This is a genomic window from Wolbachia endosymbiont (group A) of Udea olivalis (assembly GCF_964028365.1).
In the GTDB taxonomy this organism is placed as follows: domain Bacteria; phylum Pseudomonadota; class Alphaproteobacteria; order Rickettsiales; family Anaplasmataceae; genus Wolbachia; species Wolbachia pipientis.
In genome coordinates this window covers 634,385-692,055 of sequence record NZ_OZ034773.1, presented here as the reverse complement: position 1 = coordinate 692,055, position 57,671 = coordinate 634,385, and the positions used below count along the sequence as shown (strand labels likewise).

Genomic DNA, 57,671 nt, shown 5'->3' with positions numbered 1-57,671 from the left:
ATCAGGAACCATAGTAAATACTGACATCCTACCTAAAACTTTGCCTGCAGCAGATAACCCTCTTAAAATCTTAGTAGTAGCACTTACACTTTTTATTGTAAAACTAACTCCTGCACTTATAGGCCTTATACTCATGCTTGCTAGTTTTATACCACTACTAGCTGTCCAATAATAATTTAGTGGATGATGATTACCTTGAGCTATTTCGTTTATACTATATCCAAATTGATAAGCAATAGTTGCAAATGTAATACTTTGAACTATAGGATTACTGATAATCTTAACAAACGTTTGACGTACAGGCTGTGGTACCTTACTAATCAATTTTCCCACTTTACTATTAGGAGAAATACTTACGCTTGTCCTAACATCATCCATAGCATCTAGTATACCATTGATACCAAATACTTGCTTTAAAGCATTATTATCATGTCGTCCAAGTGTTGCTGTATCACTTATACTATCAAGCAAGTCATATATAGCCATCATGGAAAAAAACTTTCCACCTTTTGCTCCTTTTATTTTCGCTGAATCAAATTTATCACGATCAAATGCAATTCCTTTTTCTTGAAGGCTGCTTTCTACATTACTAATATAATCTGCAAAAACTTTTTCACCAAGATCATCAAAATGATTTTTAAACGTATCAAAAGTATCTTCCCTAACACCTTTTGCTAGCAAGTTCTGTTTAATTTCCTCTACAATATTAGAGTAATCTTGATTAGTTTGAACATCACCTATATCTTCAATGTATTTTTTATTCTCTAACAACTGCTTATCATTTGATAGTTGATGTAATTTATTATGAATTTTCTCTCTTTCTGCATCTGTAGTAAAATTTTTAATTATATCATCGAATTTTACTTCATAGCCATCGATGCTTAAATAATACTCAATATTTTGTCCTTTTATTTTTTCTTTTATAACGCGATCCTTATCTCTGCCTACTTTTACTAAGATCTCAATACCATCACTATAATCATCTACAAAATATCTTTCTGCATTCTTCATTTCTATAATATCACCTATTATCAATTTTTTATCATTACCATTGTTATCTTTTACTTTTACATATACATCAGTCCTATCAGCATTGCCTATCATATCAAACACTTGCTCACGACCTATATCTACAATTTCATTAGTTAAATCCTTAGCATTATCAATATCAAATAGCTCTTTAACACGTTGCTTTTTTTCTTCCTTTGTAATCTTTTCTTCATCAAACGAATCTATGCAGGCCATACTTACACTTCTTTCTCTTCTTGGCTTTTTACTTGGTGGATACTCCGGCGATGAAGATTTTCTTTTAGAACACTGCCCTACAGTAGGCAACATATGATGTGAACTATGAACTACTCCAACAGGAATAAATCCTTCCTCGGTTGTCCTACTTGTTAAAATAAGTTTATTCGGATTATTAGATCCTTTATCGAAAACAACACCGATAAATTTTACCTCATCACCATCTGTAAGTGTTTTATAGGTAACACCTTCTTTGTACTCTTCATTTATTTGATCATTTGCTTCCCTCAATAAAGCTTGAGCCCCTTTACCCTGCCTTGATGCCTTAAGTTCTAACCCTATTGGAGTGTACTCCTCAGCATTTCCACCTTGAGCCACAAACTTAATACCATGAACTAGCATGTCAATACGTTCCCCTCTACCAGTTTGAAACTCAGTTAAAACTAATGCTCTAGTTTCTGGTGATTCCTGTAATTTTAAGTCACTATAATAACTAAACACTCCATTCAATATTCCCTGGAAATGAGCTTCTTTATTAACGAGACTCTTAAAAGGAAAGATTCCTTCTCCAATTTTTTCTAATAATCTACTATATCCTCTTATTGATAAGGATTGGATATCTAGTGCTTTATCAAATGTTTCTTTTAACTCATTAGGATAAGTAACTTTTTTGAAAGTACCTTGAAATCTCTCAGCTCCATTGTTGTATTCTTGTAAAGAATTATATTTTTCAGTCCAAACAGTAAGATATCTTTTAAAATCTGACTTGTATCTAGTATCAAAATTAAGATTTAATTCGACTATTTCTCTATTTCCTATTTCTCTGTTTAACCTCTCAAGAGGGAGCACTTCATTTAGCATGTTCAGAACATCTTTTCTATTAGCTTCAATAATATTTATCACATAAACCAACTTCTCTATATTTTCTGGAATGAGCACCATCGTTACAACTGCATGGCTTGCATCAAGATTAGCTGACAATCTTTCTCTGGCTCTTTCAGCTGCTGGACGTCTAAGCCTACGAAGATTAGGATGCACTTCAGTAGGTATATTGTCTCCATAGATAAAAATGTATTTTTTAAAACCAGTTTTTAAATCTTCAACTCTATTTAACAATAGTGATTGCCCTAGTAAAAACCTACTAAAATAATGATTATCTCCCTTCTCAGGTGTACCAGGAAACGTATGATAAATACGTTCTAGATTATCTTTCACCTGTCCCTTTAATTCTATTGTTCCAATCCTTTGCGTATCCCAGTCATCAGCAGATTTTAGCATATCTTGAAAAAGAGGAATTATTTCTTCTCCACGATTTGATACTTTAATATCAGAGATAGGAGATGGATTATCAAGATTGACACCAACACATAAAATGTCATCTGCAGTGGTTAGAACTCGCTGAACATTTGGTTGAAAGCCTTGTGCATACTTTTCTGCTTGCTGCAAAGCCTTATCTGGAGTAGCATTAGAACCTGCTCCCGCTTTTAATTCAATAATAATGGGAATAGAATCCAATGCACGATCAGGACCACGAGCCAGCAAGATAATATCTGCATAACCCCTTCCTGCAAATTGCTCTGGGTAAACTCTAAGATTATACCTATAGTGGAAATTCATGAAAACGCCTACCATAAATCCATGATGTGCTGCTTCACGTGCTCTGCTAGCATAGATTAGTGAGTCTGCATATTCGGAGTGAATTGTGTAAATCTTATCAAGAATTCTCCTTAAAGATGCTTTAACTGTTCGCTGATTGGAAATAGCTAGCTTCGCTATATCGACTTCGGGATCCCTCCATAACCCTTTTCTCACTTTTTTAAATTGAACTTCAGAATTATGTTCTATGTCTACTCCTTTATCTTTCACATCAACAACTATTTCTCCCTGATGACCGGCATCTTTAATGATTTTTATTGATTTAACTTTAATTTTATCTAGGTTATTTTCAATAAGAGAGTAAAGCTTGCCTAATACCTCCTTCAATTCACCTTGATCAAACTCTTGAGTGTAAGAATGAGAACCACTTTCTGATATAACAAATAATTTTACTTTATCGATCACATCTTTTTGACTCTTCATTTCACCATTTTTTATAATAGCTACCTTCAAAGTCTTTGCACCGTCAAAGCTAAAATAAATCTCCTTGATGTCTAGCTTTTTTGCCATCTCTGTATCCAACAAAGTAGAAAAACTACCTAGGAAGAAGTGTGTAAAAAACCCTGCTTTTTCTACAGAGTGTAAATAAGATGGAATCTGATCCACAAATGACTGAAATCTCGGTTCAAAAGATTTAAAATCCTCATCTTGCCGGCTTATACCAACTTCTTTATCTGCTTCCTCTATCAATAACTGTATTAACTCAAAGTCTTGTGGTCTTACTTTACCCATGACTCTTTTTAAGCCTTTTGCAAGCTCTTTATCATTATCAATAATATTCCTTTCAAGACCAAAATTATAATGGTTTCGTTTACCTGGTGCACCAACATGAAATAATTGTATTTGAATATCCCCATTACCATATTGAGTCTCAACTTCACCAGAAACACTAATCGTTGCGCTAAGCATTCCACTCATTGCTCTTATTTCAGGTTCACCTCCCCAAGTATCAGGGTTCCTCATGTTTTCCAAGTAACGCTCAAAATCACCTTCAACAAAATCTCTGAACTCATTTCTATAAGAACTTATGTGATCAACTACTCGATTACGAAATAAGTTTCTTACTAAATTTGCAAATGTATCATCATAATTCGCAGCACCTAAATTCCGAACCAAACCTCTAATATGATCTAAATTTTGGGTTACAGTTCCATCATTTCCAAATAGTACTTCATACCTTTGTCGAAATAAAGCATCGTCGTTTCTGACGGGTATTAAGTAAGCCATAGTAACAGACCAAAACAAGCAACTACCGTCTCCTGGAACATCGATTCTCTTAATCTGACTTCCACTTTCGGAATCAACATCAGATCTCCGATAACGCTTAAGTTGAGAAAATTCTCTAGCTTGCTCTATATATTGCACTTCATCCGATAATTCAGTAATCTTTGAATTAACATCTTCTTTTTTTAGATGATCTGTTGGATATTGTATCTTGAACATAAACCCCCTTCATTATATTATACTAAACCCACTATACCAAGCTTATTGTATAACCATCAGAGATATCAATAATAAAAGCTATTTTTGCCTACATGCTGACTTGTGTATATAACATTTGTATTACAATGCAACATCTTTTTGACAGAAGCTAAAGTAGTAACAAGAAACCACCACCTACTTTATAGAATTGCCTTATAATACCTTAATTGCTTAACCCTAATTGCTCACATGCTTTGCTTAATTCAACTTCAGTTAAGCTAGTGAACTCTTCATCTGTAGACTTTCTATATGCTAGAAACTTATTCAATGAATCAGCATCTCTTTTTTCCAATATAGATCGTATGTAGCCTGCCTGTTTAGAACACATAAACTCTTTAACCTGATCAGAATTAGCTTTATTTAATAACGCCCATACTGGTTCCATACAGCCCTTTTCTACTAAAGGTGTTAATAAAACTGTACAGAAAAGAGGTGATTTATCCTCTAGTTCCTCTCTTATCACTAAAGCACGATGGCTATCAAATCCTTCCTTCATCCACATATGCATAAAAAGCTTTACACTTTCACTTACATAAGGCTCTGAATGTTTTTTGATTTCCATGTCTAACCAGATATTATAATCATCTTCTGGAACATCATTTGGCTTTAAACAATCAAATAATTCCTGAAATTGATCAAAGCGAAGTGCACCCTGTAGCGTGTTTAGACTACCATAATAACCATTTTCAGCTAAGTCTCTTTTTAGAAGTTCTGGATATTTATCAGGACTTATTTGACTAAAACAAAACTCGAATATTTCAGGATAACTATTACAACGGTTCCCTGCTACATATACTGCTGTCTTCATCAAGATTTCATCCTTTTTCTGTTCGCTCATCTCACTTTCAGGTAATGATTTTATTTTATTCCAGAAGAATTCCACTGCCTGCTCTTGCTTAAGACTCACAGCACATTTAAGCCCGTACTCATATGGATGACAGCCATCTAAATTTAGTTTAGAGATGTAACCACTAACAAAATGTGACCAAAACTGCGCTAAAAGACCAGATCCGCAACACCTAACTAAGTGCTCATACTCCAATAGACTACTCTTACCTTGAGCTGATAATTCCTCTTTTCTTTCCTCAAACAAAGCAATAATATCTTCTTCTAGACAGCAACGACAGGCAATGGCATACTTATCAAAGAGATTACCTGAATCTGGCGCAATTAACTTTTTGCCTACGACTTGCCTATCAAGCTTAACTCCATGTAAATTGTCTACTTTTTTCCAACAATCCTCACTAGACAATACCTGTGCAAGAAAATTACGTCCTTTTTTGCCACTTTTTTGGTGCAGATGCCAATTTGCATAGCACCAGCGTTCAATTTGAAAAAGCTTAGATGCTCTATAAGGATCATCCTCTTTAATAGACGAAAATAAAACTTTTGGAATATCTGAACGTAGCATGATCACCTCTTTATGAATGGAAAAAAATGGAAACTGTTACGTCTAACATACACTATAGTAACTTGATGCCATTTCAAGCAAGATATCACGTTTTTAGGTTTTGTCAATCCTCAATTTGAAAATTTTTTTTAGACTTGAATAACTCTCAACAAAAGCCTCTTAATATGAGAGATACATGACGTTTTGTTTATTTTAAATTCTGTTTTTTATAAGTTTATCTTAATACTTATTGTCAAATGAATTACTATTAATTTAATATTATATATTGCTAATGAATTAAATAATATAACCATTTCTACCACTCAAAACCAAGGGCGGTGAGAAGTGTTTTTCTTGGGATGGCATGGTCTACCAAATGATCTGTGCGAACTTTTTTATATTATAATTTTATTATATGCCAAAACCAGCTACATTGGCTCACTTTCGCTAAATCCACATACGAACTAATTTCCCTGACTTTGTTGCAAAGATTGCAAGTTCCTATTTTCATAACCCTACTTTTACGTAGCTTGTTCTCACAAAGATACGATCTTTTTGGGATCTTTGAAGAAGTAAATAATTGAAATCTTTGTAATACTTGGTTGCAATGTTTTTTAGAGACAAAAGGTATTTTCCTATATCTGAATACAATAAATTTGTAATTCTGAAAAAATATAAAACTATTGCTAATTATAATAATTGTGTAATAATTAAAACATAAGTTTTTAAGTTAAGGTAGTGTTATGGGTAATCAATTGGAAGAAGTATCTAATCCAATAAATATTCAAGCAGATTTAGAAGAGAACAGTATGGTTGATGGAATAGAAAAGCGGTCAAAAGAACAAGGTTTTTATGCAACACAGACAATACCAATTTATCAAGTTAATCAAAATATTACGTATTCATATTTAGCTACGCTCGATAGTCACTTAAAAACAGATGAGCATTGTGTACACGAAAGTAATATACATACTGACTTACTTAATTTTGCTTTTCATGGTTCCTTAGAGAAAGTTCAAGATCTATTAAACAAAGGAGCTAGCGTTGAGACAGAAGACAACGATGGTAACACGCCTTTGCATTTTGCTGCTAGCAAGGGCCACTTCGTAATCGTTGAAGCCCTGTTAGAAAAAGGGGCTACTGTTGAGGTAAAAAACAATGAAGGCGCTACTACGCTGCATATTGCTGCTCAGATGGGTCACTTAAACGTAGTTCAATTTCTGCTAGATAATGGTACTGATGTTGATGCGCAAAAATATAATGGTGACACTGCCTTACATATTGCTGCTGAAGCAGGCAAATTAGAAGTAGTTCAATTTCTGTTAAAAAGAGGTGCTAGTTTTAAGGTAATAGACGATGAAGGCGCTACTGCGCTGCATGTCGCTGCTCAGATGGGTCACTTAAACGTAGTTCAATTTCTGCTAGATAATGGTACTGATGTTGATGCGCAAAAATATAATGGTGACACTGCCTTACATATTGCTGCTGAAGCAGGCAAATTAGAAGTAGTTCAATTTCTGTTAAAAAGAGGTGCTAGTTTTGAGATACGAGGTTATCAAGACTGCACTGCTTTGCATTGTGCTGCTATAGGGGGAAACTTGAAAATAGTTCAGTTTTTATTGGGCAAAATGAATAATGCTGACATACGAAAGAATAGTTTCAAATGTGTCTTGCATATTGCTGCTCGAAAGGGTTACTTAGAAATCGTTAAAGCTCTATTAGACAAAGGTACTGATATTAATGCAACAAACTATGACGGCGATACTGCTTTAAATGAAGCTGCTGGATGTGGTCGTTTGAAAGTAGTTCAATTTTTGTTAGACAAAGGAGCTAGTTTTGAAGCACGAAACGAAGAAGGATGCACTGCTTTGCATATTGCTTGTGAGGTGGGCTATTTAGGCATAGTTAAAGCTCTGTTAGAAAAGGGATCTGATGTTAATGTAGTAAGCAAAAAAAATGGCGATACTCCATTACATGAAGCTGCTAGAATGAATCGCTACGATATAGTTGAATATCTTGTAGAGGAAGAAAAGGCTACTATTGATGTAAAAAACTTTAGATGTGAGACTCCTTCCGATTTGGCGGATTCCAATGGTTACAAAGATATAGTTAAGTATCTTAGTCTTCGAGTAAGGGAGTGTCCCAAAACCTCGGGAAGTCTGGCTGACAATAAAAATGTGATACAGTATCAAAAAGTGACAGAAAATAAACACCTAACTATAACTAATAGAGCAATAAAGACCAGTTTCTGTGTAGGCATAATGACCATGTTGACAAGTGTAGCTATTGGATGTATTGCTATTCATCTTAGTTTATCAATATCAGCTACTGCTGCATTGATTGTTGGGGCCATTGCTGGTGGCATTACATATGCAGTATTAAAGCCTAGTAGTAGGCTAAATGAATGTGAAGTGAATAGGCAAAGCTTACCTCAAATGCCTAAGGACGAATGTTGCATGTCATATTAGTTCTTGCATTTTATGTCATGCGTGTAAAAATGGTGCGTAGTATTTTTAACCGAGGTGGAGTTATGGAATTGAATAAATTGCAGGAAGTATTAAGTACTGCTAACGCTGATGTTGGTTTAAGTAAGAGTAATGTAGTTAGTAAAATAGAAGAGAGATTAAAACAAGTAGATCCAGGTACATTGTGCCAATTAAGTTTTGCTGTTTTAAAAAACAACAAACAAATGGTAGAAACCCTTATAAAAGGAGGAGCTGATGTTAACACAATTGATGCGTACAATCGTGATCCATTATATTATGCTATCTCACAAGGGAACACAAGAATGGTAGAGATCCTAATAAAAAATGGAGCAAGTGTTAATAAGAAGTATAATGACGGAAGCACTCCTCTACATCATGCTGTCTTGAGCCAAAAAATAAAAATAGTAGAGTATCTTATAAACAATGGGGCTGATGTTAATGCGTTAGATGAAAAACGGCGCACTCCATTATACTTAGCTGGACGAAGTACACAAATGGTCTCGATTCTCATGAAGAAGGGAGCATTCCCTTTACTGGAAAACAGAGATATTGAATTTTTAAAGGATCTAGCTAAACGCATTAAAGATGATGATACAGAGTATTTAAAGGAGGTAAAGGTAGAACAGAAGGAGGGGCGGGTAGATGATAAGTATGAGTCAATTAAATACTCGTTGCTGCTTAGTGATAACAGCTCTTTGACCTCTATTATTAAAAGGGAAAAATTCAAAAATTTAATATCTGATTGGTCTTTCAACGTACCTGATTTAAAAGATAACCAAAAAAATTTGAATAAGGCACTGTTAAATCTTCTTACAGACTTTCCATTTTGTGACATTACAAGGTTTGAGGACTTTTTACACGATAACAAAGGTGATGATCTAAAAGCTGTTCTCAATCTTTAAAGGGGAGAATCCAAATTGACAATACTACATGTAATACAAGGTATGGAGTATTTAGCAGTGGAAAAAGACATAGGTTGTGCAGTTAGTGCATTTATGACTTTACTTTTAAAATCTGGTGCTGATCCTAACATAGTTAACAGTGAAGGGCAAACACCTTTGCACTATGCTGCTTATTATAATACTTTAAATATACCTTTGCTTCTGAAAAAAGGAGCACGTAGTCAACCTGACAGACAAGGAAAAACTCCTCTAGACATTGTAATTATTAACAAAAAACCTTTTGAAGTGAATCTTTTAGAACAGATCTTTTTAACTCAGGAGCAATTGGAAGCAAAAAATGATTTAGAAGGTGTTTGCGGTCATAGCTTTAACACTAATCGACTAAGAAAGTTTTTCAATCAGCACAAAGGAAATGAAGGTCTTAAAGAGATTCTCAATCTCCGTGATTGCGAAGGAAAGTCTCGAGTTTTTCAAAAGATTAGGGAGGCTTGTTATGGTAATGAAACTCATTTCAAAGAAGCAAAAAAGTTGCTGCTAGAAGCAGGAGCGATTGATTACGAAGAGTGGAAGGACAAAAAACGTTTGCCTAAGCTTAGAACTCTATGGGATGATTTAATATTAGATCAGTCGGAAAAGTTGAAAATATTTTTGGGTAGGGTAAATAAATCCAAAGATATAGATGAGTTAAAACGCGTTGTAAACGAAGCTATAGAACTTGGGGTAAGGCTGAACTTTCCTAACCAGGGTAGTATATACGGAAAGGTATATGAAAAGGAATATAGTTTTACAGATTTTGTGATAAGAAAGATTAGTGAATTAAGAAAGAGTTCCGAAGGTTCAAGGAATATAGAGGTTGCTAGTGGTATAGTATGTCAATTGATATCAAAAGGGGCAATTTTGTACAACATAAGCAGTATATATGTAATTGACGAACTGGAAGAGTTTGAAAGCCACAAAGCTAATATGAAAAACGCTTATGCAGATTATGAGAATCGTGCTTTAGATTTCATAACAATCGTTCAAAGCGCAACAAGTGGTAAGGTAAGAGACGTAAAAATCGACAACTCTACTCTCTGTCTTGAATATTCACAGGATAGTAAAGTAGATGTTGCAAAGATTACAAATGGAGCAAGGGGTTTAGGTATCACTCAGGAAGGTGTACAATACGGAAGAAATATAATAAAGATAGGTAAGAGTGAGGTAGAAATTATAACGGAAAACGCTATAAGGAATTATGTAGGCCTAGCAGATGGTAGTAATATAGTATTGACTTTCGATACTGGCTTGGGAGAGTTGGAAGTGAGATTATACCCTGATAAGCAAAATCTAATAAAGGTAGAAGTAGAAGATCAAGAAAAGTGGAAAAAATTACAGAATTGTGAGGAACGAATAGGGGAAAAATGTTTGCTTGGTGGGTGTTCAGTACGTGATGCTATTGAACGAGGTTTTTTTACTAGATCTGGAGAGTTGATTCGTTCTGAAACAATTAGTCAATCTGATGCAACAAAAGTGGGCCCTTGGGCAAAGCGCGAAAAAATGAGAAAAGCTTCAAGTCTTGAAGAAACAGTAGGCCGTTCTCTATAATGAAGTGATGGTGATGTTAAGTTAACATTTTAAAAGATTTTTTGAGAAATTTGTCTTATTTGTATCTGTTCAGCCTGTAAAAGACAAGATTTGATCTGACAGACAAGAATTAACTGACAGAAGAATTGAGGTAGTCAAAACTAATATCAGGCTCTTGTGTAATGCTACTAATATTTTTCTGAAAAGCAATATATTTGCTATCAAGAAAAGTTTGCATAGGCGTTTTGCCATAGCAATATTTACCCGAGTGAGGTCTTGTCTCATTATAAGAACGCAACCAATGATCAACATCAATCTGTAGATCTTCCAAAGAACTGTAGATTTTCTTTCTAAAGATGATATTGTAACACTCATCTTGCATGGTTCTATGAAACCTTTTACATATGCCATTAGTCTGTGGAGAGTTGGCTTTAGTTCTAGAATGATCGATGTTTTCTATGCCCAAATAAAGCTGATAAGCGTGATTTTCGGGCTTGCCACAGTACTCCGTACCCCTATCAGTTAAAATGCGTAATAATGGAATTTTCTGCTCATCAAAAAATGGAATAACTCTATCGTTGAGAAGATCTGCAGCTGTAATAGCTGTTCTGTCCGTGTAAAGTTTAACCATTGCAACTCTGGAATAAGTATCAACAAAAGTTTGCTGATAAATGCGCCCTATACCTTTGATATTGCCCACATAATAGGTATCTTGAGAACCCAAATAACCTGGATGTTGCGTCTCAATTTCACCATGAGCTTCCCTTTGTTCTTTCACTTTTTCTAAAGCTGCAAGTTGTTCTTCAGTTAAAATGATTCCGTCTTGAGCTACTTTTGTCTCTAGTGCTTTAAGTCTCTTTTTGAGAGTTTCAAGGTCATTTCTTAGCCATACAGACCTTACTCCTCCCTGAGAAATTATTATACCTCTTTTTCTCAGTTCATTTGCAGCTCTTTCTTGCCCATATGCTGGAAATTCTGTTGCTATACCAATCACTGCTCTTTCTATATCGTCGGAAACTCTGTTTGCTAATAGCGGTTTTTTCTTACTTATTTCATGTAATGCTTCCTCTCCTCCATTTTCATATAACTCCTTAAAGCGATAAAATGTATCTCTTGAGTATCCCATCACTTTGCATGCTTGAGACACATTTCCTAGTTGTTTTGCTAGTTCTAATAATCCTAGCTTTGGTTTTAATATTTTTGTCTGTATTGTACTCATATCTAACACTCCTTTATTTTTATTATTTTTAACTTACTTTTTTAAAGTGTCAGGTCAAGTCTTATTTAATACACTTTTCTTGATAGCAAATATATTGCTTTTCAGAAAAATATTAGTAGCATTACACAAGAGCCTGATATTAGTTTTGACTACCTCAATTCTTCTGTCAATTAATTCTTCTCTGTCAGATCAAATCTTGTCTTTTACACCTTCCACTAGCTTTACTACGCTCGTCACCTTACGCAGCATAATGGTTCGTTCCAGGTTGCTGGCTAGGCTTTGCCTGGGTTGGATTTTCACCAACTGAACTTTACGCACTTCTTGGCGCACTCATGATGTTTTTCCCCCTATTAAGATTTATTGATTTAGTTGTAGTAGTTGAAATAGCAAACCGGTTAAGTTGCCTAGTTTGGTTCTTTTTTTCAATCAAAGGTATTCTACTGTTTTAAATTCCCTGTAAAGATTTAGCTTATCTTTTACATCTAAACAGCATTAACACGATTTGGCTTTTTGTAGATGAGTAATTCTCTAGGGATTATCCTATTGAATTCTATGATATTATTTTTTGTAACATTATTATACACGTCATGGCATTAAGGGTATTTATGACTCAAAACTTGTTTTTGACCTGCAGGCTCAATGACAAAATTCAGTAAAAAACTCAGGGTATCTTTTGGCGGATTACATAACATTATAGCGGCTGCATGTCTTTTAAAATTTTTCTACATTCAGCCAAATCGCGCTTAAACTAAGCGTCAGCACATTATTATAGCGCCAATTTAAAGTATTAGAGAGTCAAAACTCGCACTACGGGGTTTCTTTTGCCTTTTTTTTCATTTGGTAAATTTCTTAAATATTTATAGTTAAACGACAATCGTCATACCGCTACGTGTTAGCGGCTAAGAGATACCGCGGCGGTATGACGGTTAAGTATCCCGCTACTTGTTAGCAGGATCTATGCTAAGAGATACCGTGACGGTATGACGTAGAAGCTATACTTTTATAAATTTGTTAAGTGGAATTTTTATATTGAGTAATTGTATTTATAATACATTATTTTGTATAATTGATTTTTTAAATTATTATATTAACTCTAATATTTTTGATTTAATGAAAGATGATATTATTTATCACTCTCACTTAGGCGTATACGGTTTAATTTTAAAACCTAAAAGTATAGTTTTGGTGAAAAAAAGTCGAGGTCCTTATAAAGGGTTGTTTGATTTACCAGGTAGAAATTGCTGAAACGCTTGAAGAGGCACTTGTAAGAGAAATTAGAGAAGAAACAGGTTGTTTAGTGAAACAATACGACCAAATCCAAACAGTTACTAGCCTATATCATTATAATGAAGACAATGTAAATAAATGTCTAAAACATATAGCAGTTTTATACAAAATTGAAATCATAGGAGAAATAAAGCGAGAATCTGATGGAAAAGATTCTGATGGTTGTATATGGCAAAGTATAGATACTATAAACTATAAAAAAATTTCTCCGATAGTTCATATAGCAAGTAAATTCATAAAATGAAGACTATTATTTTTATTACAGGTGTATCTACGGTTGGAAAATCAAGTTTGGCTCATATATTAGGTTCAAAGCTTTTTATGCCTAGAAACTTTGCAATTCCACTAACTATAGCTAACCCAAGAAAGGTTTCCCTACGTCATACCGCCGCGGTATCTCAGCATAGATTCCGCTAACGAGTAGCGGAATGACGAATTTGTTGTTTTTCAAATTGTAGGTAAACCTAAGCCACTTTAGCTATACTTGTAGAGAAAAAAGAATAGATGATGATCCTAAATATTTAATAAATTTGACTACCGAGGAATTTCAAAAATCTCAATTTTTTATTAATTGTGAGATGTGGTACATTCTATCTTCATACAGCTTCCTCTTCATACCTCAACTAATGAAATTAGAAGCATCAACTCCCTTCTGCAAGCAAGCAGCAATAACAGTGTTCATCATTAGAAATGCAATGGTCATTGGGCCAACGCCCCCGGGTACTGGGGTAATAGCTTTGACTTTTTCTTTTATTCCCCCGAAGTCAACATCACCTACGAGCTTACTTTGTTCTCCTACGTTAACGCTATTTATGCCAACATCGATCACTATTGCACCTTTCTTTATCCAGTCTGCTTGAACAAAATTTGGCTTTCCGACTGCTGCAACTACTATATCCGCTTTAGAGCAATATTCAGCTAAATCTTTGCTTTGTGAATGCAAGATGGTGACAGTGCAGTTTTCTTGCAATAGCAGGTAAAACATTGGCTTGCCCACGATATTTGACCTACCAATTACCACTGCGTTTTTACCGGAAAGGTTCTCTTCAATTGACTTAATTAAATGCAAAGAACCTTTAGGAGTGCAAGGTATAAGGCAGTTTTTTTCACCTTTAACTAATTTGCCAACGTTTTCATCATGAAAGCCATCTACATCTTTTTCAACACTTACTGTGTTAATTACTCTGCTTGCACTAATATGATTTGGTAAAGGCAATTGCACTAAAATGCCATGCACAGATGGATCTTCATTTAATTCATTGATTTTTTCAATTAATTCATCTTCTGAAATATTATCAGGCAAAACAATGGTCTCAGAACTTATGCCTATTGATTCTGCTTTTTTCTGTTTGTTGCGAACATAAACCTGACTTGCTGGATTGCTGCCCACGAGAATTACTTTCAGGCAAGGAAAAATGTTATACTCTCTCTTTAAAATATCAATTTTTTGTGATAGCCTCTCACATAGGTCGTTTGCTATTTTTTTACCATCAATAATAATTGTCACTTCCTTGCCACTCCTTAAAGTCGGGTAATTTGATATCAAATAAATCCAATACTTTGCCAACAGAATGATTAATAATATCATCCAACGATTTTGGTTTAATATAAAAAGCTGGTACTGGTGGAGCAATAATTGCTCCCATCTCCGTTAATTTTAACATATTTTGTAAATGCCCAAGATGCAGTGGTGACTCTCGCACCATAAGAACTAACTTTCTTCTTTCTTTTAGCGTTACATCTGCAGCCCTTGTCAATAGATTGGAAGTAACACCTGATGCGATTTCAGACATTGTCTTCATAGAGCATGGTGCTACAATCATCCCTGAGGTTTTAAATGAGCCGCTTGCTATTTTTTCTCCAATCTTTTCTTCAGAATAGTAAAAATCTGCAAGTGATGTAATATCTTCAAGTTTTTCTTTAATCTCGTGAGCTAAAGTTATTTTCCCAGCACGACTTATCACTAAATGAGTTTCATAATCGACGTCTTTCAACGCTTCTAAAATACGCACACCGTAAATAGAACCAGATGCTCCACTTATTCCAATTACAATTCTGCTATTCACTTAACTCTTCTTCGTAGCTCATTCCCAATGCACGTTTATAGGTATCAAGCAATATTTCTTGTTCCTCTCTGTCATCATCATCCATCTTCCTCAGCCTAATAATTTGTTTCATCACTTTTATATCCCAACCTTCATCTGCGGCTTTTGCATATACATCACGAATGTGATCTTGCACATCCCTCTTTTCTTGTTCAAGTTTTTCGATTCTCTCTATGTAACCCTTCAACTCTTCAGCCGTTATTTTTACTGTATCTTCCATGAAACTCCACTAATTAATTGCTGCCACTAATATTACCAGTTTTTACTTGCACTTCAACAACAGTAATAATATTTTTATCTTTTTTTAAAATCTTAAAGCGAAAACCATACATGGAAAACTCCTCGCCTTCGTCAGGAATGCGCTCTATTTCATTCACAATCATACCTGCTAGAGTTGTAGCTTCTTCATCAGGGAGATTCCAGTATAACTGCCTGTTAATGTCCCTAATAGTAGATTTTCCTTCTATGTGATACATATTATCAGATATTTTCTTTATAAAATTCTCCGTAATCAAATCATGTTCATCCGAAATTTCTCCAACTATTTCTTCCAGTATATCCTCAAGAGTTACAATTCCCTGCAGTGCTCCATACTCATCAATAACAAATGCAAGGTGTTTCCTGTTCTTACGGAAGTTGTGAAGTTGCACGCTGAGCGGTGTACTTTCTGGTATGAACCAAGGCCTTGACATAACTTGGGTAATGTCAACTCCTTCCGCTTTATTATTCTTTTCACGCAAAGCATTTATTAGAGCTTTCACGTGAATTACACCTACAATGTTATCTGGTTCCTTCTGCCATAAAGGTACTCTACTGTGACTGCTGGTTAAAATCTCTCTTATTAACTCTTCTTTATTCCGATCTATATCAAGAGAAAATAGGTTTCTTCTATGGGTCATAATTTGTGATATCTCTGTCTCAGCCAAATCAAGTATGCTGCTTAGCATATCTAAATCCTGTTGCAACATAGTTCCTTCACTGCGGTGAAGAGTAATCATATTACGCATTGCATCCGCTGCAGATATCACTTCCTTATCTTTATGCAGCCCACATAATTTTAGGATGAGGTTAACAATAAATTGAATACCTAGTGTCAATGGAGAAAAAATCTTTACAAAAAACAATACAAAATAAGCAGAAAATGATGCAAATTTTTCAGGATTTTGAATAGCATAAGTTTTTGGTAGAACTTCGCAGAACAATAAAATACAAAATGTCATTATAATTGTTGATAGGAGAATGCCCTCATTTCCAAAAAGATTGATAAATATTGCTGTAAATAAAGCAGAGCAAGTAATATTAATAATTGTATTGCCGAGCAATACCGTTCCTATTGTCAATTCTTTCCTATTTAATAAGCGATCTATTACCCTGGCTTTTTTGTTACCGTCTAGCTTTAGCTTATTAACTCGAGAACGGCTAATTGAGGTTAAGCCTATTTCTGCTCCTGAGAACAAAAACGATAAAACTAACAAAACAAAAATTGCTGATGATACTAAGACCAATAACCAATCCATTAAAGTACGATGTTATTGTGATAAAAAATAAAATTAATTTTACATGTTATGAGAGGCATTTGCAAGCCTGAATTTATATTGCCGAATTTTATATACCTTTAATCTTAAAAAACAAATCATAAAGCATATTACACGCTGCGTTCACATGCTCATCCTCAATGATAAGTGGTGGGGTTACCCTTACTACTTTGTTGTTTAAAACCCTAGTTATTATTAAACCTTTATCAAGAGATCGACTAATAATTTTATCAGCTACAAGAGTTGCTAGTTCTATTCCCATTAGTAACCCTTCTCCACGAACTTCTAAAATCATCTCAGGAAATTCTTTAGCTAAAAGCAACAGCTTTTCTTTTAAATATTTACTAATTCTTTTAACATGATCAAAAAAGCCTTCTTTTAGCATTATATCGAGCACTGCATTACCAACAGTCATGGCAAGTGGATTGCCACCATAGGTTGATCCATGAGTTCCTGGAGTAATTGCTTCTGCTATATAATCTTTCACTAAACATGCAGCTACAGGAAAACCGTTACCCATAGCCTTCGCACAGGTTAGCATATCAGGTTCAATGCCGACATTTTGATAATGAAATAAAGAACCGATGCGTCCATATCCGCACTGCACTTCATCAAAGCACAAAATTATTCCTTGAGCTTTTGTTATTTCCCTTACTTTTTGAAGATATTCTACGTCTAGTGGATATACTCCACCTTCACTTTGTATGGGCTCTAAAAACACAGCAGCTGTCTCATCGCTGATTTTTTTCTCCAAAGCTTTAATGTCATTTCTTGGCACTTTATCAAAACCAGAAAGAAGCGGAGCAAAACCTTCGCGTGATTTTTCACTGCCTCCAGCAGAAATTGCAGCAATACTGCGGCCATGAAACCCTCCTTCAATTGTAATAATACGATTACGTTTTGCTTGCCCTTTCAAGTAAAAATAACGACGAATAAACTTAATTGCAGCTTCTGTTGCTTCAAGCCCACTTGAGCAGAAAAAAACTTTATCTGCAAAAGTAAGAGTTGTTAAACGCTCGGCAAGCCTTTCTTGCTCGGGAATAGTAAAAATGTTAGAGCAGTGCCATAGTGAGCTCAATTGCTCTTTCAGCTTATCTGTAATGTATGGATGACAATGCCCTAAAGAAGTTGTAGAAATACCTGCAGCAAAATCTAAATATTTTTTACCACCTCTATCAAAAAGATATACCCCTTCTCCCCTAACTATAGGAGTGTCAAGTCTATTATACGCATTAACAACATGATCCATTTTATAAGTATTGTGGTGTTATCTATACTATACCTGAAATGAATCCATTAACACAAAGCTTTTCCTTTAACCTCTTATGCTACTTCAACTAAAAATTTGGCTAATGCAAACCTTTTTTGTCATTCTATAGCTAAAGTGACTTGGTTTTACCAACACTTATTAGCCATTGTAAAAGTTTTTGTTTCTATTGAATGATAGTTGTAGCCTATGCAAGAAGTTTATTGACTTTGAGCGCACTTTAGCCTATACAATTTTAATATCTTAAACTACTGGACATGCCCGATCTAAAGACAATGATGTTAAATTTTGGACCTCAGCACCCAGCTGCACATGGAGTGTTGCGTCTTGTTTTAGAGATGGATGGTGAAGTGATCGAGAGGGCAGATCCCCATATTGGGCTTCTGCACCGCGGTACTGAAAAATTAATAGAACATAAAACGTATCTTCAAGCTTTGCCTTATTTTGATCGCCTTGATTACGTATCACCAATGTCACAAGAGCATGCATATTCACTTTGTGTGGAGAAATTGTTGCAATGTGAAGTGCCAATTAGGGCAAAGTATTTACGTGTCTTGTTTTGTGAACTGACGAGAATACTAAATCATTTACTGAACGTTTCTTCTCAAGCACTTGATGTTGGAGCAATGACCCCTCTTTTATGGCTCTTTGAAGAAAGAGAAAAAATACTGGAATTTTACGAAAGAGCTTCAGGTGCAAGGTTTCACGCAGCTTACATCAGGCCAGGTGGAATTGCAGCAGATGTTCCAGAAGATTTGATTGAGGATATTGCAAAGTTTATAGAGCAATTTCCAAAATATATAGACGATGTTGATGAACTTTTAACAGAAAATAGGATATGGAAGCAACGCACTGTAGGAATTAGTGAAATATCAATTAAACAGGCACTTGATTGGGGCTTTAGTGGCCCAATGTTGCGCGCTGCTGGGCTTGCTTGGGATTTGCGAAAAAGCCAGCCATATGAGATATATGATCAACTAGATTTTGATATACCGATCGGCCAAAATGGCGACTGTTATGACCGTTATCTAGTTAGAATGGCAGAGATTAGGCAATCTATCAGTTTGGTGAAGCAGTGCATAGAGAAAATGCCTGAAGGGCAAATAAAAACTGAAGATAGAAAAATTTCTCCACCGTCAAGAGCAGAGATGAAAAAATCTATGGAAGCTCTGATTCACCATTTTAAGCTCTATTCAGAAGGATATCACGTACCAGAAGGTGAGGCTTACGCAGTTGTTGAGGCACCAAAAGGTGAGTTTGGAGTGTATATAGTTTCAGATGGTACCAATAGACCTTATAGGTGCCGAATAAGAGCACCTGGCTTTGCGCATTTACAAGCCTTAGACTTTATGGCAAAAGGACACATGCTTGCTGACGTTGCAGCAATTATTGGCTCACTCGATATAGTTTTTGGTGAGATTGATAGGTAATCATTGGTACCCGTTCAGGCAATGGCGTCATGCAAGTAGCTGACACATAACTGTACGAACATTTGTTTGCAAAGGCAGTATGTTAAGTGTTATAGCCGATTTTGCCTCAAACACAAAGGCAGTGCCTTGACTACTTGGATCCAGAAAAATTGATTGTGTACTATACAACATTTTCGATTAAAAGCGTAACCGTTCACTGTTAGACTGCATTCTGTGATTTTTAGCAAAACATGATCTTTCATTTGAGCTTCCTTCAATTTAAAATAAATACAGAAAATTGCTGCCTATAGCTAAACTGACCTTACCCAGAAAAAGTGGAGAGAAAGAAAGGAGTTTTTTCGGGTAAAATAAAATTTTGGAGGATTAGAAATGGCAAGAGAATATACGGCAGAATTCAAATTGGAAGCTGTTAAGCTGGCAAATGAACAAAGAAAGGTAAGTCAACCAGTTGCAAAAGTAGCAAGAGATCTAGGAATAAGGGATAGTGTATTAGGAAAATGGATGAAGAAATATAACGAAAAAAAGTCAGCGGCAAATGCATTTCCAGATGTAGCACCTTATGACAAAGAGAGATTTGATTTACAAAGCAAGAGTAACAAGGGAAAGAGACATTAAAAAAAAAGCCCTGGCCAGTCAAAAAGAGTAAAATATTTTTTTATATAGTAACTGCTATAAAGTACAGGAATTATGTAGGATTTTCTGCTAGTGGCTACTATAAGTGGACCACAAGAAAAATAAGCAGTAGAGAATCAGCAAATAAAGAGTTATTAGCAGATATTCAAAAAATATATCAAGCTTCTAAATGTAGATATGGAGCTCCTAAAATTCATGCTGAATTAAAGGCTTTGGGTAAAAGTTGCAACTTAAAAACAGTGCAAAGTATTATGCAGAAAAATGGTATTCAGGCTATATTGAGAAGAAAATTTAAAATTAAGAAACAACAAACGGACAGTAGCTCCCAATATATTAGACCAAAACTTTATTGTCGATCAACCAAATAAAGTATGGGATTACTTATATAAAAACCAAAGAAGGATGGCTATATTTGGCAACAATAATCGATCTATATTCACGCATGGTAGTTAATGAGCAGTTCAATAAATAAACAATTGGTTATGGACTCTTTATTAATGGACGTTAACAAGCGTAAACCTGCCAAAAATCTACTATTACATAGTGATCAAGGTTCACAATATACTTTGCAAGGTTATCAATATCTCTTATCCATAAAAAACATAGATGAGTCATAAAGGTTGTTGTTACGACAATTCTGTTGTGGAAAGCTTCTTCAGTTCTCTAAAAAGGGAGTTACCAATAGACACCTCTCGGCACTCTAAACAGCATATCAAAACTGCTATATTTGAATATATAGAAATTTTTTATAACAAACAACGTCACTATTAACTATTGCATTCCAGAACAATTTGATGCATCATTCTTTTTGTAAAAAACATTCCAAACTTTCTCTCCACTTTTTCTGGGTAAGGTCAATAAACTATAACATTTTTACTTAATTTTGTCAACTTCTCTATTCGTTGAAAAAACAATCTTGCATAAAAAAATCAACTCATCTCTTCCAAAGGCTCTATATTGAAGATAGAAAGTCCAGAAGCGATGACGTGCGCTAAGGCTTGCACGAGAAACATTCTTGCAGCGGTGAGGTTTAAGTTGTCTTCCAGTATGAAACGCATGTTTAAATCACTCTTGCCATACCCCCATAAAACGTGAAACGCTTCTGCAACTTCAAGTAAGTAGAAAGTAATTCTGTGTGGCTCACAAAGCCTTGCTGCAATTTCTACCACATCTGGCCACTTTGCTAAGGTTTTTATGAGGAAGAGCTCTCCACCTGTCCTTAAAAGTGAAGGATCTGCTGTTGGGAGCTCTTTTGGAGCATTACGCATTAACGAATGAGCACGAGCATGCGCATATTGCACGTAAAAAATAGGGTTGTCTTTTGACTGTTCTTTAACTTTAGCAAAATCAAAGTCCAAGACCATATCATTCTTGCGTGTTAGCATTATAAAACGAGTTATGTCCCTGCCAACTTCTTCCACTACATCCCTTGCTGTGAGGAAATTTCCTGATCTTTTGGACATCTTAACAGGTTTGCCGTTCTCGAAAAAATTCACAATATTATGCAGTTTTACCTCTATTTTTGCTTGATCATCACTGAGCGCAGAGACAACTGCTTTGAGTCTTTTGACATAACCGCCGTGGTCACTACCAAGCTCTACGATCATATTGTTAAAACCACGCGATATCTTATCAAAATGGTAAGCGATATCCGAGGCAAAATAAGTCCAACTGCCGTCCTCTTTCTTCAATGCACGGTCAACGTCATCACCAAATTTTGTAGAGCGAAATAGCATCTCTTTTCTGGAAGTCCAATTTTCGCTTTCTTTGCCTTTTGGTTTCTCCAGGTACCCTTCATACACTAGACCCTTGTCAGACAATATCTTTATACTCTCTTCAATTTTGCCACTTTTTTGTAGCTCATACTCTGAAGTAAAAACATCATGATTTACTCCAAGTAAGTTCATGTCTTCCTTTATAATTTCTAAGATAGAACTTAAAGTATAGTCTCTAATCACTTGATTATCTTGCTTTTCTAGAAGCTCTGCGCCATATTTTTTGGCCAGCCCCTCCCCTATCGGTTTTAAATATTCACCTGGGTATAAACCTTTTTCAACACTAATTTTTTCTCCCAGAGCTTCTTTATATCGCAAATACACTGACCGAATTAGCGTATCTATCTGTGCTCCAGCATCATTAATATAGTATTCCTTAGTAACTTTATAACCAACTTTTTTCAATAAATTTGCCAGAACGTCACCAAATACTGCCCCTCTTGCATGACCAATATGCAGTGGACCAGTTGGATTTGCAGATACAAATTCAACATTGATGGCCTGATTGTTCCCTATATCTAGGGTGCCAAACTCTGTTTTTAGCTCATTTATTTGTTTTAAAATTCCATGCCACACTTCTATTTTTAAGTGCATGTTGATGAAACCAGAGCCTGCTATTTCCACTTTTGCAACTTCATCAAAAAGTTCAAATTCTTTGGCTAAAACCTCTGCAATTTCAATGGGATTCTTCTTTTCATGCTTTGCAAGCACCATAGCAACATTTGTGTAAATGTCTCCATGGACTCTATTGCTTGGAGGCTCTATGATAAAGTTTGCTGCACTTGTGCTTATAACACCCCTTTGTTTCAACTCATTCAATTTACTAAATATTAGAGAGGAAATCTGCTTAAAAATGTTCATTCACTATATTGCTATAAAATCTATAGCAGTATAGTGAATAAGTGGGACTAGTTGAAGGTTTATCTTAACTATTTTATCTTCCTGGATCAGAGTTTATATTAAGTCGTTGCCGTAACCATGGTAAGAGAAAGCCATACCTTTGCTGTAACCATCATTACCAGCATCAGGCTCTTCAACATCATCAGGTTCTTTAACATCATCAGGTTCTTTAACATCATCAGGTTCTTTAACACCATCAGGTTCTTTAACATCATCAGGCTCTTTCTCTTTCTTTAGTTCATTCTTAATATTTTCTTTCAGTTCATTCTTAGTCTTATCATCAATCTCACACTTAAGACCTTTCTTCAGTTCATTCTTAATACTTTCTTTCAGTTTATTCATAGTCTTATCATCAATCTCACACTTAAGACCTTTCTCCAGTTCATTCTTAATATTTTCTTTCAGTTCATTCTTAGTCTTATCATCAATCTCAAACTTAAGACTTTTCTCCAGTTCATTCTTAATATTTTCTTTCAGTTTATTCATAGTCTTATCATCAATCTCACACTTAAGACCTTTCTCCAGTTCATTCTTAATATTTTCTTTCAGTTCATTCTTAGTCTTATCATCAATCTCAAACTTAAGACTTTTCTCCAGTTCATTCTTAATATTTTCTTTCAGTTCATTCTTAGTCTTATCATCAATCTCACACTTAAGACCTTTCTCCAGTTCATTCTTAATATTTTCTTTCAGTTCATTCTTAGTCTTATCATCAATCTCAAACTTAAGACCTTTCTCCAGTTCATTCTTAATATTTTCTTTCAGTTCATTCTTAGTCTTATCATCAATCTCAAACTTAAGACTTTTCTCCAGTTCATTCTTAATATTTTCTTTCAGTTCATTCATAGTCTTATCATCAATCTTACACTTAAGATCTTTACCACATTTATCATAAATCAACTTACCCTTGTTGACTTTACAATCATCCAACTTTGTGAACAAATTAATTTTCAACATATCACTGACATAGCACGTATCAAGTGGCAATATACGTACATGATTTGCATTTTTTTGATTCGGACAAGAAAAAGTATTCGTTGGCATAAAATATCTCCATTAGTAAATAAAATTATTAAAAAATTAACCATAAGATGGAAGTGTGTACTAACAATGTACACACTGTATTACTTTTATATAATATGAACAGTGCCTTCTAACACTGACATATTGTGGGTAGAAAAAAAGGCTTCAGCACTTTTTGCATCTAATATAGAAGAGTTTATTACTTCTACACATTTATCACATTCAGAATTGTTTTCACAACTGCCCACAAGTTTACCATCTATAACCTGAAGGTTGTTTTTAGCATTCTGAATAGTTTTTGCACATTCTTTAAACTTGTAGCCTGTTGGCTCTCTGGTCTCAATATCAAGAATATCATCAGTTATTGGGTTGACCGTTATTGCAAGCTTTGAAAAATCAACGATTGTTTTAGATTCAGGTTCAGGCTTAACTTGTGGACAAGGGGGACAAGCAGGACAAGCAGGAGCAGGGGGGCAAGCAGGAGCAGGGGGGCAAACAGTATCAGGACAAGCAGGAGCAGGGGGGCAAGCAGGAGCAGGGGGGCAAACAGTATCAGGACAAGCAGGACAAGCAGGAGCAGGGGGACAAACAGTATCAGGACAAGGTGGTATATTTAAATCGAATTCGGGAAGCTGTATATTTAATTCGAGTCCATCATGCCGCGAGTCAAAGCGGTTATGGCAACGTGGGTCAAAGTTATGATGGTACCGTGGGTCAGTTATGCAAGCCATACGCGTCAAGTTAAGGAAAAGTGTAAGTAAAGTTGATAGAGTGAAGGAAAATAATAAGGTATAAATTCTCTTGGATATATGAATGAGAGAACTTACAATGGACAGAATAGCTTGCTTATCAAAAGACCTCAATGAATTCTTTAATGAAAAAGCAGACGAAATATCAATTGCAGTAGGTTTTATAAAAAGAAAGAGAAAACTTAATGGCTCATCATTCATAAAAGCTATGGTTTTTGGTAACATAGGAGTTGATGATTGCAGCATAGAAACAATGTGCCAATTGCTAAATGAAGACTCGATAGAAATTACAAAACAGGGTTTAGATTTTAGGTTTAGTGAAGAAGCAGTTGAGTTCATGAAAAAAATGTATAACGAAGCTTTGTGTTTATTTAAAAAAAGTCTACAGATTGATTGCAAAATTTTACAGCAATTTGGAAGCGTTAAATTATTGGATAGCAGCTACATTAGCCTGCCCAGTAGCATGGAAGATATGTACAAAGGATATGGCAGTAGCTATAGAGATTGTGAGAATAATACCAAATCAGGAATAAAGCTACAGTTAGTCTTTGATTACCTGAATCAAGCGCTAGATAAGTTAAATTTTATGGAAGGAATAAGGTCGGATCAAGGTTATAGGGATTATCTGAACGGTTTATCAGCCAATGATTTGCTAATATTTGACTTGGGCTACTTTGTGCCTAGTTCTTTTAAACAGATTGATGAAGCAGGTGCATATTTTGTTAGTCGTTATAAGTCTGATACCAATATATATGATATAGAAACAAATCAAAAAATAGAGCTATTGGAGTATTTGGAAGGTCAATTATCTTCAGAAAAAGAAGTATTATTAGGAAAGGAAGTAAAAATTAAGGTAAGAATTATATGTCAAAAGCTAACTGAAGAACAGTCTATGGCTAGAAGAAGAAAGGCTAATAAATTAGCAAAGTCACATGGATATACATCTTCTCAAAAGAATCAAAAGTTATTAGATTGGTCAATATTTATAACTAATGTTCCAGAGAGTAAAATTAATGCTGAACAAATATTGACGGTTTATAGAGTAAGATGGCAAATCGAATTACTATTTAAACTATATAAAAGTCATATCAATCTTGATAAACTAAAAGGAAAGACAAATCCATTTAGAGTATTGTGCGAGCTATACGCAAAATTATGTGCTATTCTCGTATTTCACGGAATGATTGGCTGTGTAAAACTAAAAAAGAACACGGAGCTCAGTTTAACAAAGGCATTTATTGAATTGAAAAGGCGGGTTAGAGAGCTCTTTTTGATATTAAACAATATTGTCAATAATTTAAAAATTTTTCTAAAAAAGCTTACTATAATCTGGTCAAAGTTTTCTTTGAAAGACAGATATAGGAAGACCAGGGTATCTACTTTAAGCTCTCTACATTCCTTAACTTGACGCGTATGGTTTTTTGAACATTCCCTGTTAAGATGCCTAATCTACTTTCAGCCCCTCAGTATGTAAACTGCGTGGTAAAGACTCTAATTCCTTTGCAGCACTTAAACTTTTATTTTTTGCATGTATACCAAGCTTATTGAATTCTCGAGCAGCAGGAAACACCCTTGCTTCAAGAGAGCCAGCAGTTTTATTATAATGATCAACAGCACTTTTTAAGCTCCTGCGCAAATTATCAAAGTTTTCACCCATTGTGCAAATGCGCTCATATAAAATATGACCTAGTTCACTGATTTTCTTTGCGTTTTCAGCTATCATCTCTTGCTTCCATCCATACGCTATTGCTCTCAGCAACGCAATTAGAGTGATCGGTGTTGCAATGATCACTTTTTTTTCCACTCCAATCTCTATCAAAGCAGGCTCATATTCCAGTGCTGCGCTAAAAACCCCCTCCCCTGTTAAGAAAAGCACCACAAGTTCTGGCGTATTTTCAAATTGATTCCAATACTCTTTTTTACCCAAGTCATTTATGTGTTTTTTTATTGCCAGGGAATGGTTCTTTAATTTCTCCTTTTGTATTTGCAAATCATTTTGTGATATAGCATCCATGTAAGAATCAAGCGGCACTTTAGCATCTATTATTATTTGCTTTCCAGATGGCATTTTGATTATTAAATCAGGACGCAATAAATTATCCTCGTTTTTATCAATCACTGACGGCTGAGTAAAAAAATCGCAATACTCAATCATTCCTGCCATTTCTACCACTCTTTTGAGTTGCATTTCACCCCATTTGCCCCTAATGTGAGGTTTCCTCAGGGCATTAGCAAGGTTGGAAGTTTGGTTCATCAGCGCTCCAATTTGCTCCTTTAAACCTTCATAGGCCCCTACCCTCTCCTTTTCTAGCTCACGTATTTCATTATCGAATTTTTCTAATTTTTCTTTTATTGGAGTTACAACTTCGTTGATCGTTGCTTGTCTTTTTTTGAAATCGCTTTCCGTTTCTTTTAATTTACTATCGATTACTTCCTTTGCTAAGTTCAGAAAATTATTGTTATTTGTTTGCAAAGCATCAAGAGAGAGCGCTTTAAAAGTGTTTGTTAATCTCTCCTCTGCTTTTGTTAGTAATTCTATTTCCTTTTTCTTTTCCTCACGTTCTTTTTGCAGAGTTACTTCAAGTTCTGCTCTTTTGACCCTTAAATCAACTATTTCTTCATTCTTCGTAAGCAAAGTTTGCTTTGTTTCTTGAAGTTCTTGCTCTAATTTACATAAATTACCCTCAAGGTTTGCTTTCTTTTCGCTCAGTTTTTTTACGATAATGTAGAAAAATAGTAATAGAGAGACAACCAGAGCTATAGAATTGAAAAGCATCAGAATAAAAAAGCTGTATTTACAATTCTATATGATTTTTGTGTGTATAAGAAAGAAAAAAGGAGCACCTAAAGAGGTGACCTTACCCAGAAAAAGTAGAGAGAAAGTTAAGACGTTTTTATCATGAGAATAAATTGTGCAGGAATGCAATAGTTAATAGTAGAATGTCTACGTTATTTGTTACAAAAGATTTCTATGTATTCAAATATGGCAGTTCTGGTTTGTTGAGCGAGAAGTATCAATAAGCAGCTCCCTTTTAAGTGAACTTTTCTGCAACAGAGTTATCGTAACAACAGCCCTTATGGCTCATGCTGGAAATGATGTTTTTTGTATTCAATAGAAATTGGTAATTTTGAGAGGTATACTGTGACCCTTGATCGCTATGTAACAGCAGATTTTTATCGGGTTTGCGTTTATCAACGGCCATCAATAAAGAATCTATAACTAATTATCATGTTACTCATTAACCACCATGCGTGAATATAGGTCAATTATTGCCGCCAACAACCTTCTTTAGTTTTTATGTAGGTAATCCCAAACTTTATTTGGCTGATCAGTAGTAAAATTTTGATCCAATGTGTTCGGAGCCACAACTCGGTTGCTTATTTGCTGTTTTTTATTTTTGAACCTTCGTCTAAGCTTGGTTTTAATGCCATTTTCTTGCATAACACTTTGTACTGTTTTAATTTTTGCCTAAAGCTTTTAATTCAGCGTGAATTTTAGGGGCTCCATATCTGCATTTAGAATGCTTGATGTATTTTTTGAATATCTGCTAGAAGCCCTTCTTTTGCTAATTCTTTACTGCTTTTTTCCTTAGCAACCAATACCACCAGTACAAAACCCTACATAGTTCCTGTGTTTTATAGCAATTTCTATATAAAAGAATACTTTACTCTTTTTCTTTGCCCAGGGCTTTTTTTAAGATGTCTCTTTCTCTTATTAGCTCTTTTTTTAGATCAAATCTTTCTTTGTCATAAGGAGCCTTTGCCTGGAAATGCGTATGCTCCAGACATTTTTCCATCATATTTTCTTACTTAACATACTGCCATCTATACCTAGATCTTTTGCTATTTTTGTACTTGCTTGACCTGTTTCTTTAACCAGCTTAACAGCTTCTAATTTGAATTCTGCTGTATATTCTCTTCTATTTGTCATATTTTGAAAAAACGTTTTATTTTACTCCAAAAACGTCTTAACTTTCTCTCTACTTTTTCTGGACTACTCCGAATCGGTTGACAAATTGGACGTTTGATAAGCATAATTTGGAGCTTCTTGTGTAATGACTATATCATGAGCGTGACTCTCTCTTAATCCTGATGCAGTAATAGTAACAAATTTACAATTTTTTTTCATCTCTTCTATATTCCTATTACCAGTATACCCCATTGCAGCTTGCAATCCGCCAATCAATTGATGGATTACTCCTGAAGCTGGACCTTTGAATGGAACTCTTCCTTCCACTCCTTGTGGAACTAATTTGAGTTTTGAATCTTTATCTTGAAAATAACGGCTAGCTGAACCTCGTTTCATTGCACTAATAGATCCCATTCCTCGATAGCCTTTATATGCTCTGCCCTTATACATAATAATCTCACCTGGGCTTTCGTCAGTGCCAGCAAAAATCGAACCAATCATCACAGAGTCAGCACCAGCTGCAATAGCTTTTGCAACATCTCCTGAGTATTTTACCCCACCATCAGCAATTAGTCTGACGTTTCTTGCTCTACACGCCTCTGCAACATTCTTGATTGCAGAGAATTGTGGCACACCAACACCTGTAACTATTCTGGTTGTACAGATTGATCCTGGTCCTATTCCAACCTTCACTGCATCAACACCCGCATCAATCAACGCTTCAGCAGCCTCCTTTGTTGCAATGTTTCCGCCAATTAATTGCGTATTAGGATACATCTTTTTTATTTCCCTAATGGTATTGATAACGTTTTCGGAATGACCGTGAGCAGTATCCACAACAACTACATCAACTTCTTCTCCGATCAAAGCTTCACATCTGTCTATACCATCTTTTTTACCAGTGCCAATTGCAGCGGCAACTCTGAGACGCCCTTTACTGTCTTTACATGAATTTGGGTATCTATTGTATTTTTCAATGTCTTTAACCGTAATTAAACCTATACAACAAGAATTTTCATCTACGACCAAAAGCTTTTCTATTCTATTTTCATGCAACAATTTCATTGCTGAGGCACTATTCACTCCCTGCTCCCGCACTGTCACTAACTTATCTTTTGTCATCACTTCGGAAACTTTTACATTCATGTTCTGGTCTTCAATAAATCTCACATCTCGGTTAGTTAAAATTCCAACTAACTTGCGTTGATCGACTACAGGAATGCCAGAATAATTGTGCTCTCTCATTAATGAAATTGCTTCCGCAACTGTTTTATCCGGTGAAATCGTAATTGGGTTATACACGATCCAACTTTCATATTTTTTCACCCTTCTTACTTCTAAAACTTGTTCATCTATTGATAAATTCTTATGTATGCAACCTATCCCTCCATGTTGGGCAATAGCTATTGCAAAGCCCGATTCAGTAACAGTATCCATTGCAGAGGATATGAGAGGGATATTTAGTTCTATACTATTTGTTAAATAAGTTTTTGTATCTGCATCGCAAGGCAATATATTAGAATAGGCTGGCAAAAGAAGTATATCGTCAAACGAATAACAAGCTTCGATTTTTTTCATAGGCTTTATTTAAAGCTTATACGCCAATTAATTAAATTGCAATAGGCAAAATTAGCTAGGAGCCTTTAATTGTATAGCTCTAACTGTTTTTAGGAGATAGAAAAGCTATATAGTTGCTAATACATTTTATTGCAAAATAAGCATTCTACATTATTTGCCAGCAAACAAAACTGCTCAATAGTTAAGTTTTCTGGACGCTGGTTTCCGCTCAATTTAGCGTTTTCAAGGACAGTTTCAGCGTGGTTCGTTATATTTTGCAAGCTATTTCTCAGCATCTTTCTTCTTTGAGAAAAAACAGCACGTGTTAATCTTGTTAAGGTTTCCAAATTTACTGCAAATTTTGGGATAGGCAAAGGATTTACTGTAATTACTGAAGAATGTATTTTTGGTCTTGGAAAAAACTCTTTAGGTTCAATATCAAATTCCTTTTTTATATCACATAGTAACTGGCTTAGCACTGATAAGGAACCATAATCTTTAGAATTGGGTCTTGCCGTAATGCGATCTGCTACCTCTTTTTGAAACATTAATGTCAAGTTCGTAAAAAATTTTATATTATTTAACCACTTTAAAAATAACACTACCGAGATATTGTAAGGCAAGTTAGCAATAACTTTAACTGGACGTTCTATCAGCTCTTCTTCTATAACGTGCAGTGCATCTGCTTCTATAATTTTATACTTTCCTTGATGCTCATTTAGCAGTTGATCATGGTGTTTTACTAAATCTCTATCTTTTTCTATAGAAAGTAGAGACTTTGGATTATGCACCAATATTTCTCTTGTTAATGCACCATATCCAGGACCAATTTCAATGACATTAAAATTCTCCAGACTACCAGCTAAAGCGACTATTTTTTTTGTTATCTCACTCGATAAAATAAAATTTTGCCCTAGACTCTTTTTTGGCTTCAGTAAAAATTTTTTCATATTATTTTCATTATACAGTATTTTAAAAATTAGTTGACTAAAATTCATTGATAATTGTATATTATTAATGTGTTTAACGCCGGCTTAGCTCAATTGGTAGAGCAACTGACTTGTAATCAGTAGGTTGTCAGTTCAAGTCCGACAGCCGGCACTCTCACTCATATAAGTAAAGTTGATGTCCTTTTTAATAGTAGCAAATTGGAAAATGAATGGAATGCGTTCTTCATTTGTTGACTTTATAGGCAAACTTAACAACAAGAGCAACGAAATTACCTCTAAGCTAGTGATTTGCCCTCCTTTTACATCATTTCCAAGCAGTATAGAGTTGAACAATAATATTAATATAGGAGCACAGAATTGCCATCATAAAAAGTTCGGTTCTTACACAGGTGAAATTAGTGCAGAAATGTTAAAAGAACTAGGGTGTACTTACGTAATACTTGGGCATTCTGAAAGGGCTAATGAAAAAGATAGTGAAATAAAACTTAAGTCGGAAATAGCAATAGAATCAGGCTTACACCCAATTATCTGTGTAGGTGAAAATTCAGAAGATTATAAGAATGAAAAAACAAAAGAAGTAATAGAATATCAATGTAAAAACCGCTTGCCAACACACGGTGAATATACCGTAGCATATGAGCCAATATGGGCAATAGGCACAGGTCATGTGCCAAATAATGATGCAATTGCTAAGGTGATAGAGGTAATAAAATTGTGTACTAGTAAAAAACACATTATATATGGTGGTTCAGTCAGTTCAGAAAATATAGAAAATTTGCTCAGTATCTCAAATTTATCAGGAGTTTTAATTGGCAGTGCAAGCTTAGATTTCGATCACTTTTATAAAATTATACAACAAGTTGAAAAAAAGTTTTCTCTTATCAATTCTAAAATCAGCAACTAAGAATCCTATAACAAATGACATCATTTCAGTGTCAAGCATATATAGCTAACCCAAGAAAGGTTTCCCTACGTCATACCGCGATTCATTCGCGGTATCTCTAGATCCCGCTAACACGTAGCGGGATGACGAATTTGTTGTTTTTCAAATTGTAGGTAAACCTAAGCCACTTTAGCTATATCTGTACGAACATCTAGTAAAACGACCTAGCTATAGCTAAAGTAATCTAGAAAATTAACGATATTTTATTCCCCGGGGAACGCTCTATTCTGTTTTCCAACTCTAGTTCCAAAAGAGCCATTAGAGCTATGTTGGTAGAAAGTCCGCTTGCTAATATAAGTTCATCTATATCAACAGGTACAGAGTTAATATGATCAACTATAACAGATTTTGCCTGTTGTAATTTTTCTTGTTTTTGGTTAACAGCATAGTGCTCAACATCAAATAGTTTTTTTTGCTGCGGAGGTAGACTAAACCTAATACTCTCTATTATGTCATCAGCGGATTCGATAAGCTTAGCACCGTTTTTAATTAAATAATTACTACCACTACAGCGTGAATCTAAAGGGAAACCAGAAACTGCAAACACCTCTCTCCCTTGATTTAAAGCAAAATCTGCTGTTATTAGAGAGCCAGAACGTTTCGATGCTTCAATCACTGCAACACCTAGCGATAGGCCAGATATAATTCGATTCCTCTGAGGAAAATACTGAGGCTTTGGTTTAGTAGCAAATGGAAGCTCAGTAATTACTAACCCACCGTTCCCAGTGATTTTTTTGTATAGATCAAAATTCTCTTTTGGATACACCACATCAATTCCGCTTGCTGTAACAGCAATAGTGGGATGATTTTTGTATATTACACTGTTTGCTGCAGTATCGATTCCTTTTGCAAGTCCAGAAACGATAACAAAACCAGCTTCGCTTAAATCAAGTGCCAACTTATTGGCAAAATTTCTTCCATTCATTGAAGAGTTACGCCCACCGATTATTGCAATTATCTCACGGCTTAATAATGATATATCACCAAGCGCAGTTATTACAGGAGGACAACTAGAGATATTTCTTAAAAGATCAGGGTAATCTGGGTCACATGCGGGTATAATTTTAGCTCCAATTCTTTCTGCATTATTGATTTCTTCTCGTGCATCTTGAATGCCATACACCTTATTATTAGCCACCCTATTGAGATATTTTAGCACCTCATCTAGCGATCCATGTGTTCTTAGTATACTAAAAAACTTTGTTGGTCCTATAGTTCTAGCCAAGCTTAACCATACTTCTAATTCTTTGTTGTTCAATTTATTTATCTTCATAAAAGGCTTGAATTTCTTATCAATTTAGTGTACCCAAGATAATGCAAATATACAGTGTTTTATGACGCATTTTGTTACAGATAAATGCATAAAATGTAAATATACGGACTGTGTGGAAGTATGTCCCGTTGACTGCTTCTATGAAGGTAAAAACATGCTCGTGATTAACCCAGATGAATGTATTGATTGCGGAGTGTGCATACCTGAGTGTCCAGTAGATGCAATTGTAACTGATGATTCCATAAAAGATATTTTAGAACTAGATGAAGAGTTACTGAACAGTGAACAAAAAATCTTCAAATCATTTTACAACATAAACGTAGAATACTCACAAAAATGGCCAAATATCACAGCTAAGAAGCAACCTCTCTATACAGCAGAAGAGTATAAGGAAAAAAAGGATAAAACAACTTATTTTGAGGAAAATTTAGAATAATACTGCTGAAGGAAAAGAAACTTTTTGTATTTCAGGGTTATTGTTTTTGGTTGCTGAAAATAGTTGCGTTATCTAAGTTGTTATGCTGATAAATTAGTATCGATTAATTTAAGGATTAAGGAAAAAGGCTTATTGACTTTTGAAATATTTGATTATAAAACTAGCTGTTAGCATTAAATCTTGGGGGTAAGTTATGAGTATAAATAAAAGAGAAACCATTAAAAAGATTGAAGGGTTACTTTTTCAAGCGAACGGTAATCTTGAAAAAACATGTGATCTATTATCAACAGTAAAGTTAACCGAAGATGATATTAAAATATTGCTGGAAGAGATGATAAAAGAGTATTATAGCTTGTTTAAAAAGATTTCTTGGAGTTGTGGAATTACTGCAGGCGGTGCACAAGATGCCAACGCAAGCAGCTTCAACGAAGCTTATAAGTTAGGTTCAAAAGAGTTAGCATTGGCAATAATGTCAGATTTTAAGAAGTCTTATGATCAAGAATTATTCAAGAAATATAAAAAGGAAGAAATGTCTTATCCTGAAGGAGAAGGAGTACAATTTATTAGAGAATTAAGAGTTCTAAGTAGAATACTTACTATATCTTTAATAAGGAAACTTGATGAAGTTTACAAGTTTACTCCAGAAGAAATTGAGCGTTTGAAGGAATATATATTAGTTAGCAACTATGATACAAGCAAAAGTCTTTCTGATATAGACAAATATATGCATGCACTATCTGCCTTAATTAGAAACCCCTCACTTGATACAAAAAAGATATTTGAGCTAAATAATCGAATGATAATACACACTACAGCCTTAATTGATTTAGTAACTAGTGGAGTAGTGAAAAAAGAAGAAGCAAAAGAACAATCTGCTGAGGATTTAGAAAAGCTTGTCTGTGAACAGTATAAAGGTGCAGCAAACACGCCAGTACCGTTGCCGAGCACGCTATTTGAAGTGGATAAAAAAAGTGCTTAAAGGAAAGTAAGAAGGTCTTATAGTTAGCCAAAGTAGGTATTTAATAAGCTTAATGTAACCATTATATATGCTATATAGTAAAACATAGAATGCTTATGGTTCCAACTATAGCAATTTTAAGTGGTGGGTTTTCTTGTGAGAGAGAAATATCGCTTATGAGCGGAAAAGCAGTAAAGAAGGCGCTCGATAGCCTTTCATATAATGCAATAGAAATAGATGTTGACAGTAACATTGCTGAAAAGCTTAGAAAAATTAATTCGGGCCTTGCTTTTATCGCTCTGCATGGACCTTATGGTGAAGATGGCTGCATTCAAGGTTTATTGGAGATTTTAGGTATAAAATATACACACTCAGGAGTTATGGCTTCTGCTGTTGCTATGAATAAAGTGATGTCAAAGCATATATTTCGGTCCCTTAGTATCGACACTCCAAAAGGTTATGTAATTAGCCGAGAAGATCTACTAAAAAATAATATTAAAATCGATTATCCGTACGTCTTAAAACCAATTAATGAAGGTTCAAGTATTGGAGTGTACATAATTTTCTCGCACGAGGATTACTTAGAACTGAAAGATAATAGTTCTACTATAATGGAAAAGATGATCGTAGAAGAATACATACCGGGCATAGAGTTACATACTGCTGTATTGCTGGATGAAGCAATTGGCACTATAGAAGTACGACCAAAAAATAAATTCTATGATTATGAAGCAAAGTATACAGATGGATTTGCAGAACATATATTTCCCGCTGAAATTCCTAACAATATATATAAAATGACCTTGGAACACGCACTGAAAGTTCATCAATTTTTAGGATGCAAAACTATTTCCCGCTCAGATTTCCGTTATAATCCCAAAAATAACACTTTAAAAATGCTTGAGATTAATACACATCCTGGGTTTACTGAGTTATCGTTAGTGCCAGAAATTGCAAAATTGGCAAAAGGAATCAATTTTAATGAATTAGTTAAAATTATTATTGAAGATAGTTTGCAGCACAAAAATATTAGGGATTTAAGTCATGTTGAGCAGTATTACTAGAAGCCAAAGGAGTTTTTTGCGTAAGTGTGCCTTGGTTATTATCACAGCACTTTTTCTTACGCTAATACTTTACAGCTCACTTGATAAAATAATAAATCGATTTAATTACTACTTTACTTGGTATAATGACTGCCTATCTAGTTTATTACTCAGTAGTGGATTTTCAATCGACGAAGTAGTCGTGAGCGGCAATAAATTTACAAACAAAAAGGATATTCTAAGTTTGACAGATAGAACGCAACCTATCCTGTATATATCACTTTCAAAACTTGCCGGTAACATACAATCCGTAAGCAGGTGGATAAAACACGTAAGAGTTCACAGAATTTTGCCCAATACTCTACACATTAATATAGATGAGCATAAACCGTTTGCTCTCTGGAAAGATAATAACAAAACCTCGGTAATTGATTTTGAAGGTAAAGTGATCGTAGATGACTATCTAGTAGATGATCTTGTTGTAATTAAAGGACAAAACTCGTTATCAAACCTAGAATTTGTTAGAGATGTGTTGGAGAGTAAAACTCAATTAAGAGACCACATTTCTTCTTTTGCTTATATAGGGAATAGAAGATGGAATATCATACTTGATAACGATTCCACAGTAAAACTGCCTGAAGATAACCCTTATAGTGCATGGGACTATTTAAACCACTTACACAATACAACTGATTTTACTTTCAGCGATTGGAGTATTATTGATATGCGTATTACTGATAAAATTTTTGTGAAGAGGTGATCTGCTGTCATCCAAGTAGCCCCTTTTCCTGTCATCCCAGTGCCCAGACACTGGAATCCCGCCGCGAACCGTCATACCGCGATTCATTCGCGGTATCTCTTAACATAGATCCCTTATTTAACCGCCATACCTTAACATAGATCCCGCTAACACGTAGCGGGATGACGAGGTTATCGTCATGTCACCGCGAACCGTCATACCGTCACGAACCGTCATACCGCGATTCATTCGCGGTATCTCTTAACATAGATCCCGCTAACACGTAGCGGGATGACGAGCTTATCGTCACGCCGTCGCAAACCGTCATACCGCCGCGAACCGTCATACCGCGATTCATTCGCGGTATCTCAGCCGCTAACAAGAGATCCCGCTAACAAGCAGCGGGATGACGATTGTCGTTTAGCCATAAATATTAAGAAATTTACCAAACGAAAAAAAAGGCAAAAGAAGCCCCGTGGTTGGCTAATTACTTACATTATACTTTCAAGTATGGCGTTTTTTTATTCTAAACGTTTAATAACCGCGATTCAGTTGCTTTTAAGCCGCAACTAATCTAAATTATAAACATTAAGAAATTTACTAAACAGAAAAAAAGGCAAAAGAAACCCTAGGGTAGCTAGTTATTCACTATCCATTTTTTAAGTTGGCGTTTTTTTATGTTTTAAATGCTTTATAAGCGCATTTTAGCTTATATTAGGTAAAAACCTAGAAGTTTTATAAAGACATAAGGTGCACATAGTGCAAAAAATTAAACATGAGACGCCAGATACGTGAGTTTTTTTGTCATTTAATCTGTACAGAGAAGATAAATAAATAGCTTCAGTTTCATGATAAGGGGGCTGGCGAGGTTTGTCAAGGAATTTTTATGCAAGAGATCTATTGAAATGCCCCTGTAAAATTATACTATTAATTAGTACACTATAAATTTAAAATTATAGATATGTTAAGCAGATTGGTAATTTTGCTATTAGTTTTTATACTTCCTTTTTCTTCATACTCATACCAGTTTAGAACCAAAGCAAAGCAAGCAGTAGTCTTAGATTTAGCTTCAGACTCATTCATTTTTGACCATAATTCTGATGAAAAAATGGCCCCATCTTCAATGAGCAAGCTAATGACTTTATATATAGCCTTCGATTATCTAAAAGCTGGAATAATACACATGGAGGATAAATTTCGAGTAAGTAGAAAAGCGTGGGAAAGGAGAGGCTCTTCCATGTTTTTGAAAGAAGGTCAATCCGTTACGGTGAGGGAATTACTTGAAGGAATTACAATAGTCTCAGGCAATGATGCCTGCATAACACTAGCCGAGGGCATTGCAGGATCAGAAGAGAATTTTGTGGCTGAAATGAATGAAGTTGCACAAAATTTGAATCTGAATGACAGTCATTTTGTCAACTCAAGCGGGTGGCCAGATGAAGATCATTTTATGAACGCAAAAGACTTGGTAATGCTGGCAAAAAGGATTTTCACCGATTTTCCTGAATATTATGATTTATTTTCCGAACAATATTTGACATATAATGAAATTGTACAAAAGAATAAAAATCTTCTACTTTTTCACGATATTGGGGTTGATGGCTTAAAAACCGGTTATACAAATGCTGGTGGTTACGGCATTGTAGCATCTGCAAAACGAAATGATAGGAGAATTTTTGCTGTCGTAAATGGTTTAAACACTGAGAAAGAGCGAATAGAAGAAGCAAAAAGATTGATACAATACTCCTTAAATCATTTTAACACTAAGAAAATATTCGTTAAAGACAGCGTAGTTGAGGAAGTAAATGTTCTCTATGGAAAAGATAGAAAAGTGCCTATTACAGTTGCAAACGATGTTACCATAACTTACAACCGCAAATTGCATGACCAAATTAAGGTGCGTATTGAATATAAAGATATGATACCTGCACCCATTAAAAAAGGTCAAGAAGTGGGCAAAGTTTTTGTAGAAATACCAGGTATTGAGCAACAAACTACACCACTTTATGCAGCAAATGACGTGCAGGAATTGAATTTCGTAGAAAAGTTTTTTAGGATGTTGTTTTAAGTTTGATATTAAAGCAATTCCGAAAGAGAGATCTATTGCACTTTAGTGTAGTTTTAACTAACAATTTCTGTTACAATACAAGATTGAAATGTTACGAAAATGTGCTGGTTGTATTTGTTGCTGTCTAGTATCCTAGAGATACTGTGGGCTGTAACGCTAAAGTTTAGTAACAGTTTTACTAAAGTTGTGCCTTCGATTGCAACATTGGTAATTATGATCATTAGCATTTACTTTTTATCTCTTGCAGCATGCTTTCTACCTATTAGGGTATGCTATGCAGTTTCCTCTGGAATATGCACAATTGGAATAACTATAATTGGTGCAACCACTTTCACAGAGAATATTAATTTATCTCAAGTTTTATGTATCGTTTTAATTGTAATAGGAAGCATAGGGCTGAAGCTCTCTATTTAAACCTAAAAATTTATGCATGAATTGGATATATTTACTCTTATCGTCACTAATTGAAGTGTTCTGGGTCATAACACTTAAGCATAGTTATGGATTTACTCATCTCGTACCATCAATAATTAGCATACTCTCCATGGCTCTTAGTACATATTTACTTTCGCTCGCTACACGTTCTATACCTATCGGAGTATGCTATGCAATTTGGACTGGAGTGGGCGCTATAGGAGCTTCGATACTTGGAGTTTACCTATTTGATGAACCAGTTAATTTATTCGAAGTAATATGCTTGATTTTAGTTACATTCGGGATTATAGGATTAAAATTGTTTGATACTGCAAAACAAACTGTTGATAAAATGGAATAAAAGATCCCACTGGGATGAAAGAAGCAGATACTCCATATTGTCATGCAAATTGGAATCCAGACTTTTTTCTATATAGCATGGTGAAGACGGGAAACCGTAACCGTTCACACAATGGCGTCAACTTAAGGAAAAATATCAGCGATAGTGTATAAAATTTCTCTCTAAATTTTTTATCATTAAATTATCCAAAGAGTGCAAGGGACAGCACTTTTGTTTCTGTTTTATTTCAACAAAGAAGTCTAAAATGTGTCCTTTTTAGGTGAAATATGCAAAAAGGAAAAAACCTTATTCTACAAATTAAAAATATAATATACTCGAAAACTTTTCAGAAAATCCATTGTGTTGAGTTTTACACGAACAAGAAAACTTCCTTTTTCGACAGTATTTTCTATGATTTTAAAGTTAGTTAAAAAAAGTTTGGGAATAGAATGTGAACTTATGGAGCCATTGACATGTACCCTCAAAGCAAGCTTTTTCTAAAGCAAGGTATAAGATTTGCCATACAGGCTTTCAAGAATTTAAGCATCCAAACAGCCTATCAGGATGAACCTGAGTTGGAGAGGCTATAGACTTATTGCAGAAGATGGTTCTGGTATGAGATTACCCAGCTCTGGGGAAATTGTATCCGAGTTTGAACCAAATGGAACAACAGGCACCATTGGCAATTTGTTTGTTGATTTGTGTACTTCGCTAATTTGTAGTGCTCGTCTTGCAGCTTGGAATATAGGTGAACAAACGTTGGCGGCAGAGCAATTACCCGAAGTTATCACTCAAATGCGTTTATTAAATCAAGAGAAATTATTATTTATCTATGATCGTCTTCAGTAAAATTCATTCAGCAGCATTATGATTTGGAAGTAGATTTTATTTTTCGCTTGCAAAAAAGAAATTATAGTAAGCTATGGGAACGCTGGCGAATTAGATTTTGATTTTATATTAGAAAATGAAAAGCTAAAAAATAAAATGAAAGGACAGAAAGTAAGAGTTATAGTGCTGACATTAGCCAACTGAGAAACAGAGTTTTTGACCGAGACTTTGGAGCAAAGCTTATGTGTTAAGGTGGCACATAGAGGAGTGCTATAAACGACTCAAAGTAGGAGCAGAGTTAGAGAATTTTTCTGGAGAGGCTGTATTACAAGAATTTTGGGCAAACTTGGTCATGTGCAATATATTATCGCTTCATATGTGTGATGCACAAGGGCCTTGGAACCCAGATCAAATTACTGAGTATCGTTTAAATTTTTCAGTTTTATTTGGTGTAATGAGGCAGAAACTCTATCAGGTACTTATTGCGCCAAAAAACTTTCAAGCCCTTTTTAAGTATACGCGCTAAAGTTAAAATCCGACCGGGACAGCCGCAATAAAGTAGATAAGCCTAAACGCCATCATGTCTTTAGGAGAGTTTGCTAATGAAAGTTCTTAAGTTGACGCCATTGGCTGAACGGATACGATTTATTTCAGTGCATGAGCTGGTCCTTTTCGGATTTTAGCGCTGTGTACATAACTGCACGAACGTCTAGTTTAGGGGTAAGAAAAATTAGGGCCCGCAAATTAATCCAAACACATAAGTGTAGTGTTAACACCAAATGCTGTAGTGTTAACACTTACAACTTTTTCTGTAGAAAAACGCTGTAAATAATGAGGACCACCAGCTTTTGGCCCAGTGCCAGATAGTCCTCTACCACCAAATGGTTGTATCCCAACTGCTGCACCTATCTGGTTACGGTTGATGTAGACATTTCCAACTGATATTTTTTTACTTATAGTGTCAATTTGACTTTGTATACGACTCTGCAAAGAAAACGTAAGCCCATATCCAGTACTATTTATATCACTTATAACTTCATTTAATTGTGACTTGTTAAAACGTATGATATGTAAAATAGGACCAAATACTTCTTGCTTTAATTGCGAAATTTTTTGTATCTCATAAATATATGGAGGAAAGAAATAACCATTATGAGAATTTGTATCCATGGGTACTTTAAATAACAGATTTGAATCTTTATCCTCTGACATTTTTTGCGTATGTTGAGTGAGCATATCGATAGATGCTTTATCAATTATTGGACCAATATCAGTACTAAGTTGTATTGGGTCACCAATCTTGAGTTCTTGCGCTGCACCGCATATCATTTTTATCTGCTTCTCTGCTATGTCCTCTTGAATAAACAGCACTCTAAGCGCAGAACAGCGTTGGCCAGCGCTGCGAAACGCAGAAAGCAAAACATCCGTAGTCACTTGCTCTAAGAGAGCAGAGCTATCAACAATCATAGCATTTAATCCGCCAGTTTCAGCAATAAATGGCACAATAGGACCATCCCTATTTGCAAGCATTCTATTAATTATTTGAGCGGTTTGTGTTGAACCAGTAAAAGCTACACCGGAAATTCTATTGTCTGGAACTAATATTTTGCCTAAATATCCACCATCCCCAGGAATGAGGTGCAACACATTTTTTGATATCCCAGCTTCATGTAGTATCTTAACAGCTTCATAGGCAATAATCGGCGTTTGCTCTGCCGGTTTTGCCAGCACTGCATTACCTGCTGCAAGTGCAGCTGAAACCTGCCCAATGAAGATAGCGAGCGGAAAATTCCACGGTGATATGCATAAGAAAACTCCTCTGCCTTCAAAAAAGATGAAGTTATCTTCACCTGTTGGCCCTGGCAATTTTCTCCAGTCGCTCAGTTCATTTTTTGCTATCGTTGCGTAGTAACGTAAGAAATCCACTGCCTCTCTTACTTCCGCTATTGCATCAGATAAAATTTTTCCTGCTTCTACGATCAGAATGTAAATCAACTCTTTCATCCTTTCTTCAAGCAAATCTGCAGCTTTTTCAAGGCATTTAGCGCGCTCTACTGCTGAAACATTCTGCCATTCAGTAAAAGCATTATGTGCTATTTCAAGAGCGTTTAAAGCTTGAACACTTGTTGTATTTGACACTTCTCCAATTACATTTTCTAAATGTGCAGGATTCACTACTTCGATAAATTCAGCACTATCAAATAGTGCTTTTCCATCAATTATTGGTCCAACTTGCCACTTTTTTTCACTAAAACCCTTTATATCATCTGCAAATTGTGAGACTATCACAGAATCACTAATATCCATTCCCAAAGAATTTTTTCTTTCTGGTCCCAAAATATCTTGTGGTAATGGAATGCCTGGATGAGGCTCATAATTAAAATTTATAGCTTTTTCCAGTGGATCTGAAATTAACTCATCGATTTTAACGTTAGGATCACTTATTTGATTAACAAACGAACTATTAGCTCCATTTTCAAGAAGACGTCTTATAAGATAAGGCAACAAGTCACTATGTTCCCCAACGGGTGCGTAGACACGACAGCTAACATTTGTTGCAAGCTCTGACATTGCATAATCATATAAGTCTTTTGCCATTCCATGTAAGCGTTGAAATTCAAATCCAGGGTGGTTTTTATCAGCAAGTTCCATGATAGAAGCAAAAGTATAGACGTTATGAGTTCCAAAGCATGGGTAAAAGCTGTTTGGTTTACTCAAAAGTTTCTGTGCGCACACGAGGTAAGATACGTCAGTATAGCTTTTTCTTGTAAATACTGAGTAATCATTTAATCCCAATTCTTGCGTACGCTTGATTTCTGAATCCCAATATGCACCTTTTACAAGCCTCAACATAATTTTGTGCTTTGATCGGATAGCAACATCTTCAACAAAGTCAAGAACAGATAAAGCGCTCTTTTGATATGCTTGCACAGCCAAGCCAAGCCCTTCCCACTCAGAAAGTGATTCATCAAGCCGTAATTGTTCAAACAAGATTAAGGAAATTTCAAGCCTTTCTGATTCTTCTGCATCTATGCATAATGAAATGTTGTATTTTTTTGCCTCGCGGCAGAGCTCTAAAACCTTAGTGAATATCTCACCAGCAATTCGGTCAAATTGGCTGAATTCATAACATGGGTGTAAAGCAGAAAGTTTGATTGAAATTCCATGGGATTTAAAACAATCATTTATTTCAGTGGATTCACCTATAGCTTTTATTGAATGCATATATGAATTAAAATACTCTTCTGCATCCTCAGCTGTGTGAGCAGCTTCACCAAGCATATCAAAAGAGTATAAAAACTTACTATTGTCATCTAGTTTTGCGTACCTTAAAGCTTCTTCTATGGTTTCTCCAACAACAAAATGATTACCAAGCATAGACATTGCTTGTTTTACTGCTTTGCGAATGATCGGTTCTCCTAAATTCTTAAGTAACTTAGAAATTGCGTAATAGAACTTCGAATCGCCTTCATTGTCTCTCAATATACTGCTACCTATCATTAAACTCCACGTGGAAGCATTGACGAACAATGAAGAAGAATATCCTAAATATTTACTCCATTCTTGATTGGCAATTTTATCTTTGATTAGCTCGTCTATTGTATAATCATCTGGTATTCTAAGTAGCGATTCAGCAAGGCACATCAATGCTATTCCTTCATCATTGGAAAGCGAGTATTGCTGCATAAAGGAATCTACAATACTTAATTTATTGTGTTTGATTTTTTCAATAACTTGTTTTGCAATATTATAAATTCTATTTTTTGAATCAGCCGAAAGCTCTGCTTTTTCTACAAGATAACGTATATAACTCTTTTCATCAGTACGATAAAATCCTTGTAAACGTTTTCTCAATTCGTTAGGTTCTTGTATAGAGCTTATCATATATAATTATCTCCAAAAAATACTCCGACACCATATGTATGGTGAAATTATATCATAACTTTGCGCAGAGCAAATTGCTATTTACAAAGGGATCAGGGCTGGCTAAAAGAAGTCCATGCAATAACTTCACTAAATCAAAAAGATTGTGCAAGTATGTAGCTCAACACTCCACCACACATCAAGTATTTAGTCTCAGTTGCGGTTTGTACACAGCATTTGAGTTGAATTGATTGCTTTGAATTATCCTTTCTTTTGATGATGCATTCTAGATTTCCACCTGGCACTATTTCACCTTTTATGCTTATTACCTCGCTACCATCAAATATCTTTCTGGTTATTCCATTTTGGAATATAAGTGGAAGAACACCCATGCCGACCAAGTTGGACCTATGTATACGCTCAAAGCTTTCTGCAATGACAACTTTAACCCCCAACAATAAAGTACCCTTTGCTGCCCAATCCCTACTTGAACCTGTGCCATACTCCTTTCCTGCCACAATGATGAGAGCTTCCTTGTAGCGCATTGCTGCATCAAAAATCGACATAGTTTCTTGAGAAGGAATATATTTTGTATAGCCGCCTTCAATGCTTACCATTTCATTTTTTATTCTAATGTTAGCAAAAGTCCCACGCATCATTACATTGTGGTTACCACGACGAGACCCATACGAATTAAAGTCCTGTGGCTCAATTCCAAGATTTTTTAAATATATACCTGCAGGACTACTTGAGGCAATATTTCCAGCAGGGGAAATGTGGTCAGTGGTTACGCTATCGCCAAACATTGCCAATATTTGTGCACCTTTTATATCGATTTTATTATTTTTAGGTGATAAATTATCAAAATAGGGCGGATTTTGTATGTAAGTGCTATTTGCATCCCAATTATAGATTTCACTTTTTTCACACTTTATCTTTCGCCAATGTTCATCACCAGAAAAAACATCCTTATACTTTTGTATGAACATCTCACGTGTTACCACACTTTTAACACAATCTTCGATTTCATTGTTTGTTGGCCATATATCTTTGAGATAGACATCATTTCCATTCTTATCTTTGCATATTGAATCTTTTGTCAGATCAATTTGCACAGTACCAGCAAGTGCATATGCAACAACAAGTGGCGGAGATGCCAAGTAATTAGCTTTGACTAACGGATGAATTCTTCCTTCAAAGTTACGATTACCAGATAAAACTGCAGCAACGGTTAAGTTTTTGTTTTTAATGCCATCTTCTATATCTTTATTAAGTGGACCAGAATTCCCAATGCAAGTTGTGCAACCATATCCAACTAAATTAAAGCCCAGAGCATTTAGATCTACCTGCAATCCAGACTTTTCTAAATATTCTGTTACAACTTGTGACCCTGGAGCAAGAGAAGTTTTAACCCAAGGCTTTGATTTTAATCCAAGTTTAATTGCATTACGAGCTACAAGACCTGCAGCAATCATCACACTTGGATTTGAGGTATTAGTGCAGCTTGTTATTGCTGCAATAACTACACTTCCATCTTGGAGTTTATCGTTTTCCTTTGACTCATTAACTGAAAATGATTTAGAAAAAGACTCTGCCACTTGTGAAAGAAAAACTTTATCTTGTGGTCTTTTGGGACCAGCCATTACTGGCTTCACGCTTGATAAATCAAGTTCTAGTGTGTCAAAAAATGCTAACTCATTATTGCTACGCCACAGTCCTTGCTCTTTCGCATAAGCCTCAACTAGCTTAATCAGCTTTTCTGGCCTTCCGGTTAAGCTTAAATAATCTAGCGTTTTTTGATCAATTGGAAAAAATCCACAAGTTGCGCCATACTCCGGGGCCATGTTTGCTATAGTGGCTCTATCTGCCAAAGATAAATAATCTAAACCATCACCATAAAATTCTACAAACTTACCAACAACGCCTTTTGTTCTTAGGATATTGGTAACCGTCAGCACTAAATCGGTCGCAGTTACTCCTTCCGACAATCTGCCAATTAATTTAAATCCAACTACTTCTGGAATCACCATACTAATTGGTTGACCAAGCATCACAGACTCAGCTTCTATGCCTCCAACACCCCAACCAAGGACTGATAACCCGTTAATCATTGTAGTATGGCTGTCAGTACCAACTAAAGTATCAGGATATATGACTCCATCATTATTACACACAACTTGCGCTAAATATTCAAGATTCACTTGGTGGCAAATCCCTGTGCCAGGCGGCACTACTCTAAAATTTGTGAAGGACGATTCTCCCCACTTTAAAAATTGATATCTCTCCAAATTTCTTTTTACTTCTAACTCAACATTCTTACTGAATGCGGAAACACTTCCATAACTATCTACTTGAACAGAATGGTCAATCACAAGATCAACCGGTACAGAAGGATTTATGTTGCTCGGGCTTCCTCCATTTTTCTTGACATAACTCCGCATTGAAGCTAAATCAACAACAGCAGGAACCCCTGTAAAATCTTGCATCAACACCCTTGCTGGTTTATAGCTAATTTCGTGATTAGTGTGTTTATTAACGCAGTCTGCTAGTACTCTTATGTCATCCAGCTTTACGTTTACTCCATCTTCATTACGCAATAAATTTTCAAGCAGCACCTTAAGTGAGCAGGGCAATTTAGTTACATCTGTCCCTAAAAATTCACTAGCACTACTTAGGCTAAAATAGTTGTATGACTTCCCGTCAATGTTTAAAGTCGTTTTTGCGTTTAAAGAATTGTTCATCCTATCACACTATATTAGTTAAAATTGGAATTACTACCGTTACTTTTTTGTTGTTGACCTTGCTGCTCATACATAGTTTCAAAATCTATAGGATCTAGCATCAGTGGGGGAAATCCACCACTACTTGTAACTCTTGCAATTATTTCTCTTGCAAAAGGGAAAAGAAAAGTAGGTCCGCCAATAAACAAAGCTTGTCTTACCTCTTCCTCACTCAACTCTTTTAAATTTTCTATTGAAAAAATGCCACAATATTTCGTCTCACAAATGAAAGCTACACCATCTTTTATGCCTTCATCTTTTACCGTTGCTTTGACTTCTATATGCAAAGTAATTTCATGAAAAGATTTTTCTTCATTCACTTCTTCTTTGTTTTTCGTCCCTTCTAATTTTGCTGAATTGATATTAACCATTACATTAATATCTGGAGCTTTACTAGAAGAAAGGAATGGCGAATTCGGATTCTCAAATGATAGATCTTTAACATATTGACCGTGAATTCTCATTTTTTGTTGTGGCATTTCTTACGTCTCCTTTAATTAAGTTGAGATATTTAATACTTTCTTATATAATATATTCATTTACAAACGAATAGCAAACCTGATTATAAGTTGATATGAAAAACATATTTTCATTAATAATTAATAATGTTCGGATACTTTATATGCCAAGGAGTTGAGTTACTATGATAGAGCTTGTAATATATGCTTTATTAGCGGCGTTCATTTTTTCACGTTTGTATAATTCTTTAGGAAGGTCAGCCAACCTCAACCTAAAAAAGCTAACTAATGTATTGGATGTAAGCCGAAGTAGAGAAGATGTAGTAGAAAACATTGAGGGTTACATTGATAGCAATGATGAAAATTCAATAAAATTTACTTATAAACAAATATTAAAAAAAAACAAAGATTTTTCTATTTCCCACTTTATAGAAGGTTCAAGCATAGCTTTTGAATTAATAATAAAATGTTTCAATCAAGGAAATTTGTCTCAGTTAAAACCACTTCTCGATAAAGACTTATATGATAATTTTGCAGAGAAGATTAAACATCGTAAAGAGGTGCACGAGTCTATAATTGTTTCTATTGTTTCACAAAAGATTTTAGAAATAAAGCTAGTAAAAAACGCAGTGTTTATTGCAGTATATTTCCTTTCAGAGCAAATTAACTTCGTTAAGAATAATAAAGGGGATATCATATCAGGTAGTACATCCACCATTAATAAAGTTGAGGATGTATGGCAATTCAAAAAAAATGTTAATTCATCAGACCCAAGCTGGTTGCTTGTTTCTATTCACTATAAAAAGACAAGTAACGATAAGACAAATGACAAGTAAGATGAGTTTTTTTTGAAATGGAAAGCAAGCTACGCGAAATAGTACTTGACACTGAAACGACAGGTCTTGACACTGAATCTGGTCATCGAATTATTGAAATAGGGTGTGTGGAATTAATTAACCGCATTCCAACAGGTAAAGTATTCCATCGGTACCTTAACCCAGAAAGAGATATACCTTATCACTCGTTTAAGATTCACGGTATTAGTGAAGAATTTTTAGAAGATAAACCATTATTTTCAAATGTTGCACTTGAATTTCTTGACTTTATATCTAATGATATTTTGGTAATTCACAACGCTGAATTCGATGTTAAGTTCCTTAACATGGAGCTAAGCAAGCTGAATGCTGGGTTAATTTCCTCAGATAGAGTGCTAGATACATTACCTCTTGCGAGGAAAAAATTCGCAGGATCACCTGCTTCTTTGAATGCATTATGTAAGCGTTTTGATATATCGCTAGAGAATAGAGAATTGCACGGAGCACTAGTTGATGCTCAATTGCTTGCAAAGGTATATGTTGAACTTACAGGAGGGTTACAAACCTTTCTGTTTGATAATCAATGCAATCAGGACAGTAACTCTACATTCGTTCAGCATAAAGTGCGTAATCTAACTCCCAGAGAACATTCACCAAATAGTGAAGAAATTGATGAACATAAGAAACTGTTAGACAAAATTAACAATACACTTTGGAATAAATATATTGAATAGGTCAACTAATAAAGATACAATTTAATTTTACTGAGAGCACCCTAATGGTAAGGTTTATAAGATTGTTATCTAATGTGCTAGCAGCATTAGCAGTTGTTTTTTTAGGTTATTGTTATTTCACTAAAAAAGGCATATTTGCCCCAGCAGCGATTCACAACGCAGAAGTTAAGATAGGCGGAGATTTTTCTTTAATTAATCAGGACGGACAGATCCTGCGCAGTAGTGATTTTAAAGATAAATACATGATGATTTTCTTTGGGTTTTCCTCATGCAAAAGAATTTGCCCTATGAACCTTGGGATAATTTCAGAAACACTTGCAAGGTTAGATGAGAAAACTAACAACAAGCTACAAACATTTTTTATCACAGTTGATCCTGAGCGCGATAGCACGGAAAGACTTAAAGAATTTCAGCAGCAATTTGACCACAGAATACAAATGTTAACTGGTGAAAGAGAAAAAATAGACGAAGTAATTGCAAAGTATAAAGTATATGCTAGCAAAGTTGGTGGAGAAGAAGAAATCAACCATTCTTCAATAATGTACCTTATTGGCCCTGGAGGAAAATATGTTACACACTTTGCAGCTGATTTAAATTCAGACGAAAGTCAATCTGATAAGATTTTGGCTGAGATCAGAAAATACGTAAACTGAATTATAGATTTTTCTGTTAATTAGTCGAACACGCAACTGCATGAGCGTTATAATTTAATCTCCATCGGGAAGACACATTGGAATGACACTATTTGCTGTTTTCAAAAATAAACATTCGTAAAATTGTGCTTTTAATATGGGTTATCAGTTTAAAAATGTTGCTAATCAGCATATATGAATGTAATATTAATTAACATTCATAAATGAAGCAATACCATGGAAAATAGTTATAATGCCGATGCAATAAAAATCTTAAGGGGTCTTGATGCTGTAAGGAAACGTCCAGGTATGTACATTGGTGACACTGACGATGGATCTGGCTTGCATCACATGGTATATGAGGTTGTTGACAACGCAATAGATGAATCTTTAGCTGGATATTGTGATAAAATTGAAGTTAGCATAAATAAAGATGGTTCAGTATCAGTAACCGACAATGGTCGTGGCATTCCAACTGACATTCATGAAGAAGAAGGAATATCAGCAGCAGAGGTAATAATGACTCAACTCCATGCTGGTGGTAAATTTGACAGTAATACCTATAAAGTTTCTGGGGGATTACATGGTGTTGGAATCTCAGTTGTGAATGCATTATCAAGCTGGTTGGAATTAACTATTTGGCGCAATAAGAAAGAACACTTTATGCGTTTTGAAGATGGTGAGTCTATTGAACCTTTAAAGGTAGTCAACGAAAATACAAACAAAAGAGGAACTAAAGTCACGTTCATGCCATCAACAGAGACTTTTAATGGCATTAATTTCAGTTACTCAACGCTTGAAAGTCGTATAAGAGAATTAGCATTTTTAAATTCAAATATCGACATTACTTTACGTGATCTGCGCAATGAACCATATACAGAATCTCATTTCAATCAGAGCAATCAATCTAAAGACAATTTTGGTACAGCAAATTTTGTGCAGTATTTAGATAAGAATAAGACACATGTAACTAAAATTGCCAGTATGAAAGGAGATGCAGACGATCTTGGCATCAGCTTGGAAATATCGATGGAATGGAATGATTCCTACTATGAGAATATGTTGTGTTTCACTAATAATATACGGCAACGAGATGGTGGTACGCATTTGGCAGGATTTAGATCTGCACTAACTAGATGTATCAATACCTATGCAACTAATGAAGGGTTTTTAAAGAAAGCAAAAGTAAATTTAACTGGAGAGGACGTTAGAGAAGGTTTAACTTGTGTTTTATCTCTTAAGATGCCTGATCCTAAGTTTTCTTCACAAACAAAAGATAAACTAGTTAGTTCTGAAGCACGTGCAGTTGTAGAAAGTATAGTTTCTGATAAATTGAGCACAATCCTTGAAACTGATCCCAAATTGGCAGCAAGCATAGTAGAAAGAGCAATCAGGTCAGCAAAAGGAAGAGAAGCTGCAAGAAAAGCGCGCGAGCTAGTTAAAAGCAAAAACAATATTGATATTGCAACTCTGCCAGGAAAGCTTGCTGATTGTCAGGAAAAAGCTCCTGAGTTATCGGAATTATTTATAGTAGAGGGTAATTCAGCAGGTGGTACTGCAAAGCAGGGGCGTAATCGTAAAACACAAGCAGTGCTTGCCTTAAGAGGAAAAATTCTAAACGTAGAACGTGTAAGTTTAGATCGTATTTTTTCATCTGCAGAAATAGGCTCTTTAATCACTGCAATTGGTGCTGGAATAGGGAGTGAACACTTCGATATTGAAAAAGCTAGATATCATAAAATTATCATCATGACAGATGCAGATGTTGATGGTTCACATATAAGAACTTTGATTCTAACTTTCTTTTTTAGACATATGCGTGAAGTTATTGAAAAAGGTTACTTATACATAGCACAGCCACCCCTCTATAAAGTTACAAAGAATGCCAAAGACACTTATATTAAAGATGACGAAACTTTTGAAGAGTATATAATAAACTCAGCAGTTAAAAGATTAACACTAAGTGGTACAGCTACAGAATTTAACGACTTGCGCCTTATTTTGAATAAATGCGTTAGCATTTCTAATATTAGCAAAAATTATGATAGAGAAATACCACAAAATCTCCTAGAGTCATTGCTAATTTTAAGCAAAAAGAATGCTCTATCATCGGCTGATGAGATATTAAAGTATTTAAAATTAATGTACAGCGAATACACTTGGGAAGTAGAAATAAAAGATGAAGAAAAAGAAATTCACATCTCTAAATTGTTTCAAGGATTGGCAGACAAATATATATTTGCACTTAGTATGCTTGAAGGCAAAGATATGCAAAGCATATTAAGTTTGCTTGATGGTATAAGTAATTTATTTAATGGTGATTCATTTTTAAAGTCACAAGAAACTGAAATAAGAATCACTTCTCCAAGTACGCTTGCAAAAATAATAATGGACTATGGTAAAAAGGGTTTAACTCTGCAGAGATTTAAAGGTCTTGGTGAAATGAATGCTGATCAGCTATGGGATACTACGTTAAATCCTGAGGCTAGAACTTTACTGAAGGTTGAAATAAAAGATTGTGAAGAAGCTGATTCCATATTTTCAATACTAATGGGTGATATAGTTGAACCACGCCGTGATTTTATTAATAGCAATGCACTCAACGTGCATGATGTTGATATTTGAACTTTTAGCAAAATGTACGAACGTTACGGGTTTAAGCAAAGACTGTGTCATTCAAGTAGCTGACACTGGTTCCTTTATAACGGTGTCATTCCAGTGCTTGACACTGGAATCCAGGTTGCTCACAAGCAAACTAGCATAGAAAGTGGTTACAACGTTTTCGATGAGATTGCAGAAAGGCTGGATTCCAGTGTCAAGCACTGGAATGAAAGCAGTCCTACGTCATGCCGCGATTCATTCGCGGTATCTCTAGATCCCGCTAACAAGCAGCGGGATGACGGTTGTCAGGGTGTCTCCCACTACCTTCTCCTGTCATCCCAGTGCCTCCCTCCCCTGTCATCCAAGTAGCTTGACACTTGTATCTTTATGATGTGAGGCATTAGAGCTAAAATACCTCACAGGGAGGGTGAAGCTGATGCGACGCTAATGCCATTAAGGCCGAATCCCAGATTTTGCTTCCCTCCCATAGAGTTATAGCTCTTCTCATAATAATCCAAATAAGGTAAGAATGGATTTATGGTAGAGGGGTTTGTATGCCAGCAGCGTATAGTTACGACTTAAGGAAAAAAGCAATGGAAGCATTGGATGAAGGAGAAAGTAGAGCAACTGTTGCCAAGAGATTTAAAATTGGAAAAACGACTTTATATGAGTGGCAGAAAAGGCGTGAGGAAACGGGAGATTTTCAGTCAAAAAAGCCTGGAAGCGTAGCATAAAATTACCGACTGGAATGTCTTCACCGAATTTGCAAAAAACCATGGTGGCAAGACTCAGTCAGAGATGGCCAAACTCTGGAGTCGACAAATGATTCACCGCGCACTTAAAAATATTGGATTTACAAGAAAAAAAGACCTACGGATATAAAGAAAGAAATGAAGAAAAGCGAGCTCAATTTGCAAGGGTTATAGCGACAAAACATCGTGATAATCTTGTATATATTGACCTTACCCAGAAAAAGTGGAGAGAAAGTTTGGAATGTTTTTCACAAAGAGAATGATGAATCAAAATGCTCAGGAATGCAATAGTTAATAGTGACGTTGTTTGTTATAAAAAATTTCTATGTATTCAAATATTGCAGTTCTAGTTTGTTGAGCAGAGTGTTGTGAAGTATCAATAAGTATTTCTCTTTTCAATGAGCTAAAGAAGCTTTCCACAACAGAATTGTTGTAACAACAACCTTTATGACTCATCTATGTTTTTTATGGATAAGAGATATTGATAACCTTGCGAAGTATATTGTGAACCTTGATCACTATGTAATAGTAGATTTTTGGCAGGTTTACGCTTGTTAACGTCCATTAATAAAGAGTCCATAACCAATTGTTTATTTATTGAACTGCTCATTAACTACCATGCGTGAATATAGATCGATTATTGTTGCCAAATATAGTCATCCTTCTTTGGTTTTTATATAAGTAATCCCATACTTTATTTGGTTGATCGACAATAAAGTTTTGGTCTAATATATTGGGAGCTACTGTCCGTTTGTTGTTTCTTAATTTTAAATTTTCTTCTCAATATAGCCTGAATACCATTTTTCTGCATAATACTTTGCACTGTTTTTAAGTTGCAACTTTTACCCAAAGCCTTTAATTCAGCATGAATTTTAGGAGCTCCATATCTACATTTAGAAGCTTGATATATTTTTTGAATATCTGCTAATAACTCTTTATTTGCTGATTCTCTACTGCTTATTTTCCTTGTAGTCCACTTATAGTAGCCACTAGCAGAAAACCCTACATAATTCCTGCACTTTATAGTGTTTACTATGCTCTTTTATGAAAAAATATTTTACTCTTTTTGACTGGCCAGGGCTTTTTTTAAAATGTCTCTTTCTCTTGTTACTTTTGCTAACTCTTTCTGTAAATCAAATCTCTCTTTGTCATAAGGTGCTACATCTGGAAATGCATTTGCCGCTGACTTTTTTTCGTTATATTTCTTCATCCATTTTCCTAATACACTATCCCTTATTCCTAGATCTCTTGCTACTTTTGCAACTGGTTGACCTACCTTTCTTTGTTCATTTGCCAGCTTAACAGCTTCCAATTTGAATTCTGCCGTATATTCTCTTGCCATTTCTAATCCTCCAAAATTTTATTTTACCCGAAAAAACTCCTTTCTTTCTCTCCACTTTTTCTGGGTAAGGTCAAATGCTCCATCCCTTCCTGTTAATGGTCTGCCTTCCCTTATTGATGACAGTATATTTGCTTCCAGTTCTTTGTAATCTACCAAATCGGTAGTTCTGTTTACTACTTTCTGACTCATTGTCAAACCTCCATTTTTTTTATATCAATTTATTACTTTTTTTTCGGTTTGACACACTTTTTTGAACCATACGCGTCAAGTTAAGAGATTGTGAGCAAATTTAGAGAGGTTAAAGTGGATACTCTAGCCCTTCTACGTTTGTCTTTTAATGAAAATCGCGACCAAGTTATAGTGAGTTTTTTAAGAAATGCTTTTAAACTATTAATTTTGGTTAATACTAAAAATAACTCTCTAACCCGCCTTTTTAGCTCAATAAATGCCTTTGTTAAGCTAAGTTCTGTATTCTTTTTCACTTCTGTGCAACCAACTATGCCGTGAAATATAAGAATTGCGCACAATTTAGCATATAGTTCACATAATACTCTGCATGGCTTTCCTTTTAGCTTATCAAGCCTGATATGGCTTTTATACAATTTAAATAATTTGCCACCTTACTCTGTAAATCGTTAATACTTGCTCAGCACTAATTTTATTTTCTGGAACATTAGTTATACCAGTTCAACAATTTTTGATTTCTTTTAGAGGATCCTGCGATCTTGCTAATCTATTAGCTTTCCTTCTTCTGGCCATATTCAGTTAGTTTCTGACATATAATTCTTACTCTAATTTTTGCTTCTTTTCCTAACAATACCTCGTTTTCTAAAAATCTCTAAACATTCTAATAACTCCATTTTTTGATTTGTTTCTACATCATATACGTTGGTATCGACGACTTATGAAATAAGCTCCTATTTCATTGATTTGTTTAAAAGAACTTGGCACAAAATAACCGAGATCAGATATTAGCAAATCATTGCTTGATATATTACTTAAATGTTTCCTATATCCCTGGTCTGATCTTATTCCCTCCGTTAAATTAAGTTGGTCTATTATCTGATTCATGTAATCGAAAACTAATTGTAACTTTATTCCAGACTTAGTATTGCTTTCATAGCCACTGTAGCTAGTACCATAACCTTTATACATCTCTTCCATACTGTTAGGTAGAGTAATATAGCTACTGTCCAATAATTTAACACTATTAAATTGCTGTAAGATTTTGCAATCAACTTGCAAGATATTTTTAAAGAGAATCACAGATTCATTATACATCCTTTTCATAAATTCCACTGCTTCTTCAGTAAATCTAAAATCCAAACCTTGTTTTGTTATATCTATCGAGTCCTCGTTTAGTAATTGACACATTGTTTCTACGCTACAATTATCAACTCCTATATTACCCAAGACCATGGCTTTTACGAATGATGAACCTTTTAGCTTTCTCTTTCTTTTTATAAACCTTGTTGTAATTGAGATTTTCTCTGCTTTTTCATTAAAAAATTCTTTGAGCTTTTTTGATAAGCAAGTTATTTTATTCATTGGTTCTCTCACTAAAAGTATATCTGGGAGAACTTATACCTTATTATTCTATCTCTTTCATACCTTTATTTCCTTAACTTGACGCATATGCTTTTTTGAACATTCCCAACGAAAAAAGAAAAACAAGGTCTAATTTTCTTTTTTATTTGCGATTTATCTATTAATTAACCGTGAAAGGTTACGTGTAATGCTCCTTCACATAATTATCAATAATTGCCTTAAATTCTTCAGAGACATTATCACCTTGTAAAGTTTTGAAATATTTGCCGTCTTTGTAGACTGCTGAAACAGGTTTTTCTCCATATCCAGGCAAGCTGATTCCCAAATTTGCGTGTTTGCTTTCTCCAGGACCGTTTACTATGCATCCCATAACAGCAATGCTCATATGCTCTACACCTGGATTTTTTTTCTTCCATATCGGTATATGAGTTTTTATATAGCCATTCACCTCTTCAGTTAATATACGAAAACGATCGCTACTCGTGCGCCCACAACCAGGACATGAATTAACCTGAGGGTTAAAGTATCGCAAGCCTATAGACTGCAATATTTCCTGACACACCACCACTTCATTAGTACGCGATTCACCAGGACGTTGAGTCAAAGAAGCCCGTATTGTATCTCCAATGCCATTTTGCAATAAATAAATAAGCCCTGCTGCGGTATTTACCACACCTTTATTGCCCATACCAGCCTCAGTTAAACCCAAATGCAGCGCATAATTGGAAGATTTTGCAAGTGCCATATAAACTAAAATTAAATCTTGTACTTTGCTAACTTTACATGAAATGATTATTTTGTTTGAATTTAGACCAATTTCTTCAGCTTTTTTTGCACTATCAAGAGCAGACATTACAAGTGCTTTGCGCAGTATAACGTCAGAAGGCCTTGAATTACTAAGCGAAGAGTTTTCATCCATCAATTTTTGCAAAAGGTATTTATCAAGACTACCCCAATTTACCCCAATTCTAACCGGAAGATCGTGCATTATTGCATACTCTATAACCCTTTCAAACTTCTCATCACGTTTGTTGCCAAAACCTATATTGCCTGGGTTTATCCTAATTTTACCCAGCATTTTGATGTTGTCTGGATAATCTTGAACTAATTTATCTAGCTCATACTGACCACAGCCTACCAATATTTTACCGTCAAAACCTTCTTTATTTATCTCTTCTACTATATAAGGTATTGCTCTTGCTACCTCCTCTGAGTTCAAGGCAATTCGCACCAATTCTGAACCTGTACGCGCTAGTTCTGTTATCTCTTTTGCATAATGTTTTGCGCTACTTTTTATATTATCAGAATCTATATGCACGCCAAGCGCCATAGATTGTACAACTACAGGATTATTTCCACCTATCTTTACTTTTCCAACTTCTACAACATGAGTCTTGTGCCTGGAAATCGGCAATAATTCATATGCATCATCATTCAATATCAGGTCTTTATCTAGCATATTATTAATGGCCAATATTGTGATACTATTTTACTGTGTCAGCTACACTGCCAAATGAAATCGAACCATTCAAACTATAAGCATCTACGTTATCCAAATTAGCAATAGAATCATGTGAGCATGTTTTTCTTGATGGAGTTTTTTTTATAGTGATATTCATAGGAGAAACTTTTTTTTCTCGTGTTGAAGTAACTTTCTTCTCTTCTTGTTGTTCACTTTCATGCTGCTTATTTTCATACTGGAAAACTGGCTCTTGATCTATAAATACAGCACCCCTTAAACGCGCGATATTAATACCATGCTGATTTATCATAGCGCTCTCTTCATCGTCGACTATGCACGCTTCCATGTCATTTGGCTCATTATCAAGACTAGCAATTTTTTTCTCTTTTAATTTTTTGATTAGATCTTCTTTATTTATAGCTCGATCTTGTGACTTTTTTTTCTTGAGCAATTCCCTACGCTTTTCATATAGCTTATATGACTCAGCAAAATCCTCATCTGTATGAAAGCTTGCACCACCAGGGTTACCAGGAGGTATGTATCTCTTACTGAGCTTAGATTTAGCTTCAGCACTATG

General features: G+C 35.1%; 48 protein-coding genes, 1 tRNA gene and 4 pseudogenes (2 of these 53 running past the window's edge). 24 read left to right on the top strand and 29 right to left on the bottom strand.

The genetic code is table 11. The features are described from left to right. Together ABWU32_RS03240 and ABWU32_RS03235 are read right to left on the bottom strand one after the other, a co-directional pair. Positions 1-4,344, bottom strand: partial view of an ankyrin repeat domain-containing protein gene (locus ABWU32_RS03240; RefSeq protein WP_353278809.1) — the 5' end (the start) only. Its footprint begins 7,125 nt before the window's first position; 4,344 of the gene's 11,469 nt are visible here — the first part of the coding sequence; it begins with the start codon at positions 4,342-4,344; the stop codon falls past the left edge of the window. 202 nt (positions 4,345-4,546) lie between these two features. After that, on the bottom strand, positions 4,547-5,794 hold the full coding sequence (locus tag ABWU32_RS03235; protein WP_208571571.1) for a hypothetical protein: 1,248 nt from the start codon (positions 5,792-5,794) through the stop codon (positions 4,547-4,549). A gap of 722 nt (positions 5,795-6,516) precedes the next feature. Between ABWU32_RS03235 and ABWU32_RS03230 the strand changes: the two genes are divergently transcribed. The 3 genes from ABWU32_RS03230 (at position 6,517) to ABWU32_RS03220 (ending at position 10,745) form a co-directional block, all read left to right on the top strand. After that, positions 6,517-8,241 carry an ankyrin repeat domain-containing protein gene (locus ABWU32_RS03230; RefSeq protein WP_353278807.1) on the top strand — a complete coding sequence of 575 codons (1,725 nt, stop codon included), beginning with the start codon at positions 6,517-6,519 and terminating at the stop codon, positions 8,239-8,241. Positions 8,242-8,303: 62 nt separating this feature from the next. Beyond that, complete coding sequence (locus ABWU32_RS03225; protein ID WP_353278805.1) at positions 8,304-9,161, top strand: ankyrin repeat domain-containing protein; 858 nt, start codon at positions 8,304-8,306, stop codon at positions 9,159-9,161. A gap of 15 nt (positions 9,162-9,176) precedes the next feature. Continuing rightward, on the top strand, positions 9,177-10,745 hold the full coding sequence (locus tag ABWU32_RS03220) for an ankyrin repeat domain-containing protein (protein ID WP_353278803.1): 1,569 nt from the start codon (positions 9,177-9,179) through the stop codon (positions 10,743-10,745). A gap of 109 nt (positions 10,746-10,854) precedes the next feature. On the opposite strand, the gene ABWU32_RS03215 is transcribed toward ABWU32_RS03220, so the two are convergent. Further along, the gene (locus ABWU32_RS03215) at positions 10,855-11,943 is read right to left on the bottom strand and encodes an IS481-like element ISWpi2 family transposase (protein ID WP_015588908.1); all 1,089 of its coding nucleotides are present in this window, start codon (positions 11,941-11,943) and stop codon (positions 10,855-10,857) included. Between the two features lie 1,219 nt (positions 11,944-13,162). Between ABWU32_RS03215 and ABWU32_RS03210 the strand changes: the two genes are divergently transcribed. Then, positions 13,163-13,474, top strand: a complete 312-nt coding sequence (locus ABWU32_RS03210; protein ID WP_041573519.1) for an NUDIX domain-containing protein — start codon at positions 13,163-13,165, stop codon at positions 13,472-13,474. A gap of 375 nt (positions 13,475-13,849) precedes the next feature. On the opposite strand, the gene folD is transcribed toward ABWU32_RS03210, so the two are convergent. From folD to ABWU32_RS03185, 5 genes are all read right to left on the bottom strand, one after another. After that, a complete protein-coding gene (gene folD, locus ABWU32_RS03205; protein WP_141456891.1) occupies positions 13,850-14,737 on the bottom strand; it encodes a bifunctional methylenetetrahydrofolate dehydrogenase/methenyltetrahydrofolate cyclohydrolase FolD in 888 nt (295 codons plus the stop codon). Beyond that, positions 14,721-15,296, bottom strand: coding sequence for a UbiX family flavin prenyltransferase (locus ABWU32_RS03200; protein ID WP_006280027.1), 576 nt, complete (start codon positions 15,294-15,296; stop codon positions 14,721-14,723). Before ABWU32_RS03200 ends, folD begins: the two co-directional genes overlap by 17 nt. Then, positions 15,289-15,555, bottom strand: a complete 267-nt coding sequence (locus ABWU32_RS03195) for a DUF2312 domain-containing protein (RefSeq protein ID WP_010082293.1) — start codon at positions 15,553-15,555, stop codon at positions 15,289-15,291. The genes ABWU32_RS03200 and ABWU32_RS03195 overlap by 8 nt, the downstream gene beginning before the upstream one ends. Before the next feature lie 13 nt (positions 15,556-15,568). After that, positions 15,569-16,852, bottom strand: a complete 1,284-nt coding sequence (locus ABWU32_RS03190; RefSeq protein WP_015589067.1) for an HlyC/CorC family transporter — start codon at positions 16,850-16,852, stop codon at positions 15,569-15,571. An 88-nt stretch (positions 16,853-16,940) separates the two neighbouring features. Beyond that, a complete protein-coding gene (locus tag ABWU32_RS03185; protein ID WP_015589068.1) occupies positions 16,941-18,119 on the bottom strand; it encodes an aspartate aminotransferase family protein in 1,179 nt (392 codons plus the stop codon). A 275-nt stretch (positions 18,120-18,394) separates the two neighbouring features. Between ABWU32_RS03185 and ABWU32_RS03180 the strand changes: the two genes are divergently transcribed. Continuing rightward, on the top strand, positions 18,395-19,567 hold the full coding sequence (locus ABWU32_RS03180) for an NADH-quinone oxidoreductase subunit D (protein WP_010962676.1): 1,173 nt from the start codon (positions 18,395-18,397) through the stop codon (positions 19,565-19,567). Between the two features lie 27 nt (positions 19,568-19,594). On the opposite strand, the gene ABWU32_RS03175 is transcribed toward ABWU32_RS03180, so the two are convergent. Next, a complete protein-coding gene (locus tag ABWU32_RS03175; protein ID WP_153296793.1) occupies positions 19,595-19,738 on the bottom strand; it encodes a hypothetical protein in 144 nt (47 codons plus the stop codon). A gap of 198 nt (positions 19,739-19,936) precedes the next feature. On the opposite strand from ABWU32_RS03175, the gene ABWU32_RS03170 reads away from it, so the two are divergent. From ABWU32_RS03170 to ABWU32_RS03160, 3 genes are all read left to right on the top strand, one after another. Next, positions 19,937-20,182 carry a transposase gene (locus ABWU32_RS03170; RefSeq protein ID WP_353278801.1) on the top strand — a complete coding sequence of 82 codons (246 nt, stop codon included), beginning with the start codon at positions 19,937-19,939 and terminating at the stop codon, positions 20,180-20,182. 32 nt (positions 20,183-20,214) lie between these two features. Continuing rightward, complete coding sequence (locus ABWU32_RS03165) at positions 20,215-20,568, top strand: IS3 family transposase (protein ID WP_095866555.1); 354 nt, start codon at positions 20,215-20,217, stop codon at positions 20,566-20,568. Positions 20,569-20,806: 238 nt separating this feature from the next. Then, positions 20,807-20,971: an IS3 family transposase gene (locus ABWU32_RS03160; RefSeq protein WP_081600772.1), complete on the top strand. Its 165-nt coding sequence runs from the start codon at positions 20,807-20,809 to the stop codon at positions 20,969-20,971. A 158-nt stretch (positions 20,972-21,129) separates the two neighbouring features. Here ABWU32_RS03160 and argS read toward each other — a convergent pair whose 3' ends face one another. The 3 genes from argS to ABWU32_RS03145 form a co-directional block, all read right to left on the bottom strand. Then, positions 21,130-22,836, bottom strand: coding sequence for an arginine--tRNA ligase (gene argS, locus ABWU32_RS03155; RefSeq protein ID WP_015589069.1), 1,707 nt, complete (start codon positions 22,834-22,836; stop codon positions 21,130-21,132). A 93-nt stretch (positions 22,837-22,929) separates the two neighbouring features. Then, positions 22,930-23,919: a hypothetical protein gene (locus ABWU32_RS03150; protein WP_353278799.1), complete on the bottom strand. Its 990-nt coding sequence runs from the start codon at positions 23,917-23,919 to the stop codon at positions 22,930-22,932. A gap of 86 nt (positions 23,920-24,005) precedes the next feature. After that, complete coding sequence (locus ABWU32_RS03145) at positions 24,006-24,629, bottom strand: hypothetical protein (protein ID WP_353278797.1); 624 nt, start codon at positions 24,627-24,629, stop codon at positions 24,006-24,008. 97 nt (positions 24,630-24,726) lie between these two features. Here ABWU32_RS03145 and ABWU32_RS03140 point away from each other — a divergent pair, with 97 nt between their 5' ends. Further along, entirely contained in the window at positions 24,727-26,055 is a 1,329-nt protein-coding gene (locus tag ABWU32_RS03140; protein ID WP_041573564.1) for an IS4-like element ISWosp9 family transposase, read from the top strand. Positions 26,056-26,091: 36 nt separating this feature from the next. Here ABWU32_RS03140 and rmuC read toward each other — a convergent pair whose 3' ends face one another. The 6 genes from rmuC to rsmA all read right to left on the bottom strand — a co-directional run bounded on the left by rmuC (position 26,092) and on the right by rsmA (position 31,064). Further along, positions 26,092-27,423, bottom strand: a complete 1,332-nt coding sequence (gene rmuC / locus ABWU32_RS03135; protein WP_007548651.1) for a DNA recombination protein RmuC — start codon at positions 27,421-27,423, stop codon at positions 26,092-26,094. A gap of 256 nt (positions 27,424-27,679) precedes the next feature. Further along, on the bottom strand, positions 27,680-27,865 hold the full coding sequence (locus ABWU32_RS03130) for a DDE-type integrase/transposase/recombinase (RefSeq protein WP_338062968.1): 186 nt from the start codon (positions 27,863-27,865) through the stop codon (positions 27,680-27,682). A gap of 447 nt (positions 27,866-28,312) precedes the next feature. Next, the gene (locus tag ABWU32_RS03125) at positions 28,313-28,447 is read right to left on the bottom strand and encodes a hypothetical protein (RefSeq protein ID WP_007548509.1); all 135 of its coding nucleotides are present in this window, start codon (positions 28,445-28,447) and stop codon (positions 28,313-28,315) included. Beyond that, entirely contained in the window at positions 28,444-28,578 is a 135-nt protein-coding gene (locus ABWU32_RS03120) for an IS3 family transposase (protein ID WP_007548354.1), read from the bottom strand. Before ABWU32_RS03120 ends, ABWU32_RS03125 begins: the two co-directional genes overlap by 4 nt. A gap of 63 nt (positions 28,579-28,641) precedes the next feature. Continuing rightward, positions 28,642-30,135, bottom strand: a complete 1,494-nt coding sequence (gene guaB, locus ABWU32_RS03115) for an IMP dehydrogenase (RefSeq protein WP_353278795.1) — start codon at positions 30,133-30,135, stop codon at positions 28,642-28,644. A gap of 116 nt (positions 30,136-30,251) precedes the next feature. Continuing rightward, positions 30,252-31,064, bottom strand: coding sequence for a 16S rRNA (adenine(1518)-N(6)/adenine(1519)-N(6))-dimethyltransferase RsmA (gene rsmA / locus ABWU32_RS03110; protein WP_015588849.1), 813 nt, complete (start codon positions 31,062-31,064; stop codon positions 30,252-30,254). Between the two features lie 78 nt (positions 31,065-31,142). Here rsmA and ABWU32_RS03105 point away from each other — a divergent pair. Both ABWU32_RS03105 and ABWU32_RS03100 read left to right on the top strand, forming a co-directional pair. Then, positions 31,143-31,215, top strand: a tRNA-Thr gene (locus tag ABWU32_RS03105). 24 nt (positions 31,216-31,239) lie between these two features. Then, entirely contained in the window at positions 31,240-31,968 is a 729-nt protein-coding gene (locus tag ABWU32_RS03100) for a triosephosphate isomerase (protein WP_015588848.1), read from the top strand. A gap of 223 nt (positions 31,969-32,191) precedes the next feature. Here the strand turns inward: ABWU32_RS03100 and dprA are convergent, their stop codons facing one another. Beyond that, positions 32,192-33,280, bottom strand: coding sequence for a DNA-processing protein DprA (gene dprA, locus ABWU32_RS03095; protein ID WP_015588847.1), 1,089 nt, complete (start codon positions 33,278-33,280; stop codon positions 32,192-32,194). A gap of 61 nt (positions 33,281-33,341) precedes the next feature. On the opposite strand from dprA, the gene ABWU32_RS03090 reads away from it, so the two are divergent. The 8 genes and pseudogenes from ABWU32_RS03090 to ABWU32_RS03055 all read left to right on the top strand — a co-directional run bounded on the left by ABWU32_RS03090 (position 33,342) and on the right by ABWU32_RS03055 (position 40,709). Further along, positions 33,342-33,716, top strand: a complete 375-nt coding sequence (locus ABWU32_RS03090; RefSeq protein ID WP_141456813.1) for a ferredoxin family protein — start codon at positions 33,342-33,344, stop codon at positions 33,714-33,716. Between the two features lie 193 nt (positions 33,717-33,909). Continuing rightward, on the top strand, positions 33,910-34,695 hold the full coding sequence (locus tag ABWU32_RS03085) for a hypothetical protein (protein ID WP_015588845.1): 786 nt from the start codon (positions 33,910-33,912) through the stop codon (positions 34,693-34,695). Between the two features lie 89 nt (positions 34,696-34,784). Beyond that, complete coding sequence (locus ABWU32_RS03080) at positions 34,785-35,738, top strand: D-alanine--D-alanine ligase (RefSeq protein WP_041573499.1); 954 nt, start codon at positions 34,785-34,787, stop codon at positions 35,736-35,738. Then, positions 35,719-36,477, top strand: a complete 759-nt coding sequence (locus ABWU32_RS03075; protein WP_015588843.1) for a cell division protein FtsQ/DivIB — start codon at positions 35,719-35,721, stop codon at positions 36,475-36,477. The genes ABWU32_RS03080 and ABWU32_RS03075 overlap by 20 nt, the downstream gene beginning before the upstream one ends. Positions 36,478-37,417: 940 nt before the next feature. After that, on the top strand, positions 37,418-38,524 hold the full coding sequence (locus ABWU32_RS03070) for a D-alanyl-D-alanine carboxypeptidase family protein (protein ID WP_010082605.1): 1,107 nt from the start codon (positions 37,418-37,420) through the stop codon (positions 38,522-38,524). 99 nt (positions 38,525-38,623) lie between these two features. Further along, the gene (locus ABWU32_RS03065) at positions 38,624-38,938 is read left to right on the top strand and encodes a DMT family transporter (protein ID WP_010082606.1); all 315 of its coding nucleotides are present in this window, start codon (positions 38,624-38,626) and stop codon (positions 38,936-38,938) included. 16 nt (positions 38,939-38,954) lie between these two features. Next, positions 38,955-39,299: a DMT family transporter gene (locus ABWU32_RS03060; protein WP_353278792.1), complete on the top strand. Its 345-nt coding sequence runs from the start codon at positions 38,955-38,957 to the stop codon at positions 39,297-39,299. Positions 39,300-39,565: 266 nt separating this feature from the next. Further along, positions 39,566-40,709 (top strand): annotated as a pseudogene (locus ABWU32_RS03055) (transposase). A gap of 141 nt (positions 40,710-40,850) precedes the next feature. On the opposite strand, the gene putA reads toward ABWU32_RS03055, so the two are convergent. The 3 genes from putA to secB form a co-directional block, all read right to left on the bottom strand. Next, the gene (gene putA, locus ABWU32_RS03050) at positions 40,851-43,991 is read right to left on the bottom strand and encodes a bifunctional proline dehydrogenase/L-glutamate gamma-semialdehyde dehydrogenase PutA (protein ID WP_341820024.1); all 3,141 of its coding nucleotides are present in this window, start codon (positions 43,989-43,991) and stop codon (positions 40,851-40,853) included. 134 nt (positions 43,992-44,125) lie between these two features. Next, on the bottom strand, positions 44,126-46,711 hold the full coding sequence (gene acnA / locus ABWU32_RS03045; RefSeq protein WP_141456811.1) for an aconitate hydratase AcnA: 2,586 nt from the start codon (positions 46,709-46,711) through the stop codon (positions 44,126-44,128). 14 nt (positions 46,712-46,725) lie between these two features. Beyond that, positions 46,726-47,229 carry a protein-export chaperone SecB gene (gene secB / locus ABWU32_RS03040; protein WP_006279761.1) on the bottom strand — a complete coding sequence of 168 codons (504 nt, stop codon included), beginning with the start codon at positions 47,227-47,229 and terminating at the stop codon, positions 46,726-46,728. Positions 47,230-47,393: 164 nt separating this feature from the next. On the opposite strand from secB, the gene ABWU32_RS03035 reads away from it, so the two are divergent. The 5 genes and pseudogenes from ABWU32_RS03035 to ABWU32_RS03015 form a co-directional block, all read left to right on the top strand. Beyond that, on the top strand, positions 47,394-48,044 hold the full coding sequence (locus tag ABWU32_RS03035) for a Tim44/TimA family putative adaptor protein (RefSeq protein WP_015588838.1): 651 nt from the start codon (positions 47,394-47,396) through the stop codon (positions 48,042-48,044). Between the two features lie 17 nt (positions 48,045-48,061). Next, a complete protein-coding gene (gene dnaQ, locus ABWU32_RS03030; protein ID WP_015588837.1) occupies positions 48,062-48,757 on the top strand; it encodes a DNA polymerase III subunit epsilon in 696 nt (231 codons plus the stop codon). 44 nt (positions 48,758-48,801) lie between these two features. Beyond that, positions 48,802-49,410: an SCO family protein gene (locus tag ABWU32_RS03025; RefSeq protein WP_015588836.1), complete on the top strand. Its 609-nt coding sequence runs from the start codon at positions 48,802-48,804 to the stop codon at positions 49,408-49,410. Between the two features lie 216 nt (positions 49,411-49,626). Further along, the gene (gyrB, locus tag ABWU32_RS03020; RefSeq protein WP_141456810.1) at positions 49,627-52,014 is read left to right on the top strand and encodes a DNA topoisomerase (ATP-hydrolyzing) subunit B; all 2,388 of its coding nucleotides are present in this window, start codon (positions 49,627-49,629) and stop codon (positions 52,012-52,014) included. A gap of 530 nt (positions 52,015-52,544) precedes the next feature. Then, positions 52,545-52,951: pseudogene (locus ABWU32_RS03015) on the top strand (IS630 transposase-related protein); the annotation flags it as partial. Between the two features lie 82 nt (positions 52,952-53,033). Here ABWU32_RS03015 and ABWU32_RS03010 read toward each other — a convergent pair. From ABWU32_RS03010 to ABWU32_RS02980, 7 genes and pseudogenes are all read right to left on the bottom strand, one after another. Next, positions 53,034-53,198, bottom strand: a complete 165-nt coding sequence (locus ABWU32_RS03010) for an IS3 family transposase (protein WP_081600771.1) — start codon at positions 53,196-53,198, stop codon at positions 53,034-53,036. Positions 53,199-53,436: 238 nt separating this feature from the next. Continuing rightward, positions 53,437-53,652 (bottom strand): IS3 family transposase, encoded by a 216-nt coding sequence (locus tag ABWU32_RS03005; protein WP_245836010.1) that lies wholly within the window; start codon positions 53,650-53,652, stop codon positions 53,437-53,439. A gap of 147 nt (positions 53,653-53,799) precedes the next feature. Then, a complete protein-coding gene (locus ABWU32_RS03000) occupies positions 53,800-54,084 on the bottom strand; it encodes a transposase (protein ID WP_038198869.1) in 285 nt (94 codons plus the stop codon). Positions 54,085-54,129: 45 nt separating this feature from the next. Continuing rightward, positions 54,130-54,273, bottom strand: a pseudogene (locus tag ABWU32_RS02995) (IS256 family transposase); the annotation flags it as partial. Positions 54,274-54,353: 80 nt separating this feature from the next. After that, positions 54,354-55,632 (bottom strand): annotated as a pseudogene (locus ABWU32_RS02990) (IS4 family transposase). A gap of 178 nt (positions 55,633-55,810) precedes the next feature. Then, positions 55,811-57,091, bottom strand: coding sequence for a flavodoxin-dependent (E)-4-hydroxy-3-methylbut-2-enyl-diphosphate synthase (gene ispG, locus ABWU32_RS02985; RefSeq protein WP_015588834.1), 1,281 nt, complete (start codon positions 57,089-57,091; stop codon positions 55,811-55,813). A gap of 25 nt (positions 57,092-57,116) precedes the next feature. After that, positions 57,117-57,671: the 3' portion of a TRP75-related protein gene (locus ABWU32_RS02980; protein WP_353278789.1), read on the bottom strand. It continues 66 nt past the right edge of the window; 555 of the gene's 621 nt are visible here — the last part of the coding sequence; its start codon lies off the right edge, out of view; it ends in the stop codon at positions 57,117-57,119.

Coding starts and splice junctions, on each gene's coding strand:
- ABWU32_RS03235 (WP_208571571.1), bottom strand. CDS start 5,794: ATGCTACGTTCAGATATTCCAAAAGTTTTATTTTCGTCTATTAAAGAG.
- ABWU32_RS03230 (WP_353278807.1), top strand. CDS start 6,517: ATGGGTAATCAATTGGAAGAAGTATCTAATCCAATAAATATTCAAGCA.
- ABWU32_RS03225 (WP_353278805.1), top strand. CDS start 8,304: ATGGAATTGAATAAATTGCAGGAAGTATTAAGTACTGCTAACGCTGAT.
- ABWU32_RS03215 (WP_015588908.1), bottom strand. CDS start 11,943: ATGAGTACAATACAGACAAAAATATTAAAACCAAAGCTAGGATTATTA.
- ABWU32_RS03195 (WP_010082293.1), bottom strand. CDS start 15,555: ATGGAAGATACAGTAAAAATAACGGCTGAAGAGTTGAAGGGTTACATA.
- ABWU32_RS03190 (WP_015589067.1), bottom strand. CDS start 16,852: ATGGATTGGTTATTGGTCTTAGTATCATCAGCAATTTTTGTTTTGTTA.
- ABWU32_RS03185 (WP_015589068.1), bottom strand. CDS start 18,119: ATGGATCATGTTGTTAATGCGTATAATAGACTTGACACTCCTATAGTT.
- ABWU32_RS03180 (WP_010962676.1), top strand. CDS start 18,395: ATGCCCGATCTAAAGACAATGATGTTAAATTTTGGACCTCAGCACCCA.
- ABWU32_RS03175 (WP_153296793.1), bottom strand. CDS start 19,738: ATGTTGTATAGTACACAATCAATTTTTCTGGATCCAAGTAGTCAAGGC.
- ABWU32_RS03170 (WP_353278801.1), top strand. CDS start 19,937: ATGGCAAGAGAATATACGGCAGAATTCAAATTGGAAGCTGTTAAGCTG.
- ABWU32_RS03160 (WP_081600772.1), top strand. CDS start 20,807: ATGAGTCATAAAGGTTGTTGTTACGACAATTCTGTTGTGGAAAGCTTC.
- argS (WP_015589069.1), bottom strand. CDS start 22,836: ATGAACATTTTTAAGCAGATTTCCTCTCTAATATTTAGTAAATTGAAT.
- ABWU32_RS03150 (WP_353278799.1), bottom strand. CDS start 23,919: ATGCCAACGAATACTTTTTCTTGTCCGAATCAAAAAAATGCAAATCAT.
- ABWU32_RS03145 (WP_353278797.1), bottom strand. CDS start 24,629: ATGGCTTGCATAACTGACCCACGGTACCATCATAACTTTGACCCACGT.
- ABWU32_RS03140 (WP_041573564.1), top strand. CDS start 24,727: ATGGACAGAATAGCTTGCTTATCAAAAGACCTCAATGAATTCTTTAAT.
- rmuC (WP_007548651.1), bottom strand. CDS start 27,423: ATGCTTTTCAATTCTATAGCTCTGGTTGTCTCTCTATTACTATTTTTC.
- ABWU32_RS03125 (WP_007548509.1), bottom strand. CDS start 28,447: ATGATGGAAAAATGTCTGGAGCATACGCATTTCCAGGCAAAGGCTCCT.
- ABWU32_RS03120 (WP_007548354.1), bottom strand. CDS start 28,578: ATGACAAATAGAAGAGAATATACAGCAGAATTCAAATTAGAAGCTGTT.
- guaB (WP_353278795.1), bottom strand. CDS start 30,135: ATGAAAAAAATCGAAGCTTGTTATTCGTTTGACGATATACTTCTTTTG.
- rsmA (WP_015588849.1), bottom strand. CDS start 31,064: ATGAAAAAATTTTTACTGAAGCCAAAAAAGAGTCTAGGGCAAAATTTT.
- ABWU32_RS03100 (WP_015588848.1), top strand. CDS start 31,240: ATGTCCTTTTTAATAGTAGCAAATTGGAAAATGAATGGAATGCGTTCT.
- dprA (WP_015588847.1), bottom strand. CDS start 33,280: ATGAAGATAAATAAATTGAACAACAAAGAATTAGAAGTATGGTTAAGC.
- ABWU32_RS03090 (WP_141456813.1), top strand. CDS start 33,342: ATGACGCATTTTGTTACAGATAAATGCATAAAATGTAAATATACGGAC.
- ABWU32_RS03085 (WP_015588845.1), top strand. CDS start 33,910: ATGAGTATAAATAAAAGAGAAACCATTAAAAAGATTGAAGGGTTACTT.
- ABWU32_RS03080 (WP_041573499.1), top strand. CDS start 34,785: ATGCTTATGGTTCCAACTATAGCAATTTTAAGTGGTGGGTTTTCTTGT.
- ABWU32_RS03075 (WP_015588843.1), top strand. CDS start 35,719: ATGTTGAGCAGTATTACTAGAAGCCAAAGGAGTTTTTTGCGTAAGTGT.
- ABWU32_RS03070 (WP_010082605.1), top strand. CDS start 37,418: ATGTTAAGCAGATTGGTAATTTTGCTATTAGTTTTTATACTTCCTTTT.
- ABWU32_RS03065 (WP_010082606.1), top strand. CDS start 38,624: ATGTGCTGGTTGTATTTGTTGCTGTCTAGTATCCTAGAGATACTGTGG.
- ABWU32_RS03060 (WP_353278792.1), top strand. CDS start 38,955: ATGAATTGGATATATTTACTCTTATCGTCACTAATTGAAGTGTTCTGG.
- putA (WP_341820024.1), bottom strand. CDS start 43,991: ATGATAAGCTCTATACAAGAACCTAACGAATTGAGAAAACGTTTACAA.
- acnA (WP_141456811.1), bottom strand. CDS start 46,711: ATGAACAATTCTTTAAACGCAAAAACGACTTTAAACATTGACGGGAAG.
- secB (WP_006279761.1), bottom strand. CDS start 47,229: ATGCCACAACAAAAAATGAGAATTCACGGTCAATATGTTAAAGATCTA.
- ABWU32_RS03035 (WP_015588838.1), top strand. CDS start 47,394: ATGATAGAGCTTGTAATATATGCTTTATTAGCGGCGTTCATTTTTTCA.
- dnaQ (WP_015588837.1), top strand. CDS start 48,062: ATGGAAAGCAAGCTACGCGAAATAGTACTTGACACTGAAACGACAGGT.
- ABWU32_RS03025 (WP_015588836.1), top strand. CDS start 48,802: ATGGTAAGGTTTATAAGATTGTTATCTAATGTGCTAGCAGCATTAGCA.
- gyrB (WP_141456810.1), top strand. CDS start 49,627: ATGGAAAATAGTTATAATGCCGATGCAATAAAAATCTTAAGGGGTCTT.
- ABWU32_RS03010 (WP_081600771.1), bottom strand. CDS start 53,198: ATGAGTCATAAAGGTTGTTGTTACAACAATTCTGTTGTGGAAAGCTTC.
- ABWU32_RS03000 (WP_038198869.1), bottom strand. CDS start 54,084: ATGGCAAGAGAATATACGGCAGAATTCAAATTGGAAGCTGTTAAGCTG.
- ispG (WP_015588834.1), bottom strand. CDS start 57,091: ATGCTAGATAAAGACCTGATATTGAATGATGATGCATATGAATTATTG.